Genomic DNA, 56068 nt, shown 5'->3' on the forward strand with positions numbered 1-56068 from the left:
AGGTGCCGCCCAGCACCACGACGGCGATCGAGGGGAGCAGGAAGGTGTCGCCGGCGAACGCGGTCGGCTGGGAGGTGATGCCGGCGACCAGGATCCCGGCCAGGCAGTAGAGCAGCTGCGCCCAGACGTAGGTCGCGGTCCGGTGGGTGCGCACCCGCAGCCCGGCCGCCCGCGCCGCGCGCTGGTTGGCACCGATCGCCTCGAACCGGCGTCCGGCCACGGTGCGCTTGACCACCAGCGTCACCAGTCCCAGGGTGGCGATCGCGAAGAACACCGAGTTCGGCACCCCCAGCGTGGAGCCGCCGCCGATGTCGCCCATCAGCCGGGTGGTGATGCGCGGCCGGCCGCCGGAGATCTGCAGGTTGACGCCGTACAGCACGGCGTTGGCGCCCAGCGTGGCGATGATCGGGTTGAGCCCCATCGTGCCGATGAGCAGGCCGTTGAGCGCCCCGGCGGCCACGGCGAGCACCAGCGCGATCAGCACCGCGACGCCGAGCTTGGAGCTGTCGCCGTCGGGCACGTGGGTGATCACCACCAGCGCCAGCGAGATGGCGCCGGGCACCGAGAGGTCGATGCCGCCCTGCTGCACGACCAGCATCTGGCCGAGCCCGGCGATGGCCAGCACGGCAGCGATCGGCAGCATCCCCGACAGCGAGGTACCCGAGACGCTGGCCCGGTCGAGCAGGGCGCTGAGCACGAAGAGGATCACCGTGGCGGTGCCGATGGTCACCAGGCCCTTGGAGGCCCAGGTGCGACCAGCGGCCAGCTGGGGCCGATCCTGCTCGAGCGTCGTCGCCATCGCCCGTCGCCCTCCTCCGCGGCTGTTGTGACGCCACTCACGTCACGTGTTGAGCCGGACTGTACTAAGTTGCATGGGAATGCACAACCGGCGCCGGCTAGTTTTCTGCCAGCAGAGGCCCGCGGGGCGCACCTCTTGCGGGATTTCGGATCGATGTTGTTCAGTACTGCTCTACCGACGAGACAGTCACACTCGTGATCAGCCGGCGAGGAGGCCCGCATGGATCTGGGACTGGAAGGAAAGGTCGCCCTGGTCACCGGGGCCGGTCGCGGCCAGGGTCGGGCGATGGCGGTCCGGCTCGCCGAGGCCGGCGCCGACGTCGCCTGCCTCGACATCGACGGCACCGTCGAGACCGCGCCGTACCCGCTGGCCGGCGTCGAGGACCTGACCGAGACCGCGCAACTGGTGGAGAAGACCGGGCGTCGGGCGCTCGCGCTGGCTGCCGATGTGCGCTCGCAGGCCGAGCTCGACGAGGCGGTGGCGCAAACGCTGACCGACTTCGGCGGGCTCGACGTGGTCGTGGCCAACGCCGGTATCTGGGCGCTCGGCGCCTTCTGGGAGCTCACCGAGACGCAGTGGACCCAGATGCAGGACGTCGTCCTGGGCGGGGTGTGGCGCACCGTCAAGGCCGCGACCCCGCACCTGATCTCGCAGCAGTCGGGGTCGGTGGTGCTGACCTCGTCGGTCAACGGCCTGGAGGGCGGGCCCGGGTTCGCCCACTACACCGCGGCCAAGCACGGCGTCATCGGCTTCATGCGCGCGGCGGCCCAGGAGCTGGGTCCGCACAACGTGCGGGTCAACGCGATCTGTCCCGGCTTCATGGACACGCAGATGAACCAGTGGCCCGGCGCCTACGACATGATGGCCGGCCACCCCGGTGGCACGGCGCAGGACCGGGCTGACGGCGCCTACCACTGGTCGCTGCTGCAGGGCCGCGGCGCGCTGCCCGTCGAGGCGACCGCCGACGCGGTGCTGTGGCTGGCCGGCGACCTCTCGCGTCACGTCACCGGCGTCGCGCTCCCCGTCGACGGCGGCCACCTGGTGCTGCCCGGGCTCAACACCGCGCCGGTGCGACCGTGAGCGCCACCGCCACGTTCGACTTCTCGGGCGCGGTGGTCCTGGTGACCGGCGGCGGGAGCGGCATCGGCCGGTCCGTGACCCGCAGCTTCCTCGACGCCGGCGCCGACGTCGCGGTGCTCGGCCGTCGGTTGGAACGCTGCGAGGAGACGCTGGCCGGCCATCCCGAGGAGCGCACCATGGCCCTGGCCTGCGACGTGGGCCGGCCCGAGGAGGTGGCACACGCGGTCCGCGGGGTCGTCGACCGGTTCGGTCGCCTCGACGTCGTCGTCAGCAACGCGGCGCTCTACGTCTCCGGCTCCCTGACCGACCTGGACGAGGCCACCTGGGCCTCGATGCGCGCCACCAACGTCGACGGCACCTTCCACCTGCTCCGGCACTGCCTGCCCCACCTCGAGGCCAGCAGCGGCAGCGTCGTGGCGGTCTCCTCGGTCTCCGGCGAGCGCGGCGACTGGGGCCAGGCGGCCTACAACGCCACCAAGGGAGCGGTCAGCCTCTTCGTGCGCAGCCTCGCCCTCGACTACGGCGCGCGCGGCGTGCGCATCAACGCCGTCGCGCCGGCCTTCACCCTCACCGACATGACCGCCCGCGTCGACCGCGACCCCGACTCGCTCGCACCCTTCGTCAACCGCGTCGCCCTCGGCCGCCTCGCCGAGCCCGACGACATCGCCCCCGCGGTGCTCTACCTCGCCAGCGACGCCGCCCGCTACGTCACCGGCGTCGTCCTCCCGGTCGACGGCGGCACCAGCGCCTCGACCGGCCAGCCTCACCTGTAGCGCGACGCAGCCCCGGCCGACAGGGTCGGACCGGGGCTGACGCGGCGGTGGCGGAGGGATTTGAACCCTCGGTGGACTTGCGCCCACAAACGCTTTCGAGGCGTTCTCCTTAGGCCGCTCGGACACGCCACCGCAGAGGAATGTACCGGAGCCGACGGTGGCTCCCTAAATCCGCTGACCGGCGAAGAAGGCGTCGAGGAGGGCTCTCGACTCCTCGGCCAGCACGCCCGCGACGACCTCGGGGCGGTGGTTGAGGCGCCGGTCGCGGGCCACGTCCCACAGCGAGCCGACGGCGCCGGCCTTGTCGTCGTAGGCCGCGAACACGATGCGGTCGACGCGGGCCAGCACGGCGGCGCCCGCGCACATCGTGCAGGGCTCGAGCGTGACGACCAGCGTGTGGCCGGCCAGACGCCAGCCCTCGACGGCGCTGGCGGCCATGCGCAGCGCCACGACCTCCGCATGCCCGGTGGGGTCGCCGGACAGCTCGCGGGTGTTGTGGCCGCGGCCGACCACCCGGCCCTCGGCGTCGACGACGACGGCGCCGATCGGGACGTCGTCGGGCAGCGCGTGCCGGGCCTCGGCCAGGGCGAGCCGCATGGAGTCGGACCAGGTCACGCGGTGGTGAGCCCCGCCAGGTCGTCGAAGGCCTCGCCGAAACCGAGCCGGGTGGCGATGTCGCTGAGCTGCTCGTCGGGGTAGAGGTCGTCGTCGTCGACCACCAGCCCCAGCTCGACCGCACTCATCCCCAGGTCGGTCAGCAGGGCAAGGTCGCCGGCGGGCTCGGTCTCGGCGTCGTCCTCCACCGGGATGCGCAGGTGGTCGACCACCGAGCGGGCGATCTCGAACTCGGTGGCCGCAGTCGCGTCCGAGAGGAGCACCCGGTAGTCGGCGGCGGTCGGGCGCAGCAGGATGAAGAAGTCCTCGTCGACGCTGAGCAGCGCCACCGCGCTGTCGCCGGGCATCCGGCGCAGGTGGCGCGCGACGTCGTCGAGCGACTCCAGCGCAGCAAGGGGAATGTCCTCGGCCCGCCACTCGCCGCCGTCACGGTAGGCGGCGACCGCCAGATCGATCTCTTCCGCAACTGCCGTCCCGGAGGGCATGACTCGATCGTCGCAGAACCGCCCCGGCCTGACTACTGCGATAGTTCCGCCCATGGAGACCCACGTCGTCGACCACCCGCTCGTCGAGGCCAAGCTGACCACGCTGCGCGACGAGCGCACCGAGTCCTCGACCTTCCGCACGCTGGCCGACGAGCTGGTCACGCTGCTGGCCTACGAGGCCACCCGCGGGGTCCGGGTGGAGGACGTCACCGTGCAGACCCCGGTCGCTGCGGCGCACGGCGTGGCGCTGGCCCGGCCGCGGCCGCTGGTGGTGCCGATCCTGCGGGCCGGCCTGGGGATGCTCGAGGGGATGATGCGGCTGCTCCCCACCGCCGAGGTGGGCTTCCTGGGCATGGTGCGCGACGAGGAGACGCTGCGCGCCTCGACCTACGCCGAGCGGCTGCCGGCGGACCTCTCCGGGCGCCAGTGCTACGTGCTCGACCCGATGCTGGCCACCGGCGGCACCCTGGCCGCCGCGATCTCGTTCCTCGTCGAGCGCGGCGCTGACGACATCACCGCGATCTGCCTCCTCGCCGCCCCCGAGGGCTGCGCGAACCTCGAGCAGGGCCTGGCCCACGTCGACGTCCCGGTGCGCATCGTCACCGCCGCGATGGACGAGAAGCTCAACGAGGTCGGCTACATCGTCCCCGGCCTCGGCGACGCCGGCGACCGGCTGTACGGGGTCGCGCAGTAGCGCCTCGTGTGCTCCACCGGTCGTTCCAGCGACCACTGGAGCACACGACTGCGAGCCTGTGGATCGCCGTTCGCGCGACCGACCGACCTTGGCCACACTCGTCCGGCATGGACGACGGTCGGTGGCGCGAGCTGGCGCGGCGCCAGGACGACATGCTCGCCGTGCGTCAGCTCGTCGACCTGGGCGTGTCGCGCTCGGTGGTGCGGCACAAGGTGTCCTCCGATCGATGGGTGCGGCGCAGCGAGCACGTGCTGTCCACGACCACCGGTGAGCTGACCCAGCGACAGCTGATGTGGCTGGGCGTGCTCCACGCCGGCGACCGCTCCCTGGTCGGCGGCCTCACGGCGGCCACCGTCCACGGGCTGCGGAACTGGACCCGCGACGAGGTGACGGTGCTCGTCGACGACGAGTGGTCGTTCGCCCCTGTGCCGGGCGTCGAGTTCGTCCGCACCCGTCGCACCCTGCCCGACCTGCGCGGCTCTCGTCGCGGTGAGCTGCCGGTGTGCGCCCTGGAGCCGGCGGTCCTCCTCTTCGCCGCCCGCGAGCGGTCGGCCAGGTCCGCGCAGGGCGTCCTCGCCGCCGCCGTGCAGCAGGAGCTCACCACCCCCGAGCTGCTGCTGGGCTGGATCGCCCGGCTCCGTCCGCTGCGACGAGCGCCGCTGCTGCGGCGCGTGCTCGAGGACGTCACCGGCGGTGCGCAGTCGCTCGCCGAGATCGACGTGCGTCGGATGTGCCGCAGCCACGGCCTGCCGATACCCGTGCGGCAGCGAGCGCGGCTCGACCGCGACGGCCGCCGCCGGTTCACCGACTGCGAGTGGCGCCTCGCCGACGGCCGGGTGGTGATCCTCGAGGTCGACGGCGCCTTCCACCTCGATGTCGTCCAGTACGGCGAGGACGTCCGTCGGCACCGTCGGCTCTCGACGCCCGGGCGGATCATCGTGCGCTGCACCGCTCTCGAGCTCCGCGACGATCCGGACTCGATCGCCCGGGACCTTCTGGCCCTCGGCGTCCTCACCTCGTGTGCCTGAGCGGTCGCCAGGGCGACCGATGGAGCACACGACGCCGGACTCTTACCAACCTCATACGTCACTCCAGTCACAAGAGTCCCAATTTTTCGCCTACAGTGGTCCAGTCCGGCCGCCTGAAGAGTCTGGGTCTCGATGCGCCTGTTCCCTCGTACGTCCCTGTTCGCCGCCTGCGCGACCCTGCTCGCCCTCGGGCTGGCCGGGCCTGCGGCGCTGTCCGCCTCGGCGTCCCCGACCCCGGAGAAGACGGTCGCGAAGCACGCGAAGAAGAAGAACCGCGGCGCGACCGTCAACCAGGTCAAGGTGCCGGTGCTCCCGGCCGCGCTGCGCGCCGCCGGCGGCATGCAGCCCGACAAGCCGCAGCCGTACGCGAAGCTGACCTCGGTCGGCACCCGCGACTACGGGATGGTCGGCGTCACCTGGCGCAAGCGCACCGGCAACGCCCAGACCAAGGTGTGGGTGCGCACCCAGACCAACCACAGGTGGTCGCGGTGGACGCGCCTCGACGTCGACGACGACGGCAACGGCGGCACCCGCTGGGGCACCGAGGGGCTGTGGATCGGCCACGCCGACGGCGTCTCCGCCGTGGTCAAGACCGTCGGCGGCCGCGCGCCGCGCGACATCCGGATCGTGCTGGTCAACCCCGGCGCCGGCCCCGCGGTGGCCAAGCTGCCCTCCACCCTCAAGCACGGGACGGTCACCGGCGCCACCGGCGCCCGCGGCAGCAGCGTGAGCTTCGCCTCCGCGACCAGCCTGACCGGCGCGCTGGCCGCCGACCCGGCCACCGCGACCGCCAAGAAGAAGTCGCCCGCGAGCGCGAGCAGCCCGTACTACACCGCGCAGCCGACGATCATCACCCGCGCCCAGTGGGGCGCCCAGGCCAACAAGCCCTGCGACAGCCCGCAGGTCTCCTCGCGCACCCTGGGCGTCGTCATCCACCACACCGCCGGCTCGAACAGCTACACCGCGGCGCAGTCCGCGGCGATCATGCGCGCGACGCAGGCGTACCACATGAACGGCCGCGGCTGGTGCGACATCGGCTACAACTACCTCGTCGACCGGTACGGCCAGATCTTCGAGGGCCGCAACGGCGGCGTCGACCAGATGGTGCGCGGTGCGCACGCGGGCAACTTCGACGTGAACACATACGCCGCCGGCATCTCGATGATGGGCAATTTCCAGGTGGCCAAGCCGCCCGCCGCGCTGCGCAAGGCGGTCATCCGGCTGGTGGGCTGGCGGCTGGGCACCTTCTACCTCTCACCGCGCGGCAAGTACAAGCTCGACGGGCACACGTTCAACCGGATCGAGGGTCACCGCGACGTCTACCTCAGCGGCCTGCGACCGGCGACCAGCACCGATTGCCCGGGCAAGTACGCCTACGCCTGGCTCAACGGCAAGTACGGCCTGCGCTACCAGGTGGCCCGCTACCTCGCGCACTACAACACCCCGCCGAAGCGCAAGATGCTCGCGCTAGGCACGGCGGTGACCGGAGCGGTCTACATGGGCGAGTACCGCACCGCCGGCGGCCGCAAGGTCATCATGGACAACGGCGAGATCCTCTCCAAGCCCGGCCTGGGACCGGCCCGGTGGGTGACCGGCGCGATCCGCACCAAGTACGACGCCGCCGGCGCCGAGGGCAGCGTCTTCGGCTTCCCCACCGCCGACGCCACCACCACCGGGACCGTCACCACCCAGACCTTCGAGCACGGGTCGATCGCGTTCGACAGTGCGACCGGGGTGTACACGACGAACCCGGTGGTCTGAGGCGGGTCGGTCGGCGGGGGTTTTGCCGGGTGCCCGGCAAAACCCCCGGAAAATCCGTCCAGAAACGGTCGCGGAGACGAGTTCCAGTAGGTCCTCGCCCGGAACGCCCCGGGTTGTCGCTACAGCGCCTTGACGGCGTTGAGCAGCTTGCCGAGGGTTTCCTTGGCGTCGCCGAAGAGCAGGGTGGTCTTGGGGTCGAAGAGGAGCTCGTTCTCGATGCCGGCGAAGCCGGGGCGCATCGAGCGCTTGAGGAAGACGATCTGCTGGGCCTCGTCGGCGTTGAGGATCGGCATGCCGTAGATCGGGGCGCCGGGCGTGGTCTTCGCGGCCGGGTTCACCACGTCGTTGGCGCCGACCACCACGACCACGTCGGTGTTCTTGAAGTCGCCGTTGATGTCGTCCATCTCCACCAGCTGCTCGTAGGGCACCTGCGCCTCGGCCAGCAGCACGTTCATGTGCCCGGGCATCCGGCCGGCCACCGGGTGGATCGCGTAGTCGACCTTGACGCCCTTCTCGCCCAGCACGTCGACCAGCTCGCGCAGCGTGTGCTGGGCCTGCGCGACGGCCAGGCCGTAGCCCGGGACGACGATGACGCGGTCGGCGTACTCGAGCAGGATCGCGACGTCCTCGGGTCCGGCCGAGCGCACCGGGCGGTCGGAGGCCTCGCCGGCGCCCAGGGTCGAGCCGCCCTTGAGGGCGCCGAAGAGGATGTTGGCTACCGAACGGCCCATGGCACTCGCCATCAGTCGGGTGAGGAACGTGCCCGACGCGCCGACCAGCGTGCCCGCCACGAGCAGCAGGGTGTTGCCCAGGACGTAGCCGCCGGCGGCCACGGTCAGGCCGGTGAAGGCGTTGAGCAGCGAGATGACGATCGGTACGTCGGCACCGCCCACGGGCAGCACCAGCAGCACGCCGATCAGCAGCCCGACCAGCGCCAGCACGACGCCGACGGGCTCGGCGGGGTTGACCACGGTGACGACGGCGAGCACCACGGCGGCCAGCAGGCCGAGACCGAACACCACGGGCAGCCCGGGGAAGACCACCGGGCGTGAGGTCATCAGCTCCTGCAGCTTCAAGAAGGTGATGACCGAGCCGGCGAAGGAGACCGAGCCGACCAGGATCGTGAACGCGGTGGCCAGCAGCGTGAACCACGGGACGCTTCCCGCGAACTCGTCCGCGGCGACGAGCTCGCGCAGCTCCAGCAGCGCGACCAGCGCGGCCGCGCCGCCGCCGACGCCGTTGAACAGCGCCACCATCTGCGGCATCTGGGTCATCTGCACGCGCCGCGCGCCGACGAAGCCGCCGGCGGCGCCGACCACGATCGCGGCCAGGATCAGCGGCACGTGGTGCAGGTCGAGGTAGAAGAACGGGATGGCGCAGCCGACCACCGCCGCCACGGCGCCGATGAGGTTGCCGGTGCGCGCGGTCCGCGGTCCGGAGAGCCCCTTCAGCGCCAGGATGAATCCGACCGCGCACACCAGGTACGCGACCTGCACCCAGACGGGCATCAGGCGTCGACCTTCTTGGCCGGCTTCTTGCGGGTGAACATCTGCAGCATCCGGTCGGTGACGACGAAGCCGCCGACCATGTTCACCGCGGCCAGCACGATCGCGACGACGCCCACGACGACCGCGACCGCGTTGTCGGTGGAGCCGGTGACGATGATCGCGCCGAGCAGGATGATGCCGTGGATGGCGTTGGCGCCCGACATCAGCGGCGTGTGGAGCGTCGAGGAGACCTTCGAGATCACCTCGATGCCCACGAACACGCTGAGCACGAAGATCGTGAGCAGGGTGACGGACTCGTTCACTGCGAAGGTCCTTCCAGGGCCTGACGGGTGGGTTCGTGCAGGATCCGACCGCCGTGCGTGACGCAGGCGCCGGCGACGATCTCGTCGTCGAAGTCCGGCGCGAAGGCACCGTCGGCGGTCATGAGCGTCACCAGGTTGACCAGGTTCTGGGCGTAGAGCCGCGACGCCGGGCCGGGCATCTGCGCCGGCACATTCGCCCCGCCCCACACGGTGGCCCGCCCGATGCGGACGACCTCGCCGGGCTGCGAGCCCTCGACGTTGCCGCCCGACTCCGCGGCCAGGTCGACGACGACGGAGCCCGGGCCCATCTGCTCCACCATCTCGCGCGTCACCAGCACCGGTGCCGTGCGTCCCGGCACGGCCGCGGTGGTGATGAGCGCGTCGGCCGCGGCGATGTAGGGGGTGAGCAGCTCGCGCTGCCGCGCCGCCCGGTCCTCGGTCATCTCGCGGGCATAGCCACCGGCGCCCTCGAGGGTCTCCAGGTCCAGGTCGATGGCCTGGGCACCCATGGAGCGGATCTCCTCCGCGGCGGCCGCCCGGACGTCGTAGGCCTTGACCACCGCGCCGAGCCGCTTGGCCGTCGCGATCGCCTGCAGGCCGGCGACGCCCGCGCCGAGCACCACGACGTCGGCGGGCGGCACCGTGCCGGCGGCGGTCATGTTCAGCGGGAAGAACCGGCGCAGGAGCCCGGCGGCGACGACCGCGCACCGGTAGCCCGCCACCAGCGCCTGCGAGGACAGCGCGTCCATCGACTGAGCACGCGAGATACGCGGCACCAGCTCGACGGCGAACGAGGTCACCTTGATGTCGCGCAGATCGGCGACCAACGACTGCTGCTGGTTGACCGGCAGGAACGAGATCGTCGTCGTGCCCTCCGGCAGCCTGCGCACGACGTCGACCGGCAGCGGCTGCACCGCGAGGACCACGCTCGCACCGGTGATCGCGTCCGGGTCGATGGAGGCGCCCGCGGCCTCGTAGTCGGCGTCGGTGAACCCGGCGGCGTCGCCGGCACCGGGCTCGACGCGCACCGTGTAGCCCAGGGCGGTCAGCTTGCCGACCAGCTCGGGGACCATCGCGACGCGGGTCTCGCCCTCGCGGGTCTCGCGCACGACTGTGACGTCCATGACTGCGCAACCTAGCCGAGACCGCGGCCCACCAGACCCCCGATGAGGTATGTCACAACCATCGCCAGCAGGCCTCCGGCGATGTTACGAACGACCGCGCGGACCCGCGGCGCGTCACCCGACGCAGCGCTGGCGTAGCCGGTGACGGCCAGCGCGAGCGCCACCGCGACGACGGTGACCCACACCCGCACGCCGGGCGGGAACAGCGTGATCGTGAGCAGCGGTAGCGCCGCCCCGAGCGTGAAAGCAACCATCGAGGCCAGGGCCGCCTGCCAGGGACTGGTCAGGTCGTCGGGATCGATGCCGAGCTCGGTCTCGGCGTGCGCGGCCAGCGCGTCGTGGGCGGTCAGCTGCTGCGCCACCTCCAGTGCCAGCGCGTCGGTGAGCCCCTTGTCGCGGTAGAGCCCGGCCAGCTCCGCCAGCTCGTCCTCGGGGTCCTCGGCCAGCTCGCGCCGCTCCTTGTCGAGCAGCGCTCGCTCGGTGTCGCGCTGCGTGCTGACCGAGACGTACTCACCCGCGCCCATGCTGAGCGCTCCGGCGACCAACCCGGCGACGCCGGCCACGACGATGGTGTCGCGGTGGCTGGTCGCACCGGCGACCCCCATCACGATGCCCGCCACCGAGACGATGCCGTCGTTGGCGCCGAGGACGGCGGCGCGCAGGCGGTTGAGCAGCCCGCCGATGCTCCGCTCGTGCGGCTCGTCGGCATGCGGGCCGATGCGATCCGGCTGCGGTGTCGGGATCTGGCTCACCGCGCCATCCTCGCGGGTCAGGCGCGGTCGTGAAGCGTGACGTGGTAGCCGTCGGGGTCGGCGAAGGTGAAGGTGCGCCCGAACGGACCGTCGATCGGAGCGGCGACGATGGAGTGGCCGTCGGCCTCGAGGGCGTCGTGGATGGCCTGCACGTCGGTGGCGTGGAACCACAGCGCGACGCCGAGCCCGGGCTGCGCGACCGAGGTCAGGTCGGTTCCTTCGACGAGGTCGCGGACAGCGAACGCGATCGGCTGCGTGTCGAACACGACAGCGTGGGGCGGGCCGGCGGGTGATCGGACCAGGCCGAGGTACTGCTCGTAGAAGGCCTGCGACGCGTCGAGATCGCGCACCTGCAGGGAGATGAAGTCGGTTCCAGTGACGGGCATGGTGACACTCCTTGTCTATGTCAGGTTATTGACACATCGAGGCTATGTCAGAATATTGACATGGCACAAGTCGGTGAGGGTGTGGATCTCGAGACGTCCGTCGGCTATCTGCTCAAGGAGGCCTCGAGCGCACTGCGGACCGCGATGGAGGACGTGTTGCGGCCACTGGGCATGAACGTCACGCGCTACTCCTGCCTGGAGCTGCTGGCACAGCGGCCCGGTCTGTCCAGCTCCGAGCTCGCCCGTGGCGCCTTCGTCACCCGGCAGTCGATGAACGTGCTGCTGCAGGCGCTCGAGCGCGAGGGCTACGTCACCCGCGCGGAGACCGCGACCGTGGGCAAGGTGCTGCCCACCCGACTCACGCCCCGCGGCCGGCGCCTCCTGGCCAAGGCGACCGTCGCCGTCCGCTCGGTGGAGGTCACCATGCTGTCCGGCCTGAGCGAACCCCAGCGCTCAGCCGCCGCCAGGATGCTGCGGAGCATGGTGGACGCGCTGCACGAGGGCGCGACGACGGCGGGCGCTCAGTAGTACCAGGGGAACGGCGACCAGTCCGGGTCGCGCTTCTGGAGGAACTGGTCGCGGCCCTCGGCGGCCTCGTCGGTCATGTAGGCCAGCCGCGTGGCCTCGCCGGCGAAGAGCTGCTGGCCGACCAGGCCGTCGTCGGTGGCGTTGAAGGCGTACTTGAGCATCCGGACGGCGGTGGGCGACTTGGTGTGGACGATGCGGCCCCACTCCAGGGCGGCGGCCTCCAGGTCGGCGTGGGGGACGGCGCGGTTGACCGTGCCCATCCGCATCCCGTCCTCGGCTGAGTACTCCTCGGCGAGGAAGAAGATCTCGCGGGCGTACTTCTGGCCCACCTGCTTGGCCAGGTAGGCCGAGCCGAAGCCGCCGTCGAAGGAGCCGACCTCGGCGTCGGTCTGCTTGAAGCGGGCGTGCTCGGCGCTGGCGATGGTGAGGTCGCACACCACGTGGAGGCTGTGACCGCCACCGGCGGCCCAGCCCGGCACGACGCAGACCACCACCTTGGGCATGAAGCGGATCAGCCGCTGCACCTCGAGGATGTGGAGCCGGCCCAAGCGGGCCTTGTCGACGGTCTCGGCGGTCTCGCCGCCGGCGTACTGGTAGCCCGCGCGGCCGCGGATGCGCTGGTCGCCGCCGGTGCAGAAGGAGCGCTTGCCGTGCTTGGTCGACGGCCCGTTGCCGGTGAGCAGCACGCAGCCGACGTCGCTGGAGGTGCGGGCGTGCTCGAGCACGCGGAGCAGCTCGTCGACGGTGTGCGGCCGGAAGGCGTTGAGGACGTCGGGCCGGTCGAAGGCGACGCGGACGGTGCCGTGGGCGCGGGCGCGGTGGTAGGTGAGGTCGGTCAGGTCCTCGAAGCCGGGGACGTCGTCCCAGGAGTCGGGGTCGAAGGTCTCGCTGACACCGGGGAGGGCGCTCATAGCGGGCAGGCTACGGAATGGGTTCCGCGCGGCACGCGTTGGCGCAGGTATGACTCTCGAAGGCGAGTACGAGCCCAGCCCGGAGAAGTGGGTCCGCGAGCAGGTCGAGGAGTACGAGGCCTCGGGCGGCCAGCGCGCGAACATTTTGCGCGACCACCCGGAGTGGCCGATCGTGGTCATCACCTCGCGCGGCGCGAAGTCCGGCAAGCTGCGCAAGAACCCGGTGATGCGGGTGGAGAAGGACGGGGTCTACCTGGCCGTGGCGTCCAAGGGCGGCGCGCCCGAGCACCCGACCTGGTACCACAACTTCGTGGCCAACCCGGTGGTCACGCTGCAGGACGGCCCGGAGCCGCACGACTACGACGTGCGCCAGATCGAGGGCGACGAGCGGGCGCAGTGGTGGGACCGCGCGGTGAAGCAGTACTCGCCGTACGCGGAGTACCAGGAGAAGACCGACCGCGAGATCCCGCTGTTCGTGCTCGAGCGACGCGACTGAGAGCTGACCCCACGATCCCCCGCACGTGCGGGGGATCATGGGTAGTCCTGAGCCTGGTGAGGCCCTAGTTGCGGGCGATGGAGTCGGCCAGCGCGCACAGGTGGCGCAGCCGGGCGATCTCGGAGTCCAGGATCTCCGGGCCGCCGCGGCGGGCGATGACCACGGTGTCCTTGGCCAGCGAGCAGCCGGCGGCGAGGACGTCGCCCCACTCCTCGGGGACCGGCAGGCGCAGGCCACGGCCGAGGTCCTCGGGCCAGCCCAGGTCGCCGGGCACGCGCTCGGGCGCGGCCGGCGTGCGGCGCACGATGTCGACCCGGTCGCCGGTGCGGGTGAGCTGTGCGGCCCAGTCGACGCGGAAAGCGGCTGGCAGCGCGTCGAGCAGCAGGTCCAGGGCGCGGTCGGGCTGCTGGGTCATCGACTCGACGACCTCGAGGTCCAAGAACAGGTTGCCTCCGGCGGTGTAGCGCGAGATCCACTGCACCCTCACGCCGTCGAGCTGATGGCAGGCCGAGACGATGCTGTCGGGCATCACGCTGGGCGCCAGGGTCAAGAACACGTCGTCGACCGCGCATCCGTCGCCGCGGTGCTCGACGATCTCGATCGCGTCGATGTTGCCGCCGGCGGCACCGATGGCCGACGCCAGCCGGCCCAGAGAGCCGGGGACGTCGGGCAGCGCGACCCGGAGCAGGAAGGACACGTCTGCGACCCTAGCGAAGCCGTGTCACGCCAGCATGACGTCGGCGATCTGCTCGTACCGCGGACGACGGCGTCGGCCCTCTCCCAGGTGCGAGATCATCACGGCCACCTCCCGCACCGGCCAGGTCGGTCCGGCGTAGGAGTCGAGCAAGCGCACCCACCGGGTCAGCTCGGTGGGCCGCCCGCAGCGCGCCAGCGTCAGGTGCGGCCGGAAGCGCTGACCGTCGACCTCGGTGCCGGCGGCCACGCCCGCGTTGCGGCAGCCCACCGCGAGCCGGTCGAGCTCGCTCGCCGCGGTCTCGTCGAGCTCCAGACCCGCCCACAACACCCGGCCGCGGGCGACGTCGGGGAACGCGCCGCCGCCCCGGATCGACGAGCTGAAGCCGCGGCGCCGTGCGGCGGCGTCCGCGAGCCCGGCGAGCAGCGCGTCGAGGTCCGGTTCGGCGACGTCGGCGTAGAAGGCCAGGGTGAGGTGCACCTGCTCGGGGTCGGTCCAGCGGAAGTCGGCCGCCGCGCGGCGCGGTTCCAAGAACGCCTCGAGGTGCTCGACGGCCTCCGCCGGGGGCCTGACCGCTGCGAACATGCGCACCGGCCCATGATGGAGGGATGCGTCGCGCGGTGCAGGGTCGGCTCCGGGCCGCCGTGGCGGTGGCCGGCTGCCTGCTGGCCGCGGTGCCCGGCCGGCTGCCGCCGGGTTGGCTGGGCACGCGCGTGCTCCCGACCACGGCCGCGGGCTACGGCGTCCAGCGGCCGACGCCGACCGCGCTGCGCGAGCGCGCCTTCACGCTGCCCGACACGCTGCCCGAGCTGCCCGGCCGCGGCTTCGCCGCCCGGGTCGAGCAGGCTCCTGCGGCGGTGCTCGCCCGCTCCACCTGGCGTCCGGGCTGTCCGGTCGCTTCGAGCGACCTGGACTGGCTGCGCCTGACGTTCTGGGGCTTCGACGAGCGCCGCCACACCGGCGAGCTCCTGGTGAACCACAGCGCCTCGGCCGACCTGGTGCGCGTCTTCCGCACCCTGTACGAGGCCCGGTTCCCGATCGAGCAGATGACCATCACGACCACGGCCGAGCAGAACGCGCCGCCGACCGGCGACGGCAACGACACCGGCGCCTTCGCCTGCCGCCCGACCCGCGGCGCGAGCTTCTTCTCCCAGCACGCCTACGGGCTCGCCGTCGACGTCGACCCCTTCCAGAACCCCTACCAGAACGGCAGCGTGGTGCTGCCCGAGCTCGCCGGCGCCTACACCGACCGCAGCGACGTCCGGCCCGGGATGATCGAGCCCGGCGACGTCGTCGTCCGCGCCTTCGCCGCCGTCGGCTGGGGCTGGGGCGGCGACTTCACCCGCCTCAAGGACCGTCAGCACTTCAGCGCCGACGGACGCTGAAGCCCACCCTTCGAGGGGCAGCGCGATGGATCGGCTGCGCAACCGCTGTCCGATAAGTCAGTATTGACGGGTTGGTAAGGCGAAGGGGCGCGCAATGGTGCCAGTCGGTGAGGGGCACGGGGCCACGGTCGGTGGTACCCGGACCTCCGCGACGGCATCACTGGTCGTGCTGGGGGCCGGCCTCGCCATCTGCGTCGCGTACCTCCTGGTGCCCGGGACCGCCCCGCTCTCGGAGGTCCTCTGGCTGCTGGCCGGTGTGCTGGCCGTGGCCGGCACCACCGCCGCCTCCTTCCGGGTCGAGCCCCAACTGCGCCGGCCGTGGCGGCTGATGGTGGTGGGTCTCGCGCTGTGGGTGCTCGGCGACACCGTCTACGGGCTGCCCACCTTGATCCACGCCGGCGCCGGGATCGGCTTCCTCGCCGACTACCTCTACGTCCTCGGCTACCCCGTGCTCGCCGCGGCGATGCTGGGCCTGGCCCGGCACCGGCTCTCCTACCGCGACCTGGCCTTCACCCTGGACGCCCTGGTGGTCTCCGGCGGCATCGGGCTGATCACGTTCACCTCCGTGCTGCGGCCCCACCTCGGCGACGACCGGTCCTTCGGCCACCTGCTGACGGTGGTGGGGTACCCGGTCGGCGACATCTTGCTGCTCGCCGTGCTGGTGCGCTGGGCCGCACTACCCGGCGCGCGTTCGACGTCGGTACGGCTGCTGCTGGCGGCGGTGGTGACGCTGGTCGTCGCGGACCTCTCCGGCAGCGCCTTCGACCTCCACGGCCTCGTGCCGCCGGCGTTCCTCCAGCTGGCCTGGCTGATCAGCTACTCCCTGTGGGGAGCCGCCGGCCTGCACCCCTCGGCCACCGACCCGCCGCCGACGGTGACGGCCGGTGATGACGGCCACGGCAAGCTGCGGTTGCTCGCCGTGGCCATCGCGGTGATGGTGCCGCCCGGCGTGCTGGCCACGCAGGAGGCGTTCGGCCTGCCCCTCGACGTGTGGCCGGTGGTGACCGCGGCAGTGGTCCTCTTCGGACTCGTCGTCGCCCGGATGTACCTGGTGCTGGCCGAGATGGTGCGCACCGACGACGAGCGCCGCGAGCTGCAGCGCCGGCTGCAGCACGAGGCGACCCACGACCTGCTCACCGGCCTGGTGAACCGCGCCCAGGCGCTGCGGCACGTCGACGACGTCCTCGGCAGCAGCTACGCCCGCGGCGTCCGCGCCGCCGTCCTCTTCATCGACCTCGACGGGTTCAAGCGGGTCAACGACACCTACGGCCACGCCGCCGGCGACGAGGTGCTGCAGCTGGTGGCCGCACGGGTCGTGCGCGAGACCCCGCGCGAGCTCGCGGCCCGGCTCGGCGGGGACGAGTTCATGGTCCTGCTCGAGGACACCGACGAGCACGCCGCGCTGCAGGTCGCCCAACGGCTGGTCGAGGCGCTGCACCAGCCGTTCCGGCTCCGCCACGAGCGCGAGGTACGCATCGGGGCCAGCATCGGCGTCGCCCTCAGCGACGTCGCCCTGGCCACCGACGGCAAGGCGCTCATGCACGACGCCGACCTCGCGGCCTACCGCGCCAAGTCCGCCGGCAAGGGCCGTGCCGACCTGTGCGACCCCGAGCTGGTACGCGTCAGCACCGAGCGCGTGCAGCTGGAGGCAGCACTGCGTCGCGCGATCGACGACGGCGAGCTGCGCGCCCACTACCAACCGATCTTCACCGTCGGCGAGGGCCTGGTCACCGGCTACGAGGCCCTGGTCCGCTGGGAGCGTCCCGACGTCGGGCTCGTGGCCCCGGCCGGGTTCATCGACGTCGCCGAGCAGTCCGACCTGATCTGCGAGATCGACGCCTGGATGCTGCTGCGGGCGTGCGCCGACCTGGCCACGTGGGGCCGCGAGTCGACCAGCTACGTGACCGTCAACATCTCCCCCCGCCACCTGGCGCGGGCGCGACTGGTCGAGGACGTGGTGCGAGCGCTGGAGGCGGCCGACCTGCCGGCGAGTCGCCTGGTGCTGGAGGTGACCGAGTCGCTGGGCGTCGACGAGGCCCGCTCGGCCGACCAGCTGCAGGCCCTGCGCACGCTCGGTGTGCACGTGGCCATCGACGACTTCGGCACCGGCTACAGCTCGATGTCGCGCCTGCACGAGCTGCCGGCCGACCTCCTCAAGATCGACCGGTCGTTCCTCGACCCCGAGCGACCGGGCTGGATCGAGGCGCTCTCGCTGATCATCGGCTCGGCGCGCGCGGTCGGCCTGCGGACGGTGGCCGAGGGTGTGGAGAGCCCGGCCCAGCTCGCTCTGCTGCGCGAGCTGGGGTGCGACGCCGCCCAGGGGTTCCACCTGGCGCACCCGATGCCCGCGCAGGCCGTGATGGAGCTCGACCTGCCAGATGTGCGGTCGAGCGTCGGCGCGTGATCCACGATCGACGCCGGGCCGGCTTCGGTCTGACACACTGATCATGCCCAGCATCGTGTGTCCCGGGAGTGTTCGCCGATGACAAACCGCGCACGGCTCGCAGCCGACCCGGGATCGCTCGTGGACCATTCCGGCCGCTCGGTCACGGATCCTCCTCGGGGCGCCGGGACGGCTCCGATCGCGGTGACCGGGGGAAGCCGACTGAGCTGGGCGGTGCTGACCGTCGGGCTCGTCGCCGCCGGCTGCTACCTGCTGGCGCCCACCGGCGCGCTGGCCGATGCCGTCTACGCGGCGCTGGGCCTGGTCGGCGTGCTCGGCGTGCTCGGCGGCGTAACCCTGCACCGACCCGCCCCGGCGCTGCCCTGGTGGCTCATGGCGCTGGGCCTGGCGCTGTGGGTCGTGGGTGACACGTTCTACGCCTACGCCGAGGGCACCGTCCACGTGGCGCAGGACCTGGCCAACGGCGGCGACGTCTCCTACCTGCTGGGCTACCCGCTGTTTGCCGTGGCCATCGCTCAGCTGGCCCGGGCCCGTGGCCTGCGGACCGACCTCGCCGCCACCCTCGACGGGATGCTGCTGGCCTGCGGCCTGGGGCTGATCTGCTACGAGCTGCTGCTGCGTCAGGCTGAGGCCGGAAGCCTGTCGGTGTGGCACCAGGTGGTGATCTTCGGCTACCCGCTCGGCGACCTCGTGGTACTGGTCGCCCTCGTGCACCTCGTCGCCAGCCCCGGTGGCTGGGGTACCTCGGCACGGCTGCTGTTCGGAGCCGTCACGCTGCTGATCGCAGCCGACCTGGCCAACTCGGTCGTCGAGCTGCGCACCGGAGACTCACCGCGCGGTCTCCAGGTGCTGTGGCTCGCCTCCTACGTGCTGTGGGGCAGCGCGGCGCTGCACCCGACGATGACCCGGCTCACCGCTCCGGCCGAGCACGCCGAGGAGCGGTTCGGCCGGCTCCGGCTGGTCGCGCTGGTCCTTGCTGTGCTCGTCGCTCCGGCCACGCTGGCCACCCAAGCGGCGCTCCACACCCGGGTCGACGTGTGGGGGGTGGTGATCGGCGCCGCGCTGATGTTCAGCCTGGTCGTGGTGCGGATGTACGTGGCGCTCAACGAGGTCTCACGGTCCGAGGCCGCGCGCACGAGACTGCAGCTGCAGCTGGCCCACGAGGCGAACCACGACTTCCTGACCGGCCTGGTCAACCGGCCCCAGGGGCTGCGGATGGTGGCCAACGCGCTGCACCGTGGCCGGCGGAGCGGAGCGACCGTGGCGCTGCTCTTCGTCGACCTCGACGGCTTCAAGCGGGTCAACGACGTGCGCGGCCACGCCGCCGGCGACGAGCTGCTGCAGCTGGTCGCCCGCCGGCTGGAGGCCCAGGTGCGCGCCGGCGACGTCGTGGCCCGGCTCGGAGGTGACGAGTTCATCGTGCTGCTCGACCCCGTCGACGACCCGCCGGCGGCGATGCGCGCGGCCCGGCGCGTGGTCAGCGACCTGGCCGAGCCGTTCGAGCTGACCCACGGCGGCCCGGTGACCATCGGAGCCAGCGTGGGCGTGGCCGTCAACGCCGGCCTGGGCACCGACGCCGACACGTTGCTTCACCACGCCGACCTGGCGGCCTACCGCGCGAAGTCGAGCGGCAAGGGTCGTGCGGACCTCTACGACCTCGCCCTGCGGAAGGCGGCCAGCGAGCAGGCGGCGCTGGAGGGCGCGATCCGGCAGGGCATCGACAACGAGGAGCTGCGCGCGTTCTACCAGCCCATCGTGGGCGTGCAAAACGGCCGGGTCCTGGGCTACGAGGCGCTCGTGCGCTGGGAGCGGCCGGGGCACGGGATCGTCTCGCCGGCCGAGTTCGTCGCGGTGGCCGAGCAGTCCGACCTGATCTGCGACCTCGACACCTGGGTGCTGCAGCGCGCCTGCACGGACGTGGTCTCCTGGAACGGCGACCTGGACCGCGACCAGGTCTACGTCTCGGTGAACATCTCCGCGCGCCACCTCGCCCGGTCGCGCGTCACCACCGACATCGAGGCCGCCCTGGCCGCGACCGGGCTGCCCGCCGACCGGCTCGTCGTCGAGGTCACCGAGACCGCGCTGGCCGACGAGCTGAGCTCGGTGCAGCACCTGCACCGGTTGCGCGAGCTGGGCGTCAAGATCGCCATCGACGACTTCGGCACCGGCTACAGCTCGCTCTCACGCCTGCAGGAGATGCCGGCCGACCTGCTCAAAATCGACCGCAGCTTCCTCGACGACAACCGTCGCGGCTGGCGTGAGGTGCTGCGGCTCACGGTGGGCGCCGCTCACGCGGTCGGACTGCGCACCATCGCCGAGGGCGTCGAGCATCCCGAGCAGCTGGCGACCCTGCGACGACTCGGCTGCGACGCGGTGCAGGGCTACCACCTGGCGCGGCCCATGCCGGCCGGCGCGGTGCCGGCCTTCCACCGCGCCTCGCTCATCGGCTGAGGGCGAGCCGCTCGGCGAGTCCGGAGGCGCGCTGCACCGTGCGGGCGACCGCGGCGCGCACGGCCGCCTCGGTGCCCAGCACCCTCACCCGCGCCTCGGCGCGGGTGACCGCGGTGTAGAGCAGCTCGTGGGTCAGCAGCGGCGACTCCGGCGGCGGTAGCACCACGCTCACCTCCCGTGCCTGGGAGCCCTGCGACTTGTGCACCGTCATCGCGTACAGCGTCTGCACGTCGGCCAGCCGGGTGGTGGCGAACTCCCGCGGCCCCTCGGCTCCGGGCACGACCACCCGCAGCCGGCCGTCCGCGGCCCGGACGGTGACGCCGGTGTCGCCGTTGTAGAGACCCTGACCGTGGTCGTTGGCCAGCACCAGGACCGGTCGCCCGGCGTACCACTCCTCGTAGTGGGTGAGGCCCGTGCGGTCGGCCAGCAACCGCTCGACCCACCGGTTCCACCCGGTGACGCCGTACGGGCCCGAGCGGTGGGCGCACAGCAGCCGGTGCGCCTCCAGGGCCTGCAGCGCGGCCCCGCTTTCGCCCGCCTCGGCGGCGGCCGTGACGGCGTAGGCCGCGTCGACCGACACCTCACGGAAGGACGCGACGGCCTCGGCGTCCGTGGGGTCGACCAGCTCCACGTCGGCCCCCGTGGTGAGCACGTGCATCACCTGGTCGGCGTCGCGCACGCGCAGCGCCTGCTCGAGCTCGGCGATCGAGCCGGCGAAGCGGTGGGTGGTCTGCAGCGCCTCGACCGGGGAGTCCGAGCGGCCGTGGAGACCGTCGACGAGGTCGGCGAGCACCGCACCCGCCTCCACCGGTGAGAGCTGGCCCGGATCACCCACCAGCACCAGCCTCGCGTCGGGCCGCAGCGCCTCGAGCAGCCGGGCCATCATCGTCAGCGACACCATCGAGGACTCATCGACCACCACCACGTCGTGCGGCAGCCGGTGGTGCCGGTCGTGGCGGAACCGGTTGCCGGTGCGCGGCTGCAGCGAGCCGAGCAGCCGGTGGAGCGTCACCGATCGCAGGTCGGCGAGCCTTGCGGCGTCCTCGGCCGGCAGCGCGCGCAGCTCGCGCCCGACCGACTCCTGCAGCCGCGCCGAGGCCTTGCCGGTGGGTGCGGCCAACGCGATCCGGGCCTCGGGCTGCTGCTCGGTCACCAGCGCCAGGAGCCCGGCGACGGTGGCGGTCTTGCCCGTGCCCGGCCCGCCGGTGAGCACCGTGGTCAGCCGCGACGCCGCACGCGTGGCGGCCGTGCGCTGCTCCTCGTAGCCCGGTCGGGGGAAGACGCGCGCGGCTCCGGCGGCCAGAGCACCGGCGTCGACCTGCGGTGCCGGCGCGGCGAGCCGCTGCAGCAGGTCGTCGCGGACCTGCACCTCCTCGCGCCAGTAGCGATCGAGGTAGAGCCGGCCGAGGTCGATCCGCAGCAGCCGCTGCCCCACCAGCGGGCTCGCCCGCACCCGGTCGGTCCAGGAGGCCGGGTCGGGCCACGGCAGCTCGGCCGTGTCGAGCAGGCCGGTGCCGGTGCCGTTGCTCCCCGTCGGCGCCGGCACCTGCACCGTGTCGGCCGCCGTGGCGAGGTCGAGGCAGGTCGCACCCAGCCGGACCGCACGGGCGGTGAGCGCCAGCGCCAGCAGCACCTCGGCGTCGTGCTCCTCGACGATGACGCCGAGCCGGGTGGCCACGTGCACGTCGCCCGCGTCGAGCACGCCTGCGGCGTTGAACTCGCCCAGCAGACCGCCGGCGCGCAGCGCGATCCGGCGGTCGTACGGGTCGGTGCCTTCGGCGCTCATCGCGCACTCTCCTGGGCCGCCATCAGGTCCGACAGCTCGACGATCGTCGCGGCCGGGGGCGTCCAGGCCAGGACCCCGCACGGCTGGCCGCCGACCACCGGGGTGTCGGGCCCGCACATGCCGCGGACGTAGAGGTAGAGCACCCCGCCGAGGTGCCGCTCGGGGGCGTAGCCGGGGAGCCGCCAGCGCAGGAAGCGGTGCAGCACCACCGAGTACAGCAGCGCCTGCAGCGGGTAGTGCGAGTGCAGCATCGACTCGGCCATCGCGGGAGGCGTGTAGTCCCACGCGGTCAGCACCCGGTCGGGCCCGCCGAGTCGGTTGGTCTTGTAGTCGACGACCACGAAGCGCGGCTCGCCGTCGCCGCCGGGCACCCGCAGCACGACGTCGATGGAGCCGCTGAGGTAGCCACGCAGCGGCTGGTCGCCCAGCGAGGGCACCGCCAGCCGGGTGGCGTAGTCGCGGAGCAGGTCGTCCGCAGGCAGGTGGCGCAGCATCACCTCGCCCACCGTGCGCAGCAGCGGTGCCTTGCGTGTCGCCGTGTCGCCGCCGGCCAGCGGGAACTCGAAGTCCAGCTCGCTGAGCCGGTCGCCGAGCCCGATCTGCGCGAGCGTCAGGTCGGCGGCCAGCGGACCGAGCGGCGTGTGCTGCATCGGCAGCAGCCCCTCGACGAGCTCGTCGATGCCGGCCTCGACCGGCCACCATCGCAGCTGCTCGACCACGCAGCGCCGCAGCTCGGCCGCGAGGTCGGGCGCGGCCGGGTCGGCGTGCTCGAGCACGCCGTGCACCAGGGACCCGAAGGTGGCGCCGGAGGGAAGGCCCTCCATCGGCGACACCGGGCCGTCCGTGCCGGCCGCCGCCGACGGCAGCCCGGCGTCGTCGAGACCCTCACCCTCGACGTCGTCGGCCTCGTCGACCGTGCCGGCCTCCTCGGGCTCGGAGTCCGCGGCGGACGTGGCCGTCCTCTCCTCGGCCCGGATCAGCCCGGAGTAGGAGGTGCGACGCCAGTCGGTGTCGATGCCGCGGTCGAAGCGTCGGGCGGCCGGCGCCAGCGGACCCTCGGCGACGGCCGGGGCCTGCTGCTCGACCGGCTCGGCCGGGGCGACGCCGATGGCGCCGGCGGCCTGCCAGCGGGCCAGCCGGGCGTCGACGTCGGCGTCGGGGATGCCGATCGGCACCAGGTTCGCCACCGTGGCCTGCCCGGGATCACGGCCCAGCAGCAGCCGGCTCACGCCCGCTCCGTCGGAGTCCTTGGACTGCGCGCTCCACAGCGTCACCTGGACCTCGGCCCGGGTGAGTGCGACGTAGGTGAGCCGCAGCTCCTCGGCCAGGTCCTCGTTGACGGCGGCCTTGCGGACCGACGCCGACGGTTCGCCGGAGACGTCGAGGCAGCGCCGCCCGTCGTGGTGGTAGAGGTGGACCTGCCGGTTCGGCAGCTCGCGGTCGTGGAACGACATCGGCAGGTACACGAACCCGAACTGCAGACCCTTGCTGCCGTGCACGGTGAGGATCTGCACGGCGTCCTCGTCGGTGTCGAGCCGTCGGCTGCGCTCGGCGACGTCGCCGGACTCGCGCTCCTCGTGCAGCCACTCCAGCAGTGCGCTGGTGCCCAGCCGACGCCGTCGGGCGACGTCGTGCAGCGTCTCGGCGATGTGGGCGAGGTCGGTCAGGTGGCGCCGGCCGTCCTCGAGCGCGAGGACGCGCTCGGCCAGCCCGCCGGCGCGGATCGCCTCGAAGACGGCGGCGACACCGCGGCTGCGGAACAGGTCCAGCCACCGGCGCACCCGCTCGGCGAGGTCGTCGGTGAGCGCGTCACCGCCGGCCTCGAGCCGCTCGGCGGTGACGCCCATGAGCGAGGTCAGCGCCAGCGAGCGGACCCGCCGGGTGCTCTGCGGCTGGTCGAGCGCCTCGAGCAGCACCAGCCACTCCCGCCCCGCCGTACCCGCCAGGACGTCGCTGCCGGCGGTGACGACGCTGGGCACGCCGTGCCGGGTGAGCTCCGCCCGGAACAGCTCCAGACCGGTGCGCACCGGCAGCAGGATGGCGATGTCGCGCGGCTCGACCCGCCGTCCCGCGAGGGTGGCGCCCGAGGCCAGGAGTGCGGCGATGTCGCCCGCCATGTCGGCAGCGATCCGACGGCGCAGCTTGTCGATGGCGACGTAGCCCTGCTTGGTGGTGCCCAGCTCGGCACCGTGCACGACGCGCACCCGCACCGGCGTCGGGTCCTCGGCACCGGCCAACCGACGCTCGGCGTGGTGCGCGCGCACCGGCTGCACCCGGATCCGCTCGTCGCCCAGCTCGACGTCGTCGAGCAGCACCCCGAGGGCGTCGACCAGGGCTGCGTCGCTGCGCCAGTTCACCTCCAGGCTGCGGATGGTGCCGGCGACCTCGCGGGCGGCGAGGTAACTCGGCACGTCGCCACCGCGGAAGGCGTAGATCGCCTGCTTGGGGTCGCCGACCAGCACCATCGTGGCGTGGCCGTGGAAGGCGCGCTCGAAGACCTCCCACTGCACGGGGTCGGTGTCTTGGAACTCGTCGACCAGCACGATCCGCCACCGCTCGCGCATCCGCTCCGCCGCTCGGGAGCCCTCGGCCGCCAGGCTCGCGGCCAGCCGGCCGAGGAGGTCGTCGAAGCCGAGGATGCCGCGCTCGCGCTTGCGCCGGGCGACCTCCTCGCGGACCTCGGCCGCGAAGCGGTACCGCTCGCCGGTCGGCGAGTCGTCGGGGGCGTCGTCTGGCATCAGCCGGGCCTGGGGGTCGCCGACCGCCTCCTGGCCCAGGGTCATCGCGACGGCATGGGTGAACGGTGGCTCGGCGCGAGGGCCGAACCGGGCGAGGTAGACGTCGTCGACCACCTCGCGCACCAGGTCGTCGAGGTTCTCCACCAGGTGGGCGCCGGGATCGACGTCGCCGGCGACGCCGAGCGAGCGCAGCACCAGCTGGCAGAACTCGTGGATCGTGGCGATGGTGGCCGCGTCGTAGCCCGAGAGCGCCCGCACCAGCCGGCGCCGACGGTCGGCGAGCTGCTGCTCGGTGCCCTGCAGCAGCAGCGTGACCACCTCGTCGGTGGGGCCGACCGGCTCGCCGGCCAGCCGCAGCGCCAGCGCCCGCTCGGCCAGCCCCAGCTGGTGGCGCACGCGCGAGCGCAGCTCGCGGGTGGCGGCTCGCCCGAAGGTGACCACCAGCAGGTCGGAGAGGTCGGCGACGCCCTCGGCGACGTAACGGGTGACCAGGGCGCCGATGGCGAAGGTCTTGCCGGTGCCGGCACTGGCTTCGAGCACGGTGGTGCCGGTGGGCAGCGGACCCAGCAGGTCGAAGCCCTCGGGTCGGGTCGGGGAGGTCACGAGCGGCTCGCCTTCGACAGCGCCTCGTCCCACAGCGCCATGGCCAGCGCCCCGAGCCGGGACTTCTCACCGGCGTACTCCTCGCCGGGTCCGGGCGGATCGGCGAGGAGATCGGCGAGCGGCGTGCGCGGGCCCCAGACCCGGACGTGGGCGTCCTTCTCGTCCTCCCCGGAGAACCGGAAGGAGGACCACTTGTCGCGCGCGGCCCACTCGCACTGCCAGTCGGCGCCACGCTCTCGACGCCGGACGGCCCACGCGCGCGAGGTCTTCAGCGGCAGCGGCAGCGGACCGCGCAGGCCGGCGTCGTAGAGACCCAGCAGCCGGGTGAGCGTCGCCCGGGCATCGTCGGGCGGCGCGAACGTGACCGAGCCGAACGGCTGGCGCTTCGCGCGCCCCAGCGCCGTGGCCGTCCATCCGGCGCCGGGCGAGGCGGCCTCCAGCGCCACGAGGGTGATCCAGGCGTCGAGCTCCTGCTTGGCGTCGAGGGTGGAGTAGCCGGCCACCACGACGCGCCGGCCATGGATGCCGGTGGCGGTGCCGACCAGGCGGCGGCCGTCGGCGAGACCGACGTGGAGGTCGCGAGAGGTCTCCGCGAGACCCGCCCGCACGGCCTCGGCGGCCTCGGCGATCGGAGTGGTGAGCTCGGCGATCGAGCGCAGCCGGTGCCAGCCGAGGCTTCCCGGCGGCAGCTCACCGCGCCGCCACTCCCGCTGCAGCGCCTGCTGCGGCGAGCCCTGGTCCAGCAGCTGGCGCAGCAGCCGGTCGCCGACGCCCCACGCCTGCAGGTTGTCCAGCTCCACCGGGATCCGGTCGGAGACCTCGGCGTGCTCACGCAGGAGCCCCACGTCGAGGCGTCGCCTGAGGAACGTGCCCACGGGGTCGCGGAAGAAGCCGACGAGGTCGGCGAGCTCGACGTCGGCCGGCGGCAGGGCGGGCAGCACGACGTCGGCCAGCCGCGGCGGGGTCCGCGGCGGGGCCGCGGCCGCGGCGGCCCCACGCGCGGCGTGGGTGTCGAAGGAGAACGGGGGCCTGCCCGAGAAGTAGCCGTGATGGAACGGCTGGATCCGGTGGGCGTGCACGACGCGGGCGGTGGCGCCCTCGACGGTGCCGTCGAGGGCGTCGAGGAGCTCACCCAATGGCACCGCGGGCGGCCGCTCGGCCGAGGTGGTCTCGTCGAAGCCGCTGTAGGTGACCACCAGCGTCTCGGTGGCGGCCATGACCGCGTCGAGCAGCTGCTGTCGGTCCTCGCTGCGCGGGTCGCGCTCGCCGGTGAGCGGACGCCGGGCGAGCACGTCGTCGCCGTCGTGCACGGTGGTGCGGGGGAAGACGCCGTCGTCGAGACCCAGCAGGCACACCACCCGGTGGGGCACCGAGCGCATCGGCACCATCGTGCAGACGGTGAGCGTGCCGGTGCGGAAGTTGGCGCGGGTGGGCCGGCCGGCCAACCGCTCGGCCATGAGCGCCCGGACGTCGGACAGGCGCAGATCGGGCGAGTGCCCCTCGGCGGCGGCGTCGGCGAGGTCGGCCAGCTCGGCGTGCAGCTGGGCCTGCTGCCACTCCTCGCCGCGGCCGACGGCGCTGAGCGAGCCGATGCCCTCGCGCAGCACGCCCAGCCAGTGCGCCATCGGGTGGACGCCGATCAGGGCGTCGGTGACCTGCGCGAGCCGGTCGACCAGCTCGGCCAGCCGGCCGGCCAGGTCGATGCTGGTGGACGAGACGTCGTCCAGCGGCAGCACGGTGCCGACGTAGCCGGGACCGTCGACCTGCGCCTCGTCGGACACCGCGACCCCGGCCAGCACCCGGTCGAGCCCGAACCGCCAGGTGTTCTGGACGTACTCGGCCAGCCCGAACTCGTCGCGGTGCTCGGCGTCGAAGGCCCAGCGCACCCCGGCCTGCTCCACCCAGCGGTGCACGGTCTCCAGGTCGTTGTCGGTGAGGCCGAAGCGGCGTCGGACCGGCTCGGTGGCCATGAGGTCGAGCACCAGGCTGGCCGGCGCGCGGCCGTCGGCCAGGTCGAGCACGGCGCCGACCACACCGAGCAGCGGGTTGGTCTGGGTGAGCGCGCGGTCGGCCAGGCGCACCTGCAGCCGCTGGCCCGGGTGGGCGCCGGCCACCGCCTCGCCGAGCCCGAAGGCGGCCTCGACCAGGGGTGCGTACGCCTCGATGTCGGGGCACATCACCACGATGTCGCGAGGCTCCAGCGTGGGGTCGTCGGCCAGCAGCCCGAGCACCACCTCACGCAGCACCTCGACCTGGCGGGCCGGTCCGTGGCAGGCGTGCACCTGGACCGAGCGGTCCTCGGGCGCGAGGGTGCGGCCCTCGGGGCGTGGCCGGTCGGCGGCGACGTCGGCCTGCAGCAAGCCGAGCAGCGTGGCCGGCCGCTGCGGCTCGAGACTCGCGGCCTCGACCGCGGTGTCGGCGTCGGGCCGCACGGTGAGCAGCGTGCGCTCGAGCTCGCGGACGTCACGGCCCAGCGAGGCCAGCAACGGATGGCCGATCGCCTCGTAGGAGATGTCGTCGCGCCGGACCTCGACGCCGGTGCGGCCGGCCAACGCCTCCCAGGCGACCGCGGAGGCGTGCGGCAGCCACAGGTGCACCGCGTGGTGGCGCCCGAGCGCGGCGAGCAGCTCGGCCTCGGTGACCGGGATGCGGGTGTGGCCGAACAGGCTCACCCGCTCCGGGAGCTCGCTGGGCGCCTCGCGCAACGCGCGCAGGACTTCGCCGTGGCGCACCACCGGCGAGACCAGCCCGGTGTGCGCCAGCAGCCGGCGCCACAGCTCGGCTTGCCAGGCGAGGTCGTCGGCCAGCGGCGCGCCCGTGCCGTCCTCGGCCCGGCCCGCCTCCCAGGCCTCGAGGAGCGCCGGACGCTGCACGGCGTAGCCGTTGAGCAGCCGGGCCAGTCGCCGCGCGGTGGCGTAGCGGCGCCCGCGGCGCAGCTCGTCGTCGGCGTCGACCCCGACCAGGCCCAGGTGCCGCGCCAGCGGGGCGCACCAGTGCTCCTCGCGCGCCGCGTCGACCACCTCCAGCAGCGGCCACACCAGCCGGTCGGGCGACCACGGATCGTCGCGCTCGCGCCCGGTGACCTCCGCGACCAGCGAGCGCGGCGAGCGGAACTCCACCCCGGCGCAGACGCCGTCGTCGCCTCCCCCATGGTCGGCAGGCCCGGTGCCCAACCGGTGCGAGAGCCGCTGGCTCAGCCACCGCTCCACCCCCTTGGCCGGGACGATCACCAGCTCCTGCGCGAACGGGTCGGGCAGGGGTGCGCGCAGCAGGTCGGCGAGGCCCTCGGCGAGGACGTCGGACCGCGGCGCGCGGTGGATCAGGAGTGGCACGCAGGTGAGGGTAGATCGGGGGTCGGACAGGGGGTCGGGGTGTGCGCCGCCGGGCGGCGGGGGTTTTGCCGGGCACCCGGCAAAACCCCGGGAATTTCGCTCCAGAAACGCGCAACGAGACGAGTTTCAGTCATACGACGCCCGATTCACCCGGTTCGCGCATCGCCAGCTCCCGCACCCCCGGCAGCTGGGCCAGCCCGTTGACCACCACCGAGAACGTCAGCAACGCCAGCGCCGACCCCGGGTGTCCCGCCGCCCAGAGACCCAAGGAGGCCATGGCGAAGACCAGCACCTTCACCACCGGCCGCACCAGCGGACCGCCGTACTGCGCCTTCGGCGAGGCGAACAGGAACCAGACCAGCACCACCGCGATCGCCGCGAGCACGCCCAGCCACCACCCGGCGGCGTGGGCGCCCCACACGTAGCTCGCGGCCATGGCCAGCAGCTCGTCGAGGAACACCAGCGCGAGCACGGTCCAGCCGAACGCCCTCACCGCAGCGCTTCGGCCATCGCCCTGCCCGCCGTGCGTCCCGAGAACAGGCAGCCGCCCAGGAAGGTGCCCTCCAGTGCGTTGTAGCCGTGCATGCCGCCACCGCCGAACCCGGCCACCTCGCCGGCGGCGTAGACGCCGGGCAGCGGCTCGCCGGAGGCCTGCAGCACCCGGCCCGACAGGTCGGTGTGCAGGCCGCCGAGGGTCTTGCGGGTGAGGATGTTGAGCCGGACCGCGATGAGCGGGCCCGCCTTCGGATCGAGGATCTTGTGCGGGGAGGCCACCCGCACCAGTCGGTCGCCGCGGAACTTGCGGTGCTGGCGCAGGTAGGTGACCTGGGTGTCCTTCGAGACGGGGTTGTCCATCTCCCGGTCGCGCTGCTCGATGATCGTGCGCAGCCGGTCGAGGTCGATCAGGTCCGAGCCGGCGACGGCGTTCATCCCCGAGACCAGCTCGGGCAGCGAGTCGGCCACGACGAAGTCCTCGCCGTGCTCCATGAACGCCCGCACCGGCCCGGCCGGCCCGGGCCGTGCGCGCGAGAGGGTGAGCTTGATGTCCTTGCCGGTCAGGTCGGGGTTCTGCTCGGAGCCGGATAGCGCGAACTCCTTCTCGATGATCTTCTCGGTCAGCACGAACCAGGAGTACTCGTAGCCGGTGCGCAGGATCTCGCGCAGCGTGCCGAGGGTGTCGAAGCCGGGCAGGTACGGCGCGGGGAACCGCTCGCCGGTGGCCGAGAGCCACAGCGACGAGGGCCCGGGGAGGATGCGGATGCCGTGGTTGGCCCAGATCGGGTCCCAGTTGCGCAGCCCCTCGGTGTAGTGCCACATCCGGTCGGGGTTGATGACCTGCCCGCCGGCGTCCTGCGTGACCTGCAGGAAGCGGCCGTCGACGTGCGCCGGCACGCCGGCCACCATCGACGTCGGCGCGGGCCCGAGCCGGTCGGTGGGCCAGTTACGGCGCACCAGGTCGTGGTCGCCGCCGATGCCGCCTGAGGTGACCAGCACCGCCTGGGCGGCGTAGTCGAAGTCCTCGACGACGTCGCGGTTGGTGGCGCTGCCGCGCTCGGCGGAGTCGGGTGCGAGCACGGCCCCGCGTACGCCGGTCACGACGCCGTCGGTGGTGACGAGCTCGTCGGCCCGATGGCGGAACTTGAACGTCACCAGGCCCTTGGCCACGGCCTCGCGCACCCGCCGCTCGAAGGGCTCGACCACGCCCGGCCCGGTGCCCCAGGTGAGGTGGAACCGGGGCACGGAGTTGCCGTGGCCGCCCGCGCGTCCGTCGCCGCGCTCGGCCCAGCCGACCACGGGAAAGATCCGGTGGCCCATCGACCGCAGCCAGGAGCGCTTCTCACCGGCCGCGAACTCCACGTACGCCTCGGCCCACTGCCGCGGCCAGTGGTCCTCGGGCCGGTCGAACTGCGCGCTGCCCAGCCAGTCCTGCCAGGCCAGCTCGTGGGAGTCCTTGATCCCGAGCCGGCGCTGCTCGGGGGTGTCGACCAGGAACAGTCCGCCCAGGCTCCAGAACGCCTGCCCACCCAGGCTCTGCTCGCCCTCCTGGTCCAGCAGGAGCACCTTCCGGCCGGCGTCGGCCAGCTCGGCGGTGGCGACCAGCCCGGCCAGGCCGGCGCCGACCACGATGACATCGGCCTGTCCGTGGAACGTCATTCCTGCATGTTCTCAGGTCTACCTTTCTCGCTATGAGCACAGACCAGGCGCCGCGCACGTCGGCGCTCACCGTGGAGACCACCGGCATCGAGGTGATCGCGGAGGCCGAGCGGAAGGGCACGCCGCGCCAGCTGTTCTGGCCCTGGTTCGGCGCGAACGTCTCCGTGCTCGGCATCAGCTGGGGCGCCTTCGCGCTCGGCATCGGCGTCTCGTTCTGGCAGGCGACGATCGTCGGCATCCTCGGCATCGCCATCTCGTTCCTGCTCTGCGGCTACATCGCGGTGGCCGGCAAGCGCGGCTCCGCGCCCACGATGGTGCTCAGCCGCGCCGCCTTCGGCGTGGAGGGCAACCGGGCGCCCGCGCTGCTGTCGTGGATCCTCACGGTCGGCTGGGAGACCGCGCTGTGCATCCTCGCCACGTTGGCCACCTCGACCGTGCTCGACCAGCTCGGCTGGAGCAGCGGCGACGCCACCAAGCTCCTCGCGCTGGTCGTCGTCGCGGCGCTCACCATCGCGGGCGGCTTCATGGGCTTCGACCTCATCATGCGGATGCAGAGCCTCATCACCGTCGTCACCGCCGTGCTCACGGTCGTCTACGTCGCGCTGGTGTGGGACAAGATCGACTTCGGCGCGGTCATCGCCGTGCCGGGCGGCTCGGCGACGAAGGTGCTCGGCTGCTTCGTCCTGCTGCTCACGGCGTTTGGTCTCGGCTGGGTGACGATGGCCGCCGACTACTCCCGCTACCTGCCCCGCACCGCCTCCACCGGCGGCATCGTGTTCTGGACGACGTTCGGCGGGGCGCTGGCTCCGGCGATCCTGCTCATCGTCGGCCTGCTGCTCGCCGGGTCGTCGAAGACGCTGGCCGACGGCATCGGGGCCGACCCGATCGGCGCGCTGGCCAAGGAGCTGCCCACCTGGGCGCTGGTGCCGTTCCTCGTCGTCGTGGTGCTGGGCCTGGTGGCCGGCGCGGTGCTCGACATCTACTCCTCGGGCCTGGCCCTGCTCACCGCCGGCGTCCGCATCCCGCGCCCCGTCGCGGCCCTCGTCGACGGCGCGGTCATGGTCGTCGGCTCGGTCTACGTGGTGTTCTTCGCCGGAAACTTCCTCTTCCAGTTCGAGGGGTTCCTCATCACCCTCGGCGTGGCCGTGGCCGCCTGGTGCGGGGTCATGCTGGCCGACATCGCCACCCGGCGCGGCCCCTACGACGACGCCGCACTCTTCGACCCCCGCGGTCGCTACGGCAGCGTCAACGTCGGCGCGCTGGTCGTGGTGGGCGTCGGCACGGTGGTGGGCTGGGGCCTGGTCACCAACACCTACGCCGCCTGGCTGAACTGGCAGGGCTACCTGCTCGGCCCGCTGGGGCTCGGCGGGAAGACCGGCACCTGGGCCGGCAGCGGCATCGGGGTCGTGGTGGCCCTGGTCATCGGGTTCGCCGGCGGCCTCGCCGTGGTGCGCCGCCAGGGCTCGCTCGACCGGGCATGAGCCACCTGGTCGTCGTCGACCTGCAGCGGGTCTTCGCCGCGGGCCCGTGGGGTGCACCGCGGTTCGCCAGCATCCTCGACCCGGTCGCACGGCTGGTGGCCGAGCACGAGCCGCACGTGACCTTCACCCGGTTCGTCGCGCCGGCGACGCCCACCGGCGCCTGGGTCGAGTACTACGAGCAGTGGCCGTTCGCCCTCGCCCCGCCCGACGACCCGCAGTACGAGCTGGTGGAGCCCTACACCGACCGGCCCGCGCTGGTGGCCACCACCTTCGGCAAGTGGGGGCCGACCCTGGCGGTGCATCGCGAGATCGTCGTCTGCGGTGTGGCCACCGACTGCTGTGTCGTCTCCACCGTCCTGGCCGCCGCCGACGCCGGGGTGAAGGTGCGCGTCGTCGCCGACGCCTGCGCCGGGAGCAGCGACGCCGCCCACGAGCAGGCGCTGGCGATCATGGCGTCGTACGCGCCGCTGGTCAGTGTGGAGTGACCCCGGGTTCGTGTGGGGCAGTGAGGGTTCGTGTGGGGCAGTGAGGGTTCGGGTGGGTCACTGACGGTTCACCACGGTGCCGTGGTCAACCGTCACTCCCCCACCGGAGCTCGGGTGGGTCAGTGAGGGTCCACCACGGTGCCGTGGGGAACCGGCGGCGGAGGCGGACGGGAATCGAACCCGCCAGGCCGAGATGCTCGGCCTCACCGGTGTTGAAGACCGGGGGGACCACCAGGTACCCGTACGCCTCCTCGTGTGCTCCGGCGGTCGCCAGGGCGGCCATCTGGGCACACGACCCTCATCTCACACCATCCGCTTGAACAGCGACAGCGGGGCGTAGCGCATCGCCACCGACATCGGCGCCCAGGGCAGCGGCGGCACGAAGGCGTGGTCCTTCTCCTTCTCGATGGCCGCGACCATCGCGCGCACGCCCTTGACCGTGCTGGTCATCATCGGCGCGTCGGCGAGCCCGGCGTTCATCTCCGAGGCGATGTAGCCGGGGTAGATGACGCTGACCTTGATGTCGGTGCCGTCGAGCTCCACGCGCAGCCCCTCGGCCAGGTGCGCGACGCCGGCCTTGGTGGCGGCGTACGTCGTCTGCGCCTGGGGCAGCCCACGCACCGCCGACATGGAGCTGATCATCACCAGGTGGCCGCGCTCCTGCGCACGGAAGATCTCCATGGCCGCCTCGGTCTGGGCGAGCGCCGCGACGAAGTTGGTCATGGCCGTGGCCCGGTTGGCGTCGTAGCGTCCGGTGCCCAGCGGGGCACCCTTGCCGAGACCGGCGTTGACGACGATCCGGTCGAGGGTGCCGAAGTCGTCGCGGAAGGCGCCGAAGACCTCGAACACCGCGTCGTCGTCGGTGACGTCAAGCTCCCGGATCTCGACCCGGCGCTCGGGATGGGTGGCTGCGACGTCGGCGCGCAGCGTCTCCAGCTTCTCCCTACGCCGCGCGCACAGCGCGAGGTCGTGGCCGAGGTCGGCGAACTGTCGCGCCATCTCGGCGCCCAGGCCGCTGCTGGCGCCGGTGATGAGGATCGTGGCCACTGCCTAACGGTAGGTGAGCAGGTCGGCCGGCAGGTGGGCGTGGTCGTTGAAGGTCAACAAGTTGGTGCCGCGTCGCCCGGTGACGACCGTGGTCACCCCGGTGTTGACCACCACCCGCGCCAGCCGCCGGTACGTCGGCAGGCCGGCGTCGAGCAGTCCTGCGCACACCCAGCTGATCGGCCCGCCCGAGGTGACGGCGACGACCAGCCCGTCGACCTCGAGCGCGGCGGCCAGGGCGGCCTCGACCCGGGCGGCGAAACCGGCGAACGACTCGCGGTACTCGGCGTCGAAGTCCCCGCTCATCCAGCGCTGCGTGGCCACCTCGAACCAGTCCTGGTAGTCGGGCGTCTCGGGCTGGCGGGAGAGCACGTCGACGTGGTCGATCTCGTCCCAGCCCGCCGCCAGCGAGGGCGTCAGCGACCAGCCGGCGGCGTCCGTGAGCTCCTCGGCCGTGCGGAGCTGGCGCTGCATCGCCCCGTGGACCACCGCCGCCGGCCTCTCCACGCGCTCGGCCAGCCACCGGCCCAGCACCCGGGCCTGCTCTTCGCCGGTGGGTGAGAGCACGTCGTAGTCCTCGGCCCCGAAGGAGGCCTGGCCGTGCCGGACCAGCAGCAGCCGGCCCATCACACCCCCAGCATGTCGGCCGCCCTGGCCTCGAGCGCCGCGGCAGCAGGACCGAAGCGGGCGTAGGCCTCGTTGTGGGTCTGCCCGTGGAAGTAGCGGTAGTAGATCTGCTGGCTGATCCCCGCAAGCCGGAACGCGCCGTACGCCTCGTAGAACGCACGGTCGCGGTCGGGTATCTCGCGCCCCGTGCGCTCGGCGTAGCCCGTCACCAGCTCGTCGCGGGTGAGCATGCCGGGCAGGTGCGTGGGCTGGCGGCGGAACTGCTCGAACCACGGGTCGTCGTCGGCCTGCACCCAGTAGGCCAGCGTGCAGCCCAGGTCCATCAGCGGGTCGCCGACGGTGGCCAGCTCCCAGTCGAACACGGCGAGCACCCGCGTGGGGTCGGCACGGTCGAGCACGAGGTTGTCGAAGCGGAAGTCGTTGTGGATGACGCACTGGGCGACGTCGGCAGGCTGGTGCTCGTCGAGCCACCCCATCACCCGCTCGGCGCGCGCCGCCCGCTCCTCGTCGACGTCGTCGGTGACGGCCTGCCGCCAGCGGGTCGACCAGCCCTCGATCTGGCGTCGCACGTAGCCGCTGCCCTTGTTGAGCGCCGACAGCTCGGGCGAGGCGGCCGCATCGACGCCGTGCAGCCGCACCAGCACCTCCAGCGTGTTCTCGCACAGCGTGCGCACCGCCTCGGCGTCGAGGTCGACGCCGAGCTCGCGCCGCGGCGTGATGCCGTCGACGCGGCCCATCACGTAGAACGGGGAGCCGATCACCGACTCGTCCTCGCAGAAGGCGACCATCGGCGGCACCAGCCCGAACGGCTCGGCCAGCGCCGCCTGGATCCGGAACTCGCGGCCCATGTCGTGCGCGCCCTTGGCCTTCCGGCCGGTCGGCGGGCGGCGCAGGATCAGGTCCTCGCCCAGGGCGTACGTCAGGTTCGACGCACCGCCCGGGAACTGCTGCACCTCGAGCTCGCCCACCTCCACGCCCTGCGCGGCGAGCCAGGCCACCACAGCGGCGACGTCGAAGGCGTCCTCCTCGCGGACCGCGACGGCGTCGCTCACGACAGGCGCTCCGCCTGGCGGCGCAGCTGGGCGTCGTAGGCCGCCCGGTCGCTCAGCTTCAGCTCGTACGCCGCCCGCGCCGCGGGATCGGGCAGGATCAGCTCTTCACCGCGATCGAGCCCCTCGAGCACCGCCGCGGCGATGTCGTCGGGACCGAGCGGGGCGTTGGCCACCAGCTTGGTCATGGTCGCCGAGAGCGCCGTGTCGGCGCCCTGCACCGAGTCCATCAGGCCGGTGCGGAAGTACGACGGGCACACCGCGGCGGCGCGGATGCCGAAGGCCGCCAGCTCGTGGCCGATGGTCTCGGTGAAGGCCACCACCCCGGCCTTCACCGCGTTGTAGGAGCCCATCCCCGCCGGGTGCACCAGGCCGGCCAGCGAGGCGATGTTGAGGATGGTGCCCGATCCGGCCTGCTTCATCATCGGCACGAACGTGCGGGTGCCGCGGACGACGCCGAAGAGGTTGATCTCGGTGATCCACTGCCACTCCTCCATGGTGGCCACGTCGACCCGGCCGCCACCGGCCACGCCCGCGTTGTTGACCAGCACGTCGAGGCCACCCCAGTGCTCCTCGACCCACGCGCGCGCCGCGGCCCAGTCCCCCTCCGAGCGGACGTCGAGGTGCAGGCCGTCGGCGGTCTCGGCGGTCTCGGCGATGTCGGCGACAACGACATCGGCGCCTCTGGCCCGGTACGCCGCCGCGAGGGAGGCACCGAGCCCGGCAGCGCCGCCGGTGATCAGGACGCGGGTCATAGCCCGACCCTAGAGCCCGGCCGTGGCGCCTCGCGCTCAGCCGGCGATCGTCACCACGATCTTGGCCCGTACGGCGGGGTCGAGCCAGCGCGATCGGGCCCGGTAGATCCGGAAGACCGAGATCAGCAGCAGGAACGCCGCCACCTGCAGGATCAAGGTGGTGCCGTCGGCCACCTCGGCCAGGCCGGAGAAGACCAGCCCGACGACGGTGGTGCTCAGCGCCAGCCGCGTGGAGTAGCCGACCATCACCACCGGCGGGGCCGGGGTGGCACGGGCGCTGCGCATGTCGACGGCGTAGGGGTGGTCCACCGACCAGCGCATGGAGGCCGAGAGCACCTGCCCGGTGACCACCACGAGCACCGCCACCACGGAGAGCAGCTGCTCCGGCGTCGGACGGCCGGCGCGGGTCGCGCCGAGGGTGACGGTGAGCAGCGCGGTGGCGAGCAGCACCTCGGCCAGCACCCACACGCGCGCGGTGAACATCTGACCGGGCGCGACCGGCAGGCTCTGGCGCCACAGGCCGCCGCGGCCGTCCAGGCACCAGGTGTTGACGCCGAAGAGCAGCGCGGCGCCGGAGGCGACCAGGCCCGGCAGGATCGTCAGCCGGGTCCACTGCAGGTGGCCGGCGAGCGCGATGGCGCCGGGCATTACGGCCAGCACCAGCAGACCGCGTCGCAGCGGCACCGAGCGCCACACGCCGGCACGGTCGATGCGCACCAGCGCCCACAGGTCGCTGGCCGGGTTCGGCCGCGGCCGGAACAGGCCGGTCTCGAGCCGGTGCTCCTCACGCGGGGCGCGGCGAGCCGCCCACCCCGCGGGCAGCGCGCCGACGACGACGGCGGCCGCGGCGAGCAGCGCGGTCGTCAGCGTCGGCACCACGTAGGTGTGCAGCCCGGGGCTCTGGCCGTTGAGCGCCGCGAGGTAGACGCGCAGCGTCGGGCTGTGGTCGAGCACCTCGGTAAGGTGGCCGGTGACCAGCACCCCGGCGACCAGCGCGGCGACCGCGAGCACGATCCCGCGCACGATCCAGGTGCCCGACGGCCCCCGGCGCACCCACTCCAGGGTCCAGGCCACCACCTGGCCGAGCGCGGTCGCGAGGCCGATGTAGGCCAGCACCGGCAGCACGGTGAGCAGCAGGCCCTTCGGGCCGGCGCTGTAGGACGTCATCCCCAGCAGCGTCCAGGCCTGGAGCAGCCAGGCGACGTTGAGCGGGGCCAGGAGCAGCGAGCCGAGGTGGTCGGTCGTGGGCGAGATCGGCCAGGCCACCGCCTGGTCGCGCGGCACCAGCTCCCGCCCGCCTCCCGACGCGGCCGCCGAGACCGCCGCGAGCACCAGGAACCCCAGGTAGATGGACGGCAAGATGCCCAGGATCTTGCCGACGCCGGCCTCGTGCGCGCTGCCGCGCACGTAGGCCGGCACCACGATGGCCGAGAGCGTCAGGCCGACGACGATGCCGAGCGCGAGCTGCAGCCGGTGACGGCGCCGGCGGTCCAGCCCGGAGGCGCGGAAGGCCAGCAGGGCCTGCAGGTCGCGGACCGGGGCGAGCAGGCGGGACGCGAGGGGCTCAGTCGAGAAGACCGCGGTAGACACGCGTGCCCTCCTCGCCGGCCAGCTCCGCGGAGTCCAGCCGCGCGACGGCCGAGCCGCCGCGGAGCACGAGGGCGGTGGAGCAGGCCTCGACGGCCAGCTCGCGCAGGTGGGTGGAGACCAGCACGGCGCCGCCGCGAGCGCGGGTCTCGCCGATGACGTCCATCGTCGCGGTCACGCCGGTGGGGTCGACGCCGTCGAAGGGCTCGTCGAGCAGCAGCACCTCCGGCTCGTGGAACGCGGCCAGCACCACCGAGAGCCGCCGGCCCATGCCGTGGCTGAAGCCGCTGGTCACGCGGTGCATCACCTCGCCGAGGTCGAACCGCTCGAGGAGGTCGCGTGCGCGGCTCTCCCAGTCGTCCATGCGGCGCAGCCGCGCCGAGAGCTGCAGGTGCTCCCACGGCGTCGCCCGCGGCACCAGGCCGCCGACGTCGGGGCAGTAGCCGACCGCACGCTTGACCGCCATGGGGTCGAGCGCGACGTCGTGGCCGGCCACCGAGACGACGCCCTCGCTGGGCGGCACCACGCCGGCCAGCACGCGCATGGTGGTCGACTTGCCGGCGCCGTTGCGCCCGAGCAGGGCGGTGCCGTCACCGGCACGAGCGGTGAGGTCGACGCCCTGGACGGCGTGCACGGAGCCGAAGCGCACGTGCAGCCCGCGCACGTCGACCGCCTCGGCGGTGCGGGTGTGGGTCGGGTCCGACAGGCTCACGCTCACCCGCCCATTCTCACCGAGGGCTGTCGGTTTTGGGAGGGTTTGCGGAACCTAGGCGGGGAGCCGCTCGCCCTTCTCGGCCAGCTCCACCAGGTACGCGGGCGGGTCGAACCGGTCTCCGTAGGCCGCCGCCAGCTCACGCGCCCGGGCCACGAAGCCGCTCACCCCGGTGCCGGCCGGGCCGACGTAGCCGTGGATGAACTGCGCCGCTCCCCCGGTGGCCGGCGGGTAGCCGATGCCCATGATGGAGCCGATGTTCGCCGCGGCCGAGGACTCGATGACGCCCTCGGCGAAGCACCGGGCGGTCTCGACGGCCTCGATGAACAGCAGCCGGTCCTTCATGTCGGCGAAGTCCGGCGGCGTCGAGGCGGGCGCGAACAGCTCGCTCAGCCCCGGCCACAGCCGCGTGCGGCGACCGTCCTCGTAGTCGTAGAACCCCGCGCCCTTGAGCTTGGAGGGGCGACCCGCCTCGATCATCTGCTGCACCACGGTCTCGGCCGGGTGCGGGGCGTACGTGCCGCCGTCGCGCTCGGCCGCCTCGCGGGTGGCCTTGGCGATCTTGGCCATCAGCTCCAGGTTGAGCTCGTCGGAGAGCCGCAGCACGCCGACCGGGTAGCCGGCCTGCGTGGTGGCGCGCTCCACCGACACCGGGTGCGCGCCCTCGGCCAGCATCGCCAGGCCCTCGTTGACCATCGTGCCGATCACGCGGGAGGTGTAGAATCCGCGGCTGTCGTTGACCACGATCGGGGTCTTGCGCAGCTGCATGACGACGTCGAGCGCCTTGGCCACCGAGGCGTCGGAGGTCTTCTCGCCACGGATGATCTCCACCAGCGGCATCTTGTCGACCGGGGAGAAGAAGTGCAGCCCGACGAAGTCCTCGGGACGGTCGACGCCCGAGGCGAGCTCGGTGATCGGCAGCGTCGAGGTGTTCGAGCACAGCAGCGCGTCGGGGTTCACGTGCTCGCGCACCTCCTCGAACACGCGGTGCTTGAGGTCGGGGTCCTCGAAGACGGCCTCGATCACGGTGTCGACGCCGGCCAGGTCGGCGGCGTCCGCGGTCGGGTGGATCCGCGCCAGCACCTCCTCGGCCTTGTCCTGCGTGAGCTTCCCGCGCGAGACGGCCTTCGCCAGCAGCTTCTCGGAGTACTGCTTGCCCTTCTCGGCCGCCTCGGCGGAGACGTCCTTGAGCACGACCTCCATGCCCGAGCGGGCCGCGGAGTAGGCGATGCCCGCGCCCATCATCCCGGCGCCGAGCACGCCCACCTTCGATGCGGTGTAGGCGGGGACTCCCTCGGGGCGCAGCGAGCCGGAGTTGATGGCGCCGAGGTCGAAGAAGAACGCCTGGATCATGTTCGTGGAGTTCTGCCCGACGATCAGCTTGGTCAGGTAGCGCGACTCGATCCGCGTCGCGGTCTCCAGGTCGACCTGCGCGCCCTCGACGGCGGCGGACAGGATCGCCTTCGGCGCCGGCATGTCGGCGCCCTTCAGCTGCGTGCGCAGCAAGGAGGGGAACGCCGGCAGGAAGGCGGCCAGCTTCGGGCTCGACGGCGTGCCGCCCGGCATCCGGTAGCCCTCGCGGTCCCACGGCTGCTTCGCGGCTTCGGGGTCGCCGGCGTGGGCGGTGATCCAGGCCTTCGCGGCGGGCACGAGCTCCTCGCGGGTGGCGACCAGCTCGTCGACCAGGCCGAGCTCGTGGGCCTTGGCCGGCTTGAACCGGGTGCCCTGCAGCAGCACGTTCATCAGGGCGTCCTGGATGCCGAGCATCCGCACGACGCGGGTGACACCGCCGCCGCCGGGCAACAGGCCGAGGGTGACCTCGGGCAGCCCGAGCTGGACCTTCGAGTCGTCGACGACGATGCGGTGGTGGCAGGCCAGCGCGATCTCCAGGCCGCCGCCCAGCGCGGCGCCGTTGATGGCGGCCACGACGGGCTTGCCCAGGGTCTCCAGGGCCCGCAGGTCGGCCTTGATGGCCTCGATGTTGGCGAAGACCTCCGGGGCGTCGTCCGGGCCGGCCTTGATCATGCCCTTGAGGTCGCCGCCGGCGAAGAAGGTCTTCTTCGCGCTCGCGACGACGACGCCGGTGATGCCCTCCTTCTCGGAGATCAGCCGCTCCACCGCGGCGTGCATCGACGCCTTGTAGAGGTCGTTCATCACGTTGGCGCTGCCGGTGGGGTCGTCGAGGGTGAGGACGACGATCCCGTCGTCTCCCCGCTCGTAGCGCACGGACGACTGCTGGTCGTTCATCTCAGACCCTCTCGACGATCGTGGCGATGCCCATGCCGCCGCCGACGCAGAGCGTGGCCAGGCCGCGGCGCAGGTCGCGCCGCTCCAGCTCGTCGACCAGCGTGCCGAGGATCATCGCGCCGGTGGCGCCCAGCGGGTGGCCCATCGCGATCGCGCCGCCGTTGACGTTGGTGATCTCGTGGTCGATGCCCAGGTCGCGCATGAACCGCATCGCGACCGCGGCGAAGGCCTCGTTGATCTCGAACAGGTCGATGTCGTCGACCTCCAGGCCCGCCTTGGCCAGTGCCTTGCGCGAGGCCGGGGCCGGACCGGTGAGCATGATGGTCGGGTCGGCGCCGGAGACCGCGGCGGAGACAATGCGCGCCCGCGGCGTGAGGCCGAGGTCGTGGCCGACCTGCTCGTTGCCGATGGCCACGATGGCCGAGCCGTCGACGATGCCCGAGGAGTTCGCGGCGGTGTGGACGTGGTCGATCCGCTCGACCCAGTGGTACTTCTCCAGCGCCACGTTGTCGAAGCCGGCCTGCTCGGCGATGGCCGCGAAGCTGGACTTGAGACCGCCGAGAGACTCCACCGTCGAGTCGGGCTTGATGAACTCGTCGTGGTCGAGCACCGTGACGCCGTTCATGTCGACCACGGGGATGACCGACTTGGCGAAGTAGCCGTTGGCCCACGCCTTCGCCGCCCGCTGGTTGGACTCCACCGCGAAGGCGTCGACGTCCTCGCGGGTGAAGCCCTCGAGCGTGGCGATCAGGTCGGCGCCGATGCCCTGCGGTACGAAGCCCGTGGTCAGCGCGGTGGCCGGGTCGGCCGCCCACGCGCCGCCGTCGGAGGCCATCGGCACCCGGCTCATCGACTCCACGCCGCCGGCCAGGATGAGGTCCTCGAAGCCGCCGCGCACCCGCGAGGCCGCCTGGTTCACGGCCTCCAGCCCGGAGGCGCAGAAGCGGTTGAGCTGCACGCCCGCCACCGTCTCGGGGTAGCCCGCCGCGAGTGCCGCCGTCTTGGCGATGTCGCTGCCCTGGTCGCCGATGGGCGAGACGACGCCGAGCACCACGTCGTCGACCCGGTCGGGGTCGAAGGAGGGGTTGCGCTTGCGAACCTCGTCGAGCAGCCCGACCACCAGGTCGATCGGCTTGACCTCGTGGAGGGTCCCGGTCTTCTTGCCTCGCCCGCGGGGGGTGCGGATCGCGTCGTACACGAAAGCTTCGGCCATGCCGCGATCATGACAGTAGAACTGTCAGCGTCCAAGGGCGCGTGAGGTTTATCCCTCCTGCTCGGTGGGGCGGACCAGCACCTCGTTGACCGCCACCCGGCGCCGGCGGGTGACCACGAACGAGATCGCCTCGGCGATGTCCTCGGCCTCCATGCGCTCCATGCCCTCGAAGCGGCGGTTCATCCCCTCCTGCACCTCGGGCCGGTTGTGGGATGCCAGCTCGGTGGCCACCGCGCCAGGCTCGACCAGGGAGACCCGCACGTGGCGCCGCGCGACCTCCTGGCGCAGCCCCTCGCTGAACGCACCGACCGCGTGCTTGGTGGCGTTGTAGACGGCGCTGCCGTTGCGGGCCACGCGGCCGGCCACCGAGGAGATGTTGACCAGGTCGGCCACCTGGCGCGGGCCGGCCTCGGCCGCGCGCAGCAGGTGCGGCAGCGACGCGTGGGCGACGTAGAGAAGCCCGGTGACGTTGAGCTGCACCATGCGCTCCCACTCCTCGAGCGGGGCGTCGACGGCGGGGCCGAGCAGCATGACGCCGGCGTTGTTGACGACGGTGTCCAGGCGCCCGAAGTGCTCCGCGGCCTGCGCCACGGCTCGCTGCGCCTGCTCGCGGTCGGTGACGTCGGCGGTGAGGGTGAGGGCGTCGGCGCCGACCTCGGAGCCGATCTGCCCGGCCAGCTCCTCGAGCCGGTCGGTGCGGCGGGCGACCAGCGCCACGCGGGCGCCGTGGCGGGCGAGGTCGAGCGCGGCGGCCTGGCCGATGCCGCTGGAGGCGCCGGTGACGAGGGCGACGGTTCCGTCGAGGGAGTCGGTCATGTCAGGCACAAGTCGGCGCACCTGTCGCAGATTCCGCCCTCAGCGGGCCGCACGCACCTGCAGCCGGGTGAGGAAGAGCGCCTGCGAGAGGTCGGCTCCGGCGACCCGGGCGTCGCGCAGGTCGGCCCCGAGCAGGTCGGCCGGCCCGAGGTCGACGCCGCGCAGGTCGGCGCCGATGAGCACCGCGCCGCGTAGATCTGCCGCGTACAGGTCCTCCTCGCGCAGGTCGCGGCCGGCGAGGTCGGCGTGACGCAGCGACGGCCCGCCGGCGCGCACCAGGCCGCTGACCTCGTCGAGCAGGGCGCCGCACCGCGACTGCAGCACCGTCACGTCGACGTCGTGGGGCGAGCGGGCCGCCGCGCTCACCCGGTCGCGCAGCCCGTCGACCTCGTCGTGCAGCGGGGCCGCCTCGGGCCGCGAGCGCGCGTCGGCGAGGTACCAGAGCAGCTCGTGGAGCCGCTCGACGACCTCGAACGCGTCGAACATCGCCGGCGACGGGGCCGCCCCGCCGAAGAGGTCCTGGACGACGAACTGGCCCGCGCCGAAGCAGTCGTAGACGGTGCAGCCGCGAAAGCCCCGCTCGGGCAGCACCTCGTGGATGGTGCAGAGGTGGTCGCCGCCCAGGTGCGGGCACGGCGTGCGCGCCGGCTTGTCGATCGCGAAGTCGGCCGAGCGCCCGAACGCCGGCACCACGCAGCACAGCCCCACACAGCGCGAGCAGTCGGCCTCGAGCTCGGTCACGGCCGCCTGCTTCCCACGACGAACTGCCGCTTCCCACGGGTCTTACGTCGTGGGAAGTGCCCGTTCACCATGGTGGCATGGTGAACGGGCGACCCGTCCGGCCCGAGCGACCCCGTCACCGCTGCACGGCCACCCCGGCCTCGATGAGGGCGTCGGCGTCGTCGATGCCCCAGGCCAGGAGAGCGGCGCGGGTGTCGGCTCCCGGCGCCGAGGGACCGGACCCGAGCTCGGCGGACGTGCGGGAGAACCTCGGCGCCGGCGCGGGCTGCACGACGCCGTCGCGCTCGACGTAGACCTCGCGGGCGACGTTGTGCGGGTGCCGGGCCGCCTCGGAGAGCGGCACGATGCCGGCCACGCAGGCGTCGGTGCCCTCGAGGTCGGCCACCCACTCGGCCTGGGTGCGCTCCTTGATCCGCGCGGTGATCAGCGAGCGCAGCTCGCCGGCGCGCTCGGGGTCGGCGCGGTCGGGGGCGTCCTCGAGCCCGAGGCGCTGCAGGAACTCGACGTAGAACTTGCCCTCCAGCGGCGCCACCGAGAGGTGCTTGCCGTCGGCGGTCTCGTAGACGTCGTAGTAGGGGACGCCGCCGTTGAGCAGTCCCTGGGCTCGCTCCTCGGGCTGGCCCATGTCCAGGAAGTTCGCGTTCATCGCCGACACGTGCGCGGCGCCGTCGACGATGGCGGCGTCGACCACCTGGCCGCGACCCGACGTGCGTGCCTCCAGGAGCGCCGCGAGCACGCCGATCACCAGGTACGTCGAGCCGCCGCCGAAGTCGCCGGCCAGGTTCGACGGGAAGTGCGGTCGGTCGGGGTCCTGGCCGAGCCCGTGCAGCACGCCGGCCACCGAGATGTAGTTCATGTCGTGACCGGCGCTGTGGGCCAGGGGTCCGTGCTGACCCCACCCGGTCATCCGGCCGTAGACCAGCGCGGGGTTGCGCGCCCAGCAGTCCTCGGGACCGAGCCCGAGCCGCTCGGTGGTGCCCGGCCGCATCCCCTCGATCAGCACGTCGGCCCGCTCCACCAGCCGCAGCACCGTCGCGACCGCCTCCGGACGCTTGAGATCGAGCGCGACGCTGGGCCGGCCGCGGTTGAGGACGTCGTAGGACCCCAGCTCCAGGTCACCGCCGCCCGGCCGGTCGATCCGGACGACGTCGGCGCCCAGGTCGGCCAGGATCATGCAGGCATGCGGCCCGGGGCCGATCCCGGCCAGCTCGACGACGCGTACTCCAGCCAGTGGTCCCACACCTGGGATCATGGCAGGCGTGCGACGTGAGTCCGACTGGTCCGCCGACAAGGTCGTCGCGCGCAACCGCCGAGCGGCCCACGACTACCACCTCGAGAGCGGCCTCGAGGCCGGGCTGGTGCTGGTGGGCACCGAGGTGAAGGCACTGCGGGCCGGGCGGGCGTCGCTGGTCGACGGGTTCGTCGAGATCGACGGCGGGGAGGCGTGGCTGCACGCGGTGAACATCCCCTCCTACGCGCAGGGCAGCTGGACCAACCACGCCGCCAAGCGCAAGCGCAAGCTGCTGCTCCATCGCGTGCAGATCGACAAGCTCGAGCGCCGGGTGCGCGAGGGAGGCATGACGATCGTCCCGCTCTCGCTCTATTTCTCCGGCGGCCGCGCCAAGGTGGAGATCGCGTTGGCCCGCGGCAAGAAGTCCTGGGACAAGCGGCACAGCCTGGCCGAGCGCGAGGCCCGCCGCGAGATCGAGCGGGCCGCCGGCCGGCGTCTCAAAGGACGCGCCTGAGGAACTGGCGGGTGCGCTCCTCGCGGGGTTCGACGAGCACCTGCGAGGGCGGGCCCTGCTCGAGGATGCGGCCCTCGTGCAGGAAGCAGACGCTGGTGGCGACGTCGCGGGCGAAGCCCATCTCGTGGGTGGCCAGCAGCATGGTGGTGCCCTCGGCGGCCAGGTCGCGCAGCACCGCGAGCATCTCGCCGACCAGCTCGGGATCGAGGGCCGAAGTGACCTCGTCGAGCAGCAGCAGCTCGGGGCGGGCGGCGAGCGCGCGGGCCAGCGCCACCCGCTGCTGCTGGCCGCCGCTGAGCTGGTCGGGACGGGCGTCGGCCTTGTCGGCCAGACCGAACCGGTCCAACAGCTCCATCGCGCGCGTGCGCGACTCGTCCTGACCCACCGTGTGCACGATCTGCGGGGCGAGGGTGATGTTGCGCAGCACGCTCATGTGCGGGAACAGGTTGTAGGCCTGGAACACCATCCCCATCCGGCGCCGCACGGTGCGCGGGTCGACGCGCGGGTCGGTGATGTCCTGGCCGTCGAACTCGATGACGCCGTCGTCGACCTGCTCGAGCAGGTTCACGCAGCGCAGCAGCGTCGACTTGCCGCTGCCCGAGGCACCGATGAGGCAGACGACGTCGTGCGGCGCGACGGCGAGGTCGACGTCGTCGAGCACCATCTTGTCGCCGTAGGACTTCTTGACGCCGGCGAGCGAGAGCAGCGTCATCGGGCGACCCCGGAGAGCCGGCCGCCCAGCGAGCGCCGGCCCAGGTAGTCGGTCAGCCGTGCCAAGGGCACGGTGAGCGCCACGAAGAGCACGGCGGTGACGACGTAGGGGGTGAAGTTGAAGTGGAAGTTGGCGTAGTCGCGCGCGGCGAACAGCGCCTCGAAGACGCCGACCGCACCGGCCAGCGCGGTGTCCTTCTGCAGCGAGACGAAGTCGTTGAGCAGCGGGGGCACCACGTTGCGCACCGCCTGCGGGAGCACCACGTGCCGCATCGTCTGGGCGTTGGAGAACCCCAGCGCCCGGGCGCTCGCCACCTGCGAGGGGTGCACCGACTCGATGCCGGCGCGGAACACCTCGGCCACGTAGGCGCCGTAGGAGACGACGAGCGCGATCAGCGCGAGCCAGAACAGGCTGGTGGGCACCCCGGTGAGCCGCAGCGCCGGCACCCCGAGGGCGAACAGGAACACCAGCAGGATGCTCGGGATGCCACGGAAGACGTCGGTGTAGAGCACGGCCACCACCCGCAGCGGGAACAGCGCCGCCGAGCGGGTGCCGCGCACGATGGCGACGGCGGCGCCGAGCACCAAGATGACCGGCTCGGCGACCAGGAACATCACCACGTTGAGACCGAAGCCCTTGATGACCGACGGGAAGGCGTCGACGGCGGAGTGCGGGTCGAAGAAGGTCCGCTTGACCACCGGCCAGCCCTGCGAGGACGTCACCAGCAGGCCCACCACCCCGAAGAAGACGACGGTGGCCAGCGTCGCCAGCAGCGCGCGCCGCAGCGACTGCGACCGCCGCACCCGCCGCCGCTCCAGCTCGACGGCGGAGACGCTCACGACTGCGTCAGCACCGGCACGCTGACGGACTCCGAGAGCCACGTCTTCTCCAGCGATGCCAGCGTGCCGTCCTGGGTGAGCTGGGCGACGGCGTAGTCCAGGCAGGGCACGAGCTTGCTGCCCTTCGCGGCCAGCATGCCGAACTGCTCGGGGGTGCCGCTGCTCTTGAACTGCCCGATGATGACGCCCTTGGAGAGCTCGGTGGCGGTGATGTAGAGCGCGGTCGGCAGGTCGGCCACGATCGCGTCGACCTGGCCGTTGAGCAGCGCCTGCTTGGCCACGTTGGTGTCGTCGAAGACCAGCGGGTCCTCGGCAGGCTTCACGTCGTCGCGGATCGCGGTGAGCGACGTGGTGCCGGTCTGGGCGCCGAGCTTGAGCTTGGCGAGGTCGGCCGGGCTCGTCGCCTTGGCCGCAGCGGACCCCTTCAGGGCGATGACGGCCTGCGCGGCGGAGTAGTAGCCGGTGGAGAAGTCGACCACCTTGGCGCGGGCCGTGGTGATCGAGATCTGGTTGATGTCGAAGTCGAAGTTCTTCGGGCCCGGGGCGTAGGAGTTGTTGAACGGCTCCTTGACCCAGCTGACCTGGCTCTGGGAGAAGCCCAGCTTCTTCGCGACGGCGTAGGCCACGGCCGACTCGTAGCCCTTGCCGTTGGTGGGCTTGTTGTCCTCGAACCACGGCGGGTACGCCGGGCTGTCGGTGGCCACGGTGAGCGTGCCCTGCTTGGTCAGCGCACCCGCCTTGGCCAGCGCGGCGGGCGTGCAGGTGCTGGCCGAGGCGCTCGCCGAGGAGGAGGCGGTGGCACTGGAGCCGCTGCTGGCACTGGAGCCGTCGTCCTTCGGGGCACAGGCGGACAGGACGAGGACCGTCGGCAGCAGGGCGGCCGCCACCAGGGAGAGCGTGCGCATGAGAGAAATGCTAGGGCTCGGATCGACATTAGAATCCACGCCATGCCCCCGGTCGCGCTGCACCACCGCGTGCACGGCCCGACCGGGGCGCCCACGGTGGTCCTCGGCGGCTCGCTCGGCTCCACGACGCGGATGTGGGACGACCTGGTCGCCGACCTCTCCGCCGAGCGCCGGGTGGTGGCCTTCGACCTGCGCGGTCACGGCTCCTCCCCCACCGCCGTCGGCCCCCTCGAGGTGGCCGACCTCGCCGCCGACGTCCTCGCGCTGGCCGGGATGCTCGGGCTGGAGCGCTTCGACTACGTCGGCATCTCCCTGGGCGGCGCCATCGGCCAGCAGCTCGCACTCGACGCCCCCGACCGTCTCGACCGTGTGGTGCTGGCCTGCACCGCCGCCCGGTTCGGCGAGCCCGCGACCTGGGTCGAGCGGGCGGCGCAGGTGCGGGCCAGGGGGCTGGGCCCGTTGCGGATGCCGACCGAGAACCGCTGGTTCACCGAGGCGGTGGAGGCCGAGCACCCCGACCGGGTGCGCCGCACCATGGACGACTTCGAGGGCACCGACCCCGAGAGCTACGCCGTGCTGTGCGAGGCGCTGGGGCGCTTCGACGTCCGCCACCGGCTCGGAGAGATCGGACTGGGCGAGCGGGTGCTGGTGCTCGGCGCCGACCAGGACCCGACCTGCCCGCCCCCGGTGGTCCGCGAGCTGGCCGAGGCCATCCCCGGCGCCCGCACCGCCACCGTCGCCGATGCCGCCCACCTGGCCAACCTGTGCCGGCCGGCGCCGTTCGCCGCCGCGGTCCGAGGGCACCTGTCGTGAGCCACACCGCGGTGCGGGTGCCCGTGCGCGAGGCCGAGACGATCGTGCGGCGCCGGGCGCTGGCCAACGGCGACCCGCTGCAGCCCCAGGACGGCAGCCTGATGGCGCACATCACCGTGCTCTCGCCGTTCGTGGCCGAGGACCAGCTCGACGACGGCGTCATCGCCGAGCTCGAGCGCTACTTCGCCGACGAGGGCCAGTTCGGCTACGAGCTCACCGGCGTCAGCCGCTTCCCCGGGGAGGGACCGGCCTACCTCGTGCCCGAACCGGGGTCGCTGTTCCGCGAGCTGACCCAGGGCCTGTGCCGGATCTTCCGCCAGTTCCCGCCCTACGGCGGCCGGTTCGACGACCTGGTGCCCCACCTCTCGGTCCCCCTGCTGGCCGGCGAGACGGTGGACGACCTGCGCGCCGACGTCGAGCACCGGCTCCCCCTGGAGGCGACGGCCTTCACCGCCACCTTGGTCCGGGTCGCCGAGCACGACACCCGGACCATCGCGAGCTTCCCGTTCGGGTCCACCGCGGCCTGAGGGCGGGTCGGCGCGGGCAGGGGTCGAGCCTGCCGTGATTCACCGGTGCACCGGTGAGTCACGGCAACCCCAGCAGCCCCTCGATCACCCGCGCCACCCCGTGGTCGTCGTTGCTCGCGGCGACGTGGTCGGCCACGGCGAGGACGCTCTCGTGGGCGTTGGCCATGGCGTAGGAGGTGCCGGCCCACTGCAGCATGGCGATGTCGTTGGGCATGTCGCCGATGGCGAGCACCTCCTCGGCGCTGATGCCGTGCTCCTCGCAGAGCAGCGCGAGCGTGCTGGCCTTGGTGACACCGGCCGCGCTCATCTCCAGCAGCGACGACGTCGAGGACCAGGTGATCTCCACCAACGACCCGACCACGGCCTCCGCGCGGTCCCAGAAGTCCAGCGGCGCGAGCTCCTCGTGCCGGGCGAGGAGCTTCAGCACGGGGCCGTCGACGATCTCGGCGATCGTGCCGCGTCGCGCGCCGTCGGGAATCGGGTGGCGCTCCATGAAGGAGTGCTCGAGCGCGATCCCGCTCATCGTCTCCACGGCGAACGCGCTGCCGGCCACGGCGGTGCGGATGAGCTCGGTGACCTCCAGCGCGACGTCGGGCTCGATGGCGCGGACCGACCGCATCGCGTCGCCGGCGACGTCCCAGACCATCGCGCCGTTGGAGACGACCGCCAGGCCGTGGGGGCCGACGTGGTCGAAGACCTCGCGCGTCCAGCGCAGCGGCCGGCCGGTGACGAAGACGACGGCCAGGCCGGCGTCCTCGGCCGCCGCCAGGGCGGCGACGGTGCGCTCGGCCAGCGAGCCGTCGGAGCGGACCAGCGTGCCGTCGAGGTCGCTGGCCACGAGGCGGATGCTCATGACACCGGCCTGACCAGCAGGGGCTGGTCCTCGTCGTCCGGGTCGGGCCCGTGGTCGGCGAAGCCGACGCGGCGCAGCAGGGCGAGCGAGGCAGCGTTGTCGGGCTCGGTATGGGCCCGGACGCGGACGCCGGCGGCGTCGGTGAGGGCCAGCAGCGCCGGCAGCGCGGCGCTCATCAGCCCGCGCCGTCGGGCCTCTTCGACCAAGCCGTAGCCGACCTCCGCCTCGGGCACGCCGTCGCCCGACCGCTCGGGAGGTCCGAAGAAGCCGATGGTGCCGACGACCAGGCCGCCGGCCCGCTCACGGATGCCGCGCGAGGTCCATCCGGAGACCTCGCGCACCATGCCGACGCCGTCGCGGTCGTCCTGCCGCGGGAAGGAGGAATGCCAGTCCTCGTGGCGTCGCGGTGGGTCGGCCAGCAGGTCGGAGATGTCGTCGACGTCGAGGGTCTCGAGCACGACCAGCTCGGTCCGCAACGCTGCGGTGGGGAGGTCGATCACGCGAACCAGCGTCCCAGCACCGCCGCGGCGCCGTCGTCCTGCACCGGCGGAGCGACCTCGTCGGCGGCGGATCTGACCACCTCGGGGGCCTGTCCCATGGCCACACCGTGTCCGGCCCAGCCCAGCATCTCGATGTCGTTGCGGCCGTCGCCGATCGCCAGCACGTCGGAGCGGTCGAGGCCGAGGTCGGCGCAGACCCACTCCAGACCGCTGGCCTTGCTGACGCCGTCGGGGGCGAGGTCGAGCCACGCCGTCCAGCCGATGAAGTAGTTGGTGCCCTGCAGCCCGAGCTGCTTGGCCAGGTGGACGAAGTCCTCCGAGGTGGAGTCGGGATCGCGGATGATGACCCGGCTGACGGCGTCGAGCCGCATGTCGGCCAGCTCGGTCACGATCATCTCGCCGTCGAGCTCGCCCTCGGGGAACAGCCGGTTCACGCGGTAGCCGATGCCGTGCTCCTCGACCGCCACCGCGGCACCGGGCACGTGGCCCAGCACGACGCGCACGGCGTCGGTGGCGTCGAAGGTGACCTCCTCCACGACCTCCATCGGCGCGTGCCGGAACACCACCGAGCCGTTGGAGGCCACGACGTGCAACCGCTCGCCGGTCCGGTCGCGGACCAGCTCGGTGAGCCCGAGCGCGTCGGCGATGCCCGCCATCGACAGCGGCGCCCGGCCCGAGGCCAGCACCACGTGGGCACCGCTGGCGGCCGCGGCCAGCACGGCCCGGCGCACCGGCTCGGTGACCTCCTCGACGCTCGCGCCGCGCGGGTCGGGCACCAGCAACGTGCCGTCGATGTCGAGCGCCACCAGACGCGGCACCCAGTCCGTCAACGCCTCACTCAACCGGCTTCAGCACCTCACGGCCCTGCAGGTAGGGCCGCAGCGCCTCGGGCACCCGTACCGAGCCGTCGGCCTGCTGGTGGGTCTCCAAGATGGCCACGATCGTGCGCGTCATCGCGCACAGCGTGCCGTTGAGGGTCGCGACCGGTGAGGTGCCACCCTCGAACCGGCCGCGGATGTCGAGCCGGCGGGCCTGGAAGTCGGTGCAGTTCGAGGTCGACGTCAGCTCGCGGTAGCGGCCCTGGGTGGGGATCCAGGCCTCGCAGTCGAACTTGCGCTGCGCGGAGAGACCGAGGTCGCCGGCGGCGACGTCGATCACGCGGTAGGCCAGCTCGAGCTTGTCGAGGAACTCCTTCTCCCACGCCAGCAGCCGCTGGTGCTCGGCGAAGGACTCTTCGAGCGTGGTGTAGACGAACATCTCCACCTTGTCGAACCAGTGCACCCGGATGATGCCCTTGGTGTCCTTGCCGTGGCTGCCGGCCTCCTTGCGGTAGCACGGGCTGAACGCGGCGTAGCGCAGCGGGAAGCGGGACGGGTCGAGGATCTCGTCGGAGTGGTAGGCGGCCATCGGCACCTCCGAGGTGCCCACCAGGTAGAGGTCCTCGCCGTCGATGCGGTAGACGTCGTCGGCCGCCTGGCCGAGGAACCCGGTGCCCTCCATCGCGCGCGGACGCACCAGCGCCGGCGGGATGACGGTGGTGAAGCCGTTGGCCCGGGCCTGGTCCATGGCCAGCTGGGTCAGCGCCATCTCGAGGTCGGCGCCGACGCCGGTGAGGAAGTAGAACCGCGAGCCCGAGACCTTGGCGCCGCGCTCGACGTCGATCGCGCCCAGGATGCGGCCGAGCTCGACGTGGTCGCGCGGCTCGAAGCCCTCGGCGGCGAAGTCGCGCGGCGTGCCGACCGTCTCGAGCACGACGTAGTCGTCCTCGCCGCCGGCCGGGGCCTCCTCGGCGGCGACGTTGGGGATGGCCATGAGCGCCTCGCGCCAGTCCTGCTCGGCGGCGGTCTGCGCCGCCTCGGCGCTCTTCACGTCGGCGGCCAGCGTCTTGGTCCGCGCCAGCAGGTCGGCCTTCTGCTCGGCGCTCGCCTGCGGGATCTGCTTGCTCAGCTGCTTCTGCTCCGCGCGCAGCCGCTCGAAGTCGGCGATGGAGGTGCGCCGTTCCTCATCGGCGGCCAGCGCCGTGTCGACGACGTCAGCGGACAGCCCACGACGGGCCTGGGCGGCTCGGACGCGGTCGGGGTCGTCGCGGAGGGCGCGTGGGTCGATCACGCCCCGAGGGTATCCGTGGACGTCGGCGGGCGCCGCCGCGAGAGCCCGCCGAGGACCACGGCGACCAGCGTCACGACACACACCAGCACGAAGAGGTTGCCCGTGACCGCGTCCGACCAGGACCACAGCCGCAGCCGGAACAGTCCGATGGGCGGCTGGTGCTCGGGCCCGCCCGCCGGCGAGCTCACGAACCAGGCGGCACACAGCAGCGCGACCACCGCGGCCGCCAGGCGGCGTCCCTGCGCGAGGAGCACCACCAGCAGCGGCAGCAGCCACACCCAGTGGTGCTCCCAGGAGAACGGCGAGATCGCGGCGCCGGTCAGCCCGACCAGGGTCGTGCTCAGCGCCGGCCGGTCGCGCTGCCACGCCAGCCAGGCCGCCACCATCCCCAGGACGCCGACGACGGCCACGAGCGCCAGCCAGGTGAGGGTCAGCGTGCGGTCCTCCAGTCCCGCGCGCACCAGGGCGCCGCGGATCGACTGGTTGCCCGGCGTCGACGCCGGCGCCACCCGGTCGGCGGAGAAGAAGGTGTGGGTCCAGAATCGACTGGAGTCCGCGGGCAGCACGGCGAAGCCCACGGCGATCGTCGCCGCGAACGCCGCCACCGAGGTCGCCGCCGCCCGGTAGCGACGCGTGATGAGCAGGTAGGGCAGGAAGACCAGTGGCGTCAGCTTGATCCCGGCCGCCACCCCCACCAGCGCCCCCTGCCACCGCGGCCGGTCGCGGCGACCGAGGTCGAGCAGCACCATCGCCATCAGCAGCAGGTTCACCTGGCCCAGCGCGATGGTCAGCCACACCGGCTCCAGCCACAGCGCCGCGGCCGCCGTGGCCACCACCGCCGGCGTCAGCCACGACCGATCGGCCGTCCTCGACTCCACGTGCCACACGCCGGCTGCCACGGCGAGCACCAACACCACCTGCAGCACCATTCCGAGCGGGATCAGCAGCCCCACGCCGACCAGCCCGAGCGGCACCATCACCAGCGCGGCGAACGGTGAGTACGTCCACACGTAACCCAGGTCCACCGGCCGCGTGTACAGCGGCGCGCCGTGCAGGACGGCCAGCCCACCGTGTCGGTAGACGTCGATGTCGGTGCCCACCGGCGCCGACCCCGGCCACACCGCCAGCACGACCAGGTGCAGCAGCGCGGACGCGACGAGCAGCGCCCAGGCCGCCCTCATCCCTGAGTCGGGGGCAGCACGAAGACCGGGTCGGAGTCGGTGGGCACGACGTCGCTGGTGGGCTGGCCGACGTCGCGCCAGGTCGAGCTGCCCTCGTCGAGCACCTTGGTCTGCAGGGTGCGACCCGCCACGCAGAAGGCCCAGGTGTCGCCGCCGGAGGTGACGAAGCCGGCGCTGACCTCGCACGGGCTGGGCGCGTCGCCGTAGGGCTCGTCGCCCAGCGGGTCGAGCACCCGGCCGCCGGCGCGCTGGACGGGCTCGGTGGAGTCCTCGCCGTTGCCGGCCGGGATGGTCTCGAAGGAGCCGGTGTCCTCGATGAAGGGCTCGCCGGTGTTCTGGGCGAACCCGCCGCCGTAGATCCAGCCGGTCTTCTGCGGCAGCGTGCCCTCCTGCTGCGCCTGCTGGGTGGCCAGGTCGACCTTCCACACGGTGCGTCCCGAGACCACGCGCAGCACGCCGGCGTCGGTGGGGTCGAAGGAGACCCAGTCGGTGCGCAGCGACGGGTCGTGGCTGAGCCGGCGCACCGAGACCGCCCGCTTGGCGCCGTTGGCACTGAGGTCGTAGAGCCGGACGACGCCCTTGGCCCGGTCGGAGGTCGCCTGCGGCTTGCTGTCGAGCAGCGCCCACCGATGGCTGGCGTCGACCAGCAGGCTCACCGCGCCGCCCGAGGCCTGCATCGGCTCCACCGGGCGCATCGTGACGACCGTGGCCGTTCCGGTGGCGGGCGTGAGCGTGACGTAGGTGGCCTGGCGCCCCTCGCCGTCCTCGCCGACGTAGGAGTCGAAGCGCAGCAGCCAGGACTGCGAGGCCGCGGCGTCGCCGCTGCTGCTCGACGAGGGGCTGCTGGACCCCTCGGACCGCGCGCTGCCGGAGGGCTGCTGACCGCATCCGGCGACGCCCGCCAGCACCGAGAGCACTGCGAGGACCGTCATCACGACCCGCCTCATCGCCTCAGCCTACGCCCGTCTGGGAGAATCGGGCGGCGTGAGCGACGCCCCCCAGCCGCGGCGCACGGCCGCGTGGGCGGTCGTGTGCCTGGTGCTCTTCGCGGCGCTGGCCGTGCCGGTGCACCTGCACTGGCAGCCGCTGCAGGACCTCGACACCGCGCTCGGCACACCGCCGCAGCGGCTGACCGTGGACACCTCGTGGCTGCGGCACGTCGCCCTGGCGGTGCAGCTCGCCTTCAGCCTGTGGCCGATGACGGCCTACACGGTCGTCACGGCCGGATTGCTGGTATGGAAGAACCACCGCCGTGCCGCCGTGTGGACCGTGCTGGTCATGGTCGTCTCGACGCTCCTGGTCGACGTCCTCAAGCCGCTGGTCGGACGCGCCCGGCCGGTGTGGGACGACCCCATCACGACCCTGCGCTCGCTGAGCTTCCCCTCCGGCCACGCCGCCGGCGTCGCCGCCGCGGCCTGCGTGACCTGCGTGCTGGCCATGATGCTGGTGCGTCGACGCAACCTGCGCCGGCTGCTGGTCGGGGCTGCGGTGACGGTGGCCGTGCTGGTGGGCCTCGACCGGGTGCTGCTCGGCGTGCACAACGTCTCCGACGTGGCCGGCGGCTGGCTGCTGGGCGTCGGCGTCGGGCTGACCGTGCTGACCGTCTACGACCCGCGCCCGCGCTCGAGCGCGCTCACCACCGAGCCGCTGCCGGAGGTCTACCGCCGCGAGGCGCGCCAGCTGGCCGTGGTGCTCAACCCGGCGAAGGTCGACGACCCCGGTGCGTTCCGGGCCATGGTCGAGGAGTCGGCCGCCGCGGCCGGGTTCGCCGACGTCTTCTGGTACGAGACCACCGTCGAGGACCCCGGCGAGAGCCAGGCCCACGCGGCTGCGGTGGGTGGCGCCGACCTGGTCATCACCTGCGGGGGCGACGGCACGGTCCGTGCGGTCTGCGAGGAGCTCGCCGGCACCGGCGTCCCGATCGGCATCGTGCCGGCCGGCACCGGCAACCTGCTGGCTCGCAACCTGGCCCTGCCGCTCTACCTGCGTGCGGCGGTCGACGTGGCCCTCAACGGCCAGGACCGGGCCATCGACATGGTCGAGGTCTCCGGTGACGAGATGCCCGACTCCACCTACCTGGTGATGGCCGGCATGGGCTTCGACGCCGCGATCATGGAGGGCGTCAACGAGGACTTCAAGGCCCGGGTGGGCTGGGTGGCCTACGTCGTCTCGGCGCTGCGCTCGCTGATGTTCCCGGCGGTGCGGGTCGAGATCTCCGTCGACGGCGGCGAGTTCACCCGCCACCGGGCCCGCACCATCGTCGTCGGCAACGTGGGGTTCCTGCAGGGCGGCATGCCGCTGATCCCCGACGCGGAGATCGACGACGGCCTCATCGACG

At 72.8% G+C, this 56068-nt stretch carries 52 protein-coding genes and 2 tRNA genes (2 of these 54 cut by a window edge); 16 read left to right on the forward strand and 38 right to left on the reverse strand.

Translation table 11 applies throughout. The features are described 5' to 3' along the window. Positions 1–799: the 5' portion of an ABC transporter permease gene (locus D9V37_RS17880; RefSeq protein WP_121807480.1), read on the reverse strand. It extends 233 nt beyond the left edge of the window; only the first 799 of its 1032 coding nucleotides appear in the window; its start codon is at positions 797–799; its stop codon lies off the left edge, out of view. 219 nt (positions 800–1018) lie between these two features. On the opposite strand from D9V37_RS17880, the gene D9V37_RS17885 reads away from it, so the two are divergent. Both D9V37_RS17885 and D9V37_RS17890 read left to right on the forward strand, forming a co-directional pair. Beyond that, on the forward strand, positions 1019–1879 hold the full coding sequence (locus tag D9V37_RS17885; protein WP_198412635.1) for a mycofactocin-coupled SDR family oxidoreductase: 861 nt from the start codon (positions 1019–1021) through the stop codon (positions 1877–1879). Beyond that, the gene (locus D9V37_RS17890; RefSeq protein ID WP_121807481.1) at positions 1876–2652 is read left to right on the forward strand and encodes an SDR family NAD(P)-dependent oxidoreductase; all 777 of its coding nucleotides are present in this window, start codon (positions 1876–1878) and stop codon (positions 2650–2652) included. Before D9V37_RS17885 ends, D9V37_RS17890 begins: the two co-directional genes overlap by 4 nt. Positions 2653–2697: 45 nt before the next feature. Here D9V37_RS17890 and D9V37_RS17895 read toward each other — a convergent pair. The 3 genes from D9V37_RS17895 to D9V37_RS17905 form a co-directional block, all read right to left on the reverse strand. Next, a tRNA-Ser gene (locus D9V37_RS17895) sits at positions 2698–2784 on the reverse strand. A gap of 33 nt (positions 2785–2817) precedes the next feature. Next, a complete protein-coding gene (locus tag D9V37_RS17900) occupies positions 2818–3249 on the reverse strand; it encodes a nucleoside deaminase (protein ID WP_121807907.1) in 432 nt (143 codons plus the stop codon). 14 nt (positions 3250–3263) lie between these two features. Continuing rightward, positions 3264–3752, reverse strand: a complete 489-nt coding sequence (locus tag D9V37_RS17905; protein ID WP_121807482.1) for a tRNA adenosine deaminase-associated protein — start codon at positions 3750–3752, stop codon at positions 3264–3266. A gap of 52 nt (positions 3753–3804) precedes the next feature. Between D9V37_RS17905 and upp the strand changes: the two genes are divergently transcribed. The 3 genes from upp to D9V37_RS17920 all read left to right on the forward strand — a co-directional run bounded on the left by upp (position 3805) and on the right by D9V37_RS17920 (position 7235). Further along, positions 3805–4446: a uracil phosphoribosyltransferase gene (gene upp, locus D9V37_RS17910; RefSeq protein WP_121807483.1), complete on the forward strand. Its 642-nt coding sequence runs from the start codon at positions 3805–3807 to the stop codon at positions 4444–4446. A gap of 107 nt (positions 4447–4553) precedes the next feature. After that, the gene (locus D9V37_RS17915) at positions 4554–5474 is read left to right on the forward strand and encodes a hypothetical protein (protein ID WP_121807484.1); all 921 of its coding nucleotides are present in this window, start codon (positions 4554–4556) and stop codon (positions 5472–5474) included. 132 nt (positions 5475–5606) lie between these two features. Further along, entirely contained in the window at positions 5607–7235 is a 1629-nt protein-coding gene (locus D9V37_RS17920) for an N-acetylmuramoyl-L-alanine amidase (RefSeq protein WP_121807485.1), read from the forward strand. A 119-nt stretch (positions 7236–7354) separates the two neighbouring features. Here the strand turns inward: D9V37_RS17920 and D9V37_RS17925 are convergent, their stop codons facing one another. Genes D9V37_RS17925 through D9V37_RS17945 form a run of 5 tightly spaced genes read right to left on the reverse strand, consistent with a single transcriptional unit; the run spans position 7355 to position 11307 of the window. Then, a complete protein-coding gene (locus tag D9V37_RS17925) occupies positions 7355–8743 on the reverse strand; it encodes an NAD(P)(+) transhydrogenase (Re/Si-specific) subunit beta (protein WP_121807486.1) in 1389 nt (462 codons plus the stop codon). Then, positions 8743–9045 (reverse strand): NAD(P) transhydrogenase subunit alpha, encoded by a 303-nt coding sequence (locus D9V37_RS17930; protein ID WP_121807487.1) that lies wholly within the window; start codon positions 9043–9045, stop codon positions 8743–8745. The genes D9V37_RS17925 and D9V37_RS17930 overlap by 1 nt, the downstream gene beginning before the upstream one ends. Next, positions 9042–10169: an NAD(P) transhydrogenase subunit alpha gene (locus D9V37_RS17935; protein WP_121807488.1), complete on the reverse strand. Its 1128-nt coding sequence runs from the start codon at positions 10167–10169 to the stop codon at positions 9042–9044. Before D9V37_RS17935 ends, D9V37_RS17930 begins: the two co-directional genes overlap by 4 nt. Before the next feature lie 11 nt (positions 10170–10180). Beyond that, on the reverse strand, positions 10181–10921 hold the full coding sequence (locus D9V37_RS17940; RefSeq protein ID WP_232524992.1) for a VIT1/CCC1 transporter family protein: 741 nt from the start codon (positions 10919–10921) through the stop codon (positions 10181–10183). A gap of 17 nt (positions 10922–10938) precedes the next feature. Next, the gene (locus D9V37_RS17945) at positions 10939–11307 is read right to left on the reverse strand and encodes a VOC family protein (protein WP_121807489.1); all 369 of its coding nucleotides are present in this window, start codon (positions 11305–11307) and stop codon (positions 10939–10941) included. A gap of 60 nt (positions 11308–11367) precedes the next feature. Here D9V37_RS17945 and D9V37_RS17950 point away from each other — a divergent pair, with 60 nt between their 5' ends. Then, the gene (locus D9V37_RS17950) at positions 11368–11835 is read left to right on the forward strand and encodes a MarR family winged helix-turn-helix transcriptional regulator (RefSeq protein WP_121807490.1); all 468 of its coding nucleotides are present in this window, start codon (positions 11368–11370) and stop codon (positions 11833–11835) included. Here D9V37_RS17950 and D9V37_RS17955 read toward each other — a convergent pair. Then, positions 11829–12746 carry a 1,4-dihydroxy-2-naphthoyl-CoA synthase gene (locus D9V37_RS17955; protein WP_121807491.1) on the reverse strand — a complete coding sequence of 306 codons (918 nt, stop codon included), beginning with the start codon at positions 12744–12746 and terminating at the stop codon, positions 11829–11831. The two genes, D9V37_RS17950 and D9V37_RS17955, sit on opposite strands and share 7 nt — an antisense overlap. A 49-nt stretch (positions 12747–12795) precedes the next feature. On the opposite strand from D9V37_RS17955, the gene D9V37_RS17960 reads away from it, so the two are divergent. Beyond that, positions 12796–13242 carry a nitroreductase family deazaflavin-dependent oxidoreductase gene (locus D9V37_RS17960; protein WP_121807492.1) on the forward strand — a complete coding sequence of 149 codons (447 nt, stop codon included), beginning with the start codon at positions 12796–12798 and terminating at the stop codon, positions 13240–13242. Positions 13243–13306: 64 nt separating this feature from the next. Here D9V37_RS17960 and D9V37_RS17965 read toward each other — a convergent pair whose 3' ends face one another. Beyond that, positions 13307–13939, reverse strand: coding sequence for an ACT domain-containing protein (locus D9V37_RS17965; protein WP_121807493.1), 633 nt, complete (start codon positions 13937–13939; stop codon positions 13307–13309). A gap of 24 nt (positions 13940–13963) precedes the next feature. Further along, on the reverse strand, positions 13964–14521 hold the full coding sequence (gene thpR, locus D9V37_RS17970; protein ID WP_232525046.1) for an RNA 2',3'-cyclic phosphodiesterase: 558 nt from the start codon (positions 14519–14521) through the stop codon (positions 13964–13966). Between the two features lie 23 nt (positions 14522–14544). On the opposite strand from thpR, the gene D9V37_RS17975 reads away from it, so the two are divergent. The 3 genes from D9V37_RS17975 to D9V37_RS17985 all read left to right on the forward strand — a co-directional run bounded on the left by D9V37_RS17975 (position 14545) and on the right by D9V37_RS17985 (position 20176). Next, a complete protein-coding gene (locus D9V37_RS17975; protein WP_121807495.1) occupies positions 14545–15321 on the forward strand; it encodes a M15 family metallopeptidase in 777 nt (258 codons plus the stop codon). 94 nt (positions 15322–15415) lie between these two features. Then, positions 15416–17725, forward strand: a complete 2310-nt coding sequence (locus D9V37_RS20935) for a putative bifunctional diguanylate cyclase/phosphodiesterase (RefSeq protein ID WP_121807496.1) — start codon at positions 15416–15418, stop codon at positions 17723–17725. A 183-nt stretch (positions 17726–17908) separates the two neighbouring features. Continuing rightward, a complete protein-coding gene (locus D9V37_RS17985; protein ID WP_147455996.1) occupies positions 17909–20176 on the forward strand; it encodes a putative bifunctional diguanylate cyclase/phosphodiesterase in 2268 nt (755 codons plus the stop codon). On the opposite strand, the gene recD is transcribed toward D9V37_RS17985, so the two are convergent. From recD to D9V37_RS18010, 5 genes are all read right to left on the reverse strand, one after another. Beyond that, on the reverse strand, positions 20166–21962 hold the full coding sequence (recD, locus tag D9V37_RS17990) for an exodeoxyribonuclease V subunit alpha (RefSeq protein ID WP_121807498.1): 1797 nt from the start codon (positions 21960–21962) through the stop codon (positions 20166–20168). The two genes, D9V37_RS17985 and recD, sit on opposite strands and share 11 nt — an antisense overlap. Then, positions 21959–25303, reverse strand: a complete 3345-nt coding sequence (locus tag D9V37_RS17995) for a UvrD-helicase domain-containing protein (protein ID WP_121807499.1) — start codon at positions 25301–25303, stop codon at positions 21959–21961. The genes recD and D9V37_RS17995 overlap by 4 nt, the downstream gene beginning before the upstream one ends. Continuing rightward, the gene (gene recC / locus D9V37_RS18000) at positions 25300–28635 is read right to left on the reverse strand and encodes an exodeoxyribonuclease V subunit gamma (RefSeq protein ID WP_121807500.1); all 3336 of its coding nucleotides are present in this window, start codon (positions 28633–28635) and stop codon (positions 25300–25302) included. Before recC ends, D9V37_RS17995 begins: the two co-directional genes overlap by 4 nt. A gap of 130 nt (positions 28636–28765) precedes the next feature. Continuing rightward, positions 28766–29128, reverse strand: a complete 363-nt coding sequence (locus D9V37_RS18005) for a DUF2568 domain-containing protein (RefSeq protein WP_121807501.1) — start codon at positions 29126–29128, stop codon at positions 28766–28768. Next, on the reverse strand, positions 29125–30789 hold the full coding sequence (locus D9V37_RS18010) for an FAD-binding dehydrogenase (protein ID WP_121807502.1): 1665 nt from the start codon (positions 30787–30789) through the stop codon (positions 29125–29127). The genes D9V37_RS18005 and D9V37_RS18010 overlap by 4 nt, the downstream gene beginning before the upstream one ends. 32 nt (positions 30790–30821) lie before the next feature. Here D9V37_RS18010 and D9V37_RS18015 point away from each other — a divergent pair, with 32 nt between their 5' ends. Both D9V37_RS18015 and D9V37_RS18020 read left to right on the forward strand, forming a co-directional pair. Next, positions 30822–32270 (forward strand): purine-cytosine permease family protein, encoded by a 1449-nt coding sequence (locus D9V37_RS18015; protein ID WP_121807503.1) that lies wholly within the window; start codon positions 30822–30824, stop codon positions 32268–32270. Continuing rightward, entirely contained in the window at positions 32267–32755 is a 489-nt protein-coding gene (locus D9V37_RS18020) for a cysteine hydrolase family protein (RefSeq protein ID WP_121807504.1), read from the forward strand. Before D9V37_RS18015 ends, D9V37_RS18020 begins: the two co-directional genes overlap by 4 nt. Before the next feature lie 158 nt (positions 32756–32913). Here the strand turns inward: D9V37_RS18020 and D9V37_RS18025 are convergent. From D9V37_RS18025 to D9V37_RS18080, 12 genes are all read right to left on the reverse strand, one after another. Beyond that, a tRNA-Sec gene (locus D9V37_RS18025) sits at positions 32914–33006 on the reverse strand. A 52-nt stretch (positions 33007–33058) separates the two neighbouring features. Further along, positions 33059–33802 (reverse strand): SDR family oxidoreductase, encoded by a 744-nt coding sequence (locus D9V37_RS18030; protein WP_121807505.1) that lies wholly within the window; start codon positions 33800–33802, stop codon positions 33059–33061. A gap of 3 nt (positions 33803–33805) precedes the next feature. Next, positions 33806–34426 carry a histidine phosphatase family protein gene (locus D9V37_RS18035; protein WP_121807506.1) on the reverse strand — a complete coding sequence of 207 codons (621 nt, stop codon included), beginning with the start codon at positions 34424–34426 and terminating at the stop codon, positions 33806–33808. Then, positions 34426–35478 (reverse strand): phosphotransferase family protein, encoded by a 1053-nt coding sequence (locus D9V37_RS18040; protein WP_121807507.1) that lies wholly within the window; start codon positions 35476–35478, stop codon positions 34426–34428. Before D9V37_RS18040 ends, D9V37_RS18035 begins: the two co-directional genes overlap by 1 nt. Continuing rightward, positions 35475–36230 carry an SDR family NAD(P)-dependent oxidoreductase gene (locus D9V37_RS18045; RefSeq protein ID WP_121807508.1) on the reverse strand — a complete coding sequence of 252 codons (756 nt, stop codon included), beginning with the start codon at positions 36228–36230 and terminating at the stop codon, positions 35475–35477. Before D9V37_RS18045 ends, D9V37_RS18040 begins: the two co-directional genes overlap by 4 nt. 36 nt (positions 36231–36266) lie before the next feature. Then, entirely contained in the window at positions 36267–37820 is a 1554-nt protein-coding gene (locus D9V37_RS18050; protein ID WP_121807509.1) for a hypothetical protein, read from the reverse strand. Then, positions 37795–38535 carry an ABC transporter ATP-binding protein gene (locus D9V37_RS18055; protein WP_232524993.1) on the reverse strand — a complete coding sequence of 247 codons (741 nt, stop codon included), beginning with the start codon at positions 38533–38535 and terminating at the stop codon, positions 37795–37797. The genes D9V37_RS18050 and D9V37_RS18055 overlap by 26 nt, the downstream gene beginning before the upstream one ends. Positions 38536–38583: 48 nt before the next feature. Then, positions 38584–40776 carry a 3-hydroxyacyl-CoA dehydrogenase NAD-binding domain-containing protein gene (locus D9V37_RS18060; protein ID WP_121807510.1) on the reverse strand — a complete coding sequence of 731 codons (2193 nt, stop codon included), beginning with the start codon at positions 40774–40776 and terminating at the stop codon, positions 38584–38586. A 1-nt stretch (position 40777) separates the two neighbouring features. Then, positions 40778–41989 (reverse strand): acetyl-CoA C-acetyltransferase, encoded by a 1212-nt coding sequence (locus tag D9V37_RS18065; RefSeq protein ID WP_121807511.1) that lies wholly within the window; start codon positions 41987–41989, stop codon positions 40778–40780. 48 nt (positions 41990–42037) lie between these two features. After that, entirely contained in the window at positions 42038–42805 is a 768-nt protein-coding gene (locus tag D9V37_RS18070; RefSeq protein ID WP_121807512.1) for an SDR family NAD(P)-dependent oxidoreductase, read from the reverse strand. Positions 42806–42844: 39 nt separating this feature from the next. Continuing rightward, entirely contained in the window at positions 42845–43546 is a 702-nt protein-coding gene (locus tag D9V37_RS21030; RefSeq protein WP_121807513.1) for a pentapeptide repeat-containing protein, read from the reverse strand. A gap of 115 nt (positions 43547–43661) precedes the next feature. After that, positions 43662–44786 (reverse strand): CaiB/BaiF CoA transferase family protein, encoded by a 1125-nt coding sequence (locus tag D9V37_RS18080; protein ID WP_232524994.1) that lies wholly within the window; start codon positions 44784–44786, stop codon positions 43662–43664. 19 nt (positions 44787–44805) lie between these two features. Between D9V37_RS18080 and smpB the strand changes: the two genes are divergently transcribed. Further along, complete coding sequence (smpB, locus tag D9V37_RS18085) at positions 44806–45291, forward strand: SsrA-binding protein SmpB (protein WP_269778393.1); 486 nt, start codon at positions 44806–44808, stop codon at positions 45289–45291. Here the strand turns inward: smpB and D9V37_RS18090 are convergent. From D9V37_RS18090 to D9V37_RS18100, 3 genes are read right to left on the reverse strand one after another with little or no spacing between them, the layout of a single operon-like run. Then, the gene (locus D9V37_RS18090; protein WP_121807516.1) at positions 45275–46003 is read right to left on the reverse strand and encodes an amino acid ABC transporter ATP-binding protein; all 729 of its coding nucleotides are present in this window, start codon (positions 46001–46003) and stop codon (positions 45275–45277) included. The genes smpB and D9V37_RS18090 overlap by 17 nt on opposite strands. Beyond that, a complete protein-coding gene (locus D9V37_RS18095; protein ID WP_232524995.1) occupies positions 46000–46842 on the reverse strand; it encodes an amino acid ABC transporter permease in 843 nt (280 codons plus the stop codon). The genes D9V37_RS18090 and D9V37_RS18095 overlap by 4 nt, the downstream gene beginning before the upstream one ends. After that, positions 46839–47747 (reverse strand): ABC transporter substrate-binding protein, encoded by a 909-nt coding sequence (locus D9V37_RS18100; RefSeq protein WP_121807517.1) that lies wholly within the window; start codon positions 47745–47747, stop codon positions 46839–46841. Before D9V37_RS18100 ends, D9V37_RS18095 begins: the two co-directional genes overlap by 4 nt. A gap of 42 nt (positions 47748–47789) precedes the next feature. Between D9V37_RS18100 and D9V37_RS18105 the strand changes: the two genes are divergently transcribed. Both D9V37_RS18105 and D9V37_RS18110 read left to right on the forward strand, forming a co-directional pair. Continuing rightward, positions 47790–48560 carry an alpha/beta fold hydrolase gene (locus tag D9V37_RS18105; RefSeq protein ID WP_121807518.1) on the forward strand — a complete coding sequence of 257 codons (771 nt, stop codon included), beginning with the start codon at positions 47790–47792 and terminating at the stop codon, positions 48558–48560. After that, positions 48557–49087, forward strand: coding sequence for a 2'-5' RNA ligase family protein (locus D9V37_RS18110; RefSeq protein ID WP_158604516.1), 531 nt, complete (start codon positions 48557–48559; stop codon positions 49085–49087). Before D9V37_RS18105 ends, D9V37_RS18110 begins: the two co-directional genes overlap by 4 nt. Positions 49088–49145: 58 nt before the next feature. On the opposite strand, the gene D9V37_RS18115 is transcribed toward D9V37_RS18110, so the two are convergent. Genes D9V37_RS18115 through D9V37_RS18140 form a run of 6 tightly spaced genes read right to left on the reverse strand, consistent with a single transcriptional unit; the run spans position 49146 to position 54677 of the window. Beyond that, positions 49146–49940, reverse strand: a complete 795-nt coding sequence (locus tag D9V37_RS18115) for a Cof-type HAD-IIB family hydrolase (RefSeq protein ID WP_121807520.1) — start codon at positions 49938–49940, stop codon at positions 49146–49148. Next, positions 49937–50440, reverse strand: a complete 504-nt coding sequence (locus D9V37_RS18120) for a GNAT family N-acetyltransferase (protein WP_158604517.1) — start codon at positions 50438–50440, stop codon at positions 49937–49939. The genes D9V37_RS18115 and D9V37_RS18120 overlap by 4 nt, the downstream gene beginning before the upstream one ends. Beyond that, complete coding sequence (locus D9V37_RS18125) at positions 50437–51282, reverse strand: HAD family hydrolase (RefSeq protein ID WP_121807522.1); 846 nt, start codon at positions 51280–51282, stop codon at positions 50437–50439. The genes D9V37_RS18120 and D9V37_RS18125 overlap by 4 nt, the downstream gene beginning before the upstream one ends. Then, positions 51275–52549: a serine--tRNA ligase gene (gene serS, locus D9V37_RS18130; RefSeq protein ID WP_121807523.1), complete on the reverse strand. Its 1275-nt coding sequence runs from the start codon at positions 52547–52549 to the stop codon at positions 51275–51277. The genes D9V37_RS18125 and serS overlap by 8 nt, the downstream gene beginning before the upstream one ends. Next, on the reverse strand, positions 52546–53730 hold the full coding sequence (locus tag D9V37_RS18135; RefSeq protein ID WP_121807524.1) for a glycosyltransferase 87 family protein: 1185 nt from the start codon (positions 53728–53730) through the stop codon (positions 52546–52548). The genes serS and D9V37_RS18135 overlap by 4 nt, the downstream gene beginning before the upstream one ends. Next, positions 53727–54677 carry a hypothetical protein gene (locus D9V37_RS18140; RefSeq protein ID WP_147455997.1) on the reverse strand — a complete coding sequence of 317 codons (951 nt, stop codon included), beginning with the start codon at positions 54675–54677 and terminating at the stop codon, positions 53727–53729. Before D9V37_RS18140 ends, D9V37_RS18135 begins: the two co-directional genes overlap by 4 nt. Positions 54678–54714: 37 nt before the next feature. On the opposite strand from D9V37_RS18140, the gene D9V37_RS18145 reads away from it, so the two are divergent. Further along, positions 54715–56068, forward strand: partial view of a diacylglycerol kinase family protein gene (locus D9V37_RS18145; protein ID WP_232524996.1) — the 5' portion only. It continues 230 nt past the right edge of the window; the window shows 1354 of its 1584 coding nt (coding positions 1–1354); it begins with the start codon at positions 54715–54717; its stop codon lies beyond the right edge, outside the window.

Source organism: Nocardioides mangrovicus (assembly GCF_003674065.1).
GTDB classification, from domain to species: Bacteria; Actinomycetota; Actinomycetes; order Propionibacteriales; family Nocardioidaceae; genus Marmoricola; species Marmoricola mangrovicus.

Coding starts and splice junctions, on each gene's coding strand:
- D9V37_RS17920 (WP_121807485.1), top strand. CDS start 5,607: ATGCGCCTGTTCCCTCGTACGTCCCTGTTCGCCGCCTGCGCGACCCTG.
- D9V37_RS18090 (WP_121807516.1), bottom strand. CDS start 46,003: ATGACGCTGCTCTCGCTCGCCGGCGTCAAGAAGTCCTACGGCGACAAG.
- D9V37_RS18070 (WP_121807512.1), bottom strand. CDS start 42,805: ATGACCGACTCCCTCGACGGAACCGTCGCCCTCGTCACCGGCGCCTCC.
- D9V37_RS18015 (WP_121807503.1), top strand. CDS start 30,822: ATGAGCACAGACCAGGCGCCGCGCACGTCGGCGCTCACCGTGGAGACC.
- D9V37_RS17975 (WP_121807495.1), top strand. CDS start 14,545: ATGCGTCGCGCGGTGCAGGGTCGGCTCCGGGCCGCCGTGGCGGTGGCC.
- D9V37_RS18020 (WP_121807504.1), top strand. CDS start 32,267: ATGAGCCACCTGGTCGTCGTCGACCTGCAGCGGGTCTTCGCCGCGGGC.
- D9V37_RS18100 (WP_121807517.1), bottom strand. CDS start 47,747: ATGCGCACGCTCTCCCTGGTGGCGGCCGCCCTGCTGCCGACGGTCCTC.
- D9V37_RS17950 (WP_121807490.1), top strand. CDS start 11,368: ATGGCACAAGTCGGTGAGGGTGTGGATCTCGAGACGTCCGTCGGCTAT.
- D9V37_RS17960 (WP_121807492.1), top strand. CDS start 12,796: ATGACTCTCGAAGGCGAGTACGAGCCCAGCCCGGAGAAGTGGGTCCGC.
- D9V37_RS18140 (WP_147455997.1), bottom strand. CDS start 54,677: ATGAGGCGGGTCGTGATGACGGTCCTCGCAGTGCTCTCGGTGCTGGCG.
- D9V37_RS17955 (WP_121807491.1), bottom strand. CDS start 12,746: ATGAGCGCCCTCCCCGGTGTCAGCGAGACCTTCGACCCCGACTCCTGG.
- D9V37_RS18135 (WP_121807524.1), bottom strand. CDS start 53,730: ATGAGGGCGGCCTGGGCGCTGCTCGTCGCGTCCGCGCTGCTGCACCTG.
- D9V37_RS18065 (WP_121807511.1), bottom strand. CDS start 41,989: ATGGCCGAAGCTTTCGTGTACGACGCGATCCGCACCCCCCGCGGGCGA.
- D9V37_RS17915 (WP_121807484.1), top strand. CDS start 4,554: ATGGACGACGGTCGGTGGCGCGAGCTGGCGCGGCGCCAGGACGACATG.
- D9V37_RS17885 (WP_198412635.1), top strand. CDS start 1,019: ATGGATCTGGGACTGGAAGGAAAGGTCGCCCTGGTCACCGGGGCCGGT.
- D9V37_RS17905 (WP_121807482.1), bottom strand. CDS start 3,752: ATGCCCTCCGGGACGGCAGTTGCGGAAGAGATCGATCTGGCGGTCGCC.
- recD (WP_121807498.1), bottom strand. CDS start 21,962: ATGAGCGCCGAAGGCACCGACCCGTACGACCGCCGGATCGCGCTGCGC.
- D9V37_RS18060 (WP_121807510.1), bottom strand. CDS start 40,776: ATGAACGACCAGCAGTCGTCCGTGCGCTACGAGCGGGGAGACGACGGG.
- D9V37_RS20935 (WP_121807496.1), top strand. CDS start 15,416: ATGGTGCCAGTCGGTGAGGGGCACGGGGCCACGGTCGGTGGTACCCGG.
- D9V37_RS18035 (WP_121807506.1), bottom strand. CDS start 34,426: ATGGGCCGGCTGCTGCTGGTCCGGCACGGCCAGGCCTCCTTCGGGGCC.
- D9V37_RS17935 (WP_121807488.1), bottom strand. CDS start 10,169: ATGGACGTCACAGTCGTGCGCGAGACCCGCGAGGGCGAGACCCGCGTC.
- D9V37_RS18115 (WP_121807520.1), bottom strand. CDS start 49,940: ATGAGCATCCGCCTCGTGGCCAGCGACCTCGACGGCACGCTGGTCCGC.
- D9V37_RS17925 (WP_121807486.1), bottom strand. CDS start 8,743: ATGCCCGTCTGGGTGCAGGTCGCGTACCTGGTGTGCGCGGTCGGATTC.
- D9V37_RS17900 (WP_121807907.1), bottom strand. CDS start 3,249: ATGCGGCTCGCCCTGGCCGAGGCCCGGCACGCGCTGCCCGACGACGTC.
- D9V37_RS18045 (WP_121807508.1), bottom strand. CDS start 36,230: ATGACCCGCGTCCTGATCACCGGCGGCGCTGCCGGGCTCGGTGCCTCC.
- D9V37_RS17945 (WP_121807489.1), bottom strand. CDS start 11,307: ATGCCCGTCACTGGAACCGACTTCATCTCCCTGCAGGTGCGCGATCTC.
- upp (WP_121807483.1), top strand. CDS start 3,805: ATGGAGACCCACGTCGTCGACCACCCGCTCGTCGAGGCCAAGCTGACC.
- D9V37_RS18105 (WP_121807518.1), top strand. CDS start 47,790: ATGCCCCCGGTCGCGCTGCACCACCGCGTGCACGGCCCGACCGGGGCG.
- D9V37_RS18010 (WP_121807502.1), bottom strand. CDS start 30,789: ATGACGTTCCACGGACAGGCCGATGTCATCGTGGTCGGCGCCGGCCTG.
- thpR (WP_232525046.1), bottom strand. CDS start 14,521: ATGTTCGCAGCGGTCAGGCCCCCGGCGGAGGCCGTCGAGCACCTCGAG.